Source organism: Bacteroides sp. CACC 737, from assembly GCF_013874375.1.
Classification (GTDB): Bacteria; Bacteroidota; Bacteroidia; order Bacteroidales; family Bacteroidaceae; genus Bacteroides; species Bacteroides uniformis.
Genome location: NZ_CP059408.1, coordinates 3,226,990 through 3,284,660 on the forward strand (window position 1 = coordinate 3,226,990; position 57,671 = coordinate 3,284,660).

The window sequence follows — 57,671 nt, forward strand, 5'->3', positions numbered from 1 at the left end:
CGGCCAGAACCAGCAAAGTGAGTGTATCCGTAACCGCCGTCCCCCCCACTGCAATACTCACACTGCGATGCCGCGACACACCGTAACGAATCACGATGGGATAGGCCACCAGCGTATGCGACGCATACATACTTGCCAGTAGGACAGAGGTCAGTACCCCATACTTCAACAAAGCTATATTCGTTACCAAGCCTATGCCTATGGGCACAATAAAAGCCAAGAGTCCCAGTACAAGCGCTTTGCCCCGGTTCTGTTTGAAGTCCCCCATATTCATTTCCAGACCGGCAAGGAACATGATGTAATACAAGCCTACTTTGCCGAAAAGCTCAAAACTACTGTCACGCACCAAGATATTGAAACCATGCTCCCCAATGACAAGCCCCGCCAGTATCATTCCGATAATGTGCGGAATACGAAGCTTATTCAACAATATGGGAGCAAACAATATAATGAGGAGTACAAGGAGGAATATCCATGTAGGGTCGGTGATGGGAAGTTTCAAGCTGAAGTCAAACCAATCCATAGGCTATAAGTTTTAGGTTTTGAATGCAAAATAACGAAAAACTTTTCACTTTATGCAGTGCTATACAGCATTTTGTTATAAATTTGCGACCGATTCTATCTTTTTAGAGATAGTATTTCACTTTTTTATAAACTTAATTTAAAACAAAAGAAAAATGAAAGTAGCTATTGTTGGAGCAAGCGGAGCCGTGGGACAAGAGTTCCTGCGAGTGCTCGATGAAAGAAATTTCCCGTTGGACGAGTTAGTATTGTTCGGTTCTAAACGCAGTGCCGGAACCAAATATACCTTCCGCGGTAAACAGATCGAGGTGAAACTCTTGCAACACAATGATGACTTTAAAGGGGTTGATATCGCTTTCACTTCCGCAGGCGCAGGCACCTCCAAAGAATTTGCCGAAACCATTACCAAGTACGGAGCAGTGATGATTGACAATTCCAGCGCTTACCGTATGGACGACAATGTACCTTTGGTAGTGCCCGAAGTGAATGCCGCCGACGCCAAAGAACGTCCTCTCGGCATCATCGCCAACCCCAACTGTACTACTATCCAAATGGTAGTGGCACTGAAAGCCATCGAACAGCTTTCCCATATAAAGACCGTACACGTTTCTACCTATCAGGCTGCTAGTGGTGCCGGCGCTGCTGCCATGGACGAGTTGTACGAGCAATACCGCCAGGTATTGGCAGGCGAACCCGTAACCGTTGAGAAATTCGCTTACCAACTGGCATTCAACCTCATTCCGCAAATCGACGTATTCACCGAAAACGGCTATACCAAAGAGGAAATGAAGATGTACAACGAGACACGCAAGATTATGCACTCTGACGTAAAAGTCAGTGCTACTTGTGTACGTGTTCCTGCCCTCCGTTCCCACTCCGAAAGCATCTGGGTAGAGACAGAGCGTCCCATCTCCACTGAAGAAGCTCGCGAAGCATTTGCCAAAGGCGACGGCTTGGTTCTGATGGACAACCCGGCAGAAAAAGAATATCCCATGCCGTTGTTCCTCGCCGGCAAAGACCCGGTTTACGTTGGTCGTATCCGTAAGGACCTCAGCAATGAGAACGGATTGACATTCTGGATTGTAGGTGACCAAATCAAAAAAGGGGCTGCACTGAATGCGGTGCAGATTGCAGAATACCTGATTAAGGAAAAGGCACTGTAAGAGAACAATGAATAAAAAATAAGGGATGTCCTCGTTTTGTGAGGACATCCCTTATTTTTATAATCTACTTTATAATATTACCAACCTGGGTTCTGAGTCAACGCCTGACCTTTATTCTCATAAATAGTCAACTGTGCAGCCGGTATGGCACGCAAATAGTAGCGTTCCGAATTCAATTCACCAGCCTTGAATATGCGAAGTTCCTTTTCACGAAGATAATAAATATACCCTTTTTCAGTATCCTCATTACCCGGATTCTCTGGGTCGAACAGATAGAGCACTCTCTTGCCGGAATCATCTTTTGAAGATATTTCCGGATAATCGGCCATATTGACATAAGCACCCAGGAAAGACATGGTAGGATAACCATTTGCATCTTCTGAGTTTAAGTATTCAAACTTGGCCCAACGACGGAGGTCTTCACCACGACGGCCTTCCATAATCAACTCAATACGACGCTCACGACGGATTTCCCACAAAACCGGATTGACATCAGGGTCACGGGCAGGGTCATTGATAACAACCCCATTCACACTCAAGTTGCCGCCATTCAGTTGAACTTTCGGCATTGTCTTGGCTTCAGTATCTCCCCACTTCGTCAACTGACGGTCACGGAGTTCATTGATAGACTTGTCAAGGTCACTCTGCGAGAAAATGTTACCCCCCACTTGAGCAATCTCATAACGTGCTTCTACATAGTTCAGCAACACTTCCGCATAGCGGATACACGGCGCATCAGCCGGACTTAATCTACCGGTACAATAATCCAGACCAGCCACCCACCACTCGTCGTTCAAGAACTTTTTGGTAGGATATCCCGTTGGTGATGTACCTTCGGTATAATTTGTACCCATGGCGCTCATGATACGGAGGCTATCGGCAATAGTTTGATACAAACGCGGGTCACGGTCTTGAAATGACTTCTGAATACTCGGATCTTCCTTACCTTGATACAGCGGAGACTGACCTATCGGCAAACCGTCACTGCAAAGATAAGTGTTGATTACATCTTGCGTAACACCACCTTGAGTCTGATCTTCCGGGCCATTGTAGGACATCAAAGCATTACACTGCAAACCGCTTGTATATTCACGATACCAGATGACTTCCGGATTGTTAGCCAAATCGTCCGTAGTAAACAAAGCATTATAGGTATTGCCTATTGAATAGATACCAGAGTTCATCACGACCTCTGCACCATTAATGGCTCCTTGCAGCAAGTTCTTAATATCACCATCCGCCACCTTCTCTGAAGTAGGACCTACAGTAGTACCGTGATACTTCAGCCATGTGGCATGATACAGCATTTCGCGTGACATATACGCACCAACCACATATTTGTTGACTTGGCGCTTCGTATCATCCGTACGTACATTATCCAATGCATATTGAAAATCCTCTTGTATCTTCTGCGCTACATACAAATAAGAATCACGGTCTTTATAAAGAGTCGGGTCTGCCGGGTCTGTCACCTTATCGTAGTAAGGAACACCGCCATAATACTTTGCCAGCGTACTATAGGCCATTGCACGGAAATAGCGTGCAATACCTTCCCAGTGTCTCTTGGCTTCGTCCGAAATATTCATTCCGGGAATCTTCTCAAGCATGACATTGGCTTTATAAATAACACTATAATTATCCGACCAAGTTCCGGTCCGGCTATTCCAGTCCGTAGTGGCAGAAGTGGAGAAATAAATATATCCTGAACCGTTTGTATTTGCATTATTCAGATTGATAAAATCATCCGTATAATCATCTCCAGAGAAATAACCGGCAAAAACTGTATAGTCGGTACCATATCCTGTAAAGTAGGAAGAATAGAAGTCTTGCGCATAAGTACGCAAAGAAGTTTCAGTCTGCCAATAAGTGTCATTGGTCTGCTTGTCCTGCGGGTCTTTATCCAAAAAATCGTCGCAACCGCAGAGCGAGCTCATTGCCAACGCACAAACGATGTATAATAAATTTTTCTTTTTCATAACTGCAATTACTATTAGATTATAAACTAAGCTGAATACCGAACGACACTGTCTTCTGATATGGATAGCTACGACCAAAGTTACGCTGGTCACTCTTACCATTGGCCGTACGTATTCCTATTTCAGGATCGATAGCAGGTTTCACACCATCAATGGTGAAAAGGTTTTCACCTGTAAAATAAACACGCAAACCTTGCACCTTGAATTTACTCAACCAAACCTTAGGAAGAGAATATCCCACAGTAAATGTCTTCAGACGCAGATAAGCCATATTCAGCAAATAGCGATCATTCACGCTATAGTTACCCGAAGCAGACTGCTGGTAATCCATCGGACGGGGATAGAAAGCATCTGTGTTTTCGGGAGTCCAATAATCCTCAGCACCTTTGTAGAAGGGTTCACCGGTAGTAAAGCCTGGCAATACCTGGTTACCTGCCGCCCAAAGTTTTCTCTTGGCTACCCCCTGGAAGAACATGCTTATATCAAAGCCTTTCCAAGCAGCATCCAAATTCAAACCAAACTGTAAACGCGGCAGGGCGTTACCTATAACACTAAGGTCACCCTTGTCATTTGTATTGGTCTGTTTTACGATTTCACCGTTGTTGTCGAGGTCTTTATAAAGCACATCACCGGGAGCAAATTGATAACCGGCAGGGAATACTTTAGTCTGGTCGGGCAAACCGGCTTTCAAAGAACCGTCAGCATTAAAGTCATCTTCCGTCAAGAAACGGTCGAACTGCAAGCCCCAGATATCTCCCAAAACCATACCTTCTTTATAAGCACTCTTATCCCACCATCCGGTAGCTCCATAAGAAGGAATCTTTGTATTATACGTCCACTTGGTTACTTCAGTCTTGTCATCGGCAACAGAAGCCGTCACGCCAAAGTGCAGACCATTCTTGAAGGTATGGCGATAGTCAATGGCAAGCTCCCATCCTTTGGTCTGGATAGTACCCATATTTTCATATGGAGCGGCAGCACCCAATGTGGCAGGCAGGTTAGCAGTAGTCAAAATATCACTGGTAGTACGGTTATACCAATCAAACGTTACTCCCAAAGCATCATTGAAGAAACGGGCATCCAAGCCAAGGTCAAGTGTAGTAACTTTCTCCCAAGTAAGGGTTGAAGACACAATAGTCGGTTTTTGCGTTGACTGTACTTTCTTTCCATCGATAATCCAACTGTCAACAGAAGTGGACAGAGTGGAGATATAACGGTCGGTACCTACATCCTGATTACCAATCATACCCCAAGAACCACGAACCTTCAAAGTACTCAAATAAGGTTTCAACGACTGCATGAACGGTTCTTCAGAAATACGGTAACCGGCAGACATAGAGGGGAAGAAACCGAAGCGGTTGCCCGAAGGGAAACGGGAGGAACCATCATAACGGCCGTTCAACTCCAACATATATCGGTCTTTGTAAGAGTAATTAAGACGTCCGAAGAAGCCTGCTACAGACCACCATGTATGCGAGGAGCTTGTAGTCTGGTCACCTGTAGCCAGATTCAATTCCGGTTTTGCAGGGTCGAGCAGACCTTTGCGTTGTGCCCAGTAATATTCATATTCGCTCTTTTCAAGGCTGGAACCTGCCATCGCCTTAAAATCATGATCTCCCCAGCGTTTGGCATAAGTTGCCACGAAGTTAGCTGTCAGATTCTCCGTGCGTCCGGTTTCCTGATATACATAATCATAAGTAGCAGCAGATAGATAACTGCCATAAGAATCACGTAATGCCTCAACAGACGGACGGGCAGTGAAGATTTCATAACCACTGGTCAAGCTCGGCGTACCATACTCCTTATAGCGATTTTCCACTGTACTGTAAGCAACATCAATATCAATTGTCAAATCTTTAATAGGTTTGATTGTTGCACCACCCGCCAAACGGAGATATTCACGTTCTTTGGTTGTAGTAGGAGCACTCTTCAACTCTGTCAAAGCATTGCGGAATTCCTTACCCTCAAAAGTACCGTAAGGCATCATCGGCTGCCAACGATATAGATAGTACATTGGATCATACAAATCACTCCCATAATTAAACGGCTTGTCATAATCAGAACGGGTAAACATGACACCTGTACGGACAGATACATATTTGTTCAATTCAGAGTTCAAAGAGATATTAGCATTATAACGTGTATAATCATCCGAATTGATTTTCATCATACCATCCTGGCTCAGATAACCCAAAGCGATATTGTAATTAGTCTTTCCGTTGCCACCGTTGATAGAAAGGCTATGGTTCTGCTGCGGAGCCCAGTCCTTGATGTATTCATCATACCAGTCCCAAGTGCGGATAAAGAACATACCGCCATCGCGGAACTCAAAGTCACGACCCAATTCCATCTCACGGCCAAACTGGTCACCATAACCATATTTATCCCAGTAATCCTTCATTTTCTGCACATGTGTAGCATCCACACGCATATTACCCACTACGTTATAAAATGCGGCAGATCCCTTAGTCTGATTGATTACACCCTGCAAGTTTATATCAGCCTGCTGCCATCCCGGAAGTTGTTCGGGTGTCTTGGTCGGCGTACGCCATGCGAAGTTATTGGTATATTTTACAGAAAGACGTTCATGTTTACTTCTTGATTTTGTGGTAATCAGCAATACGCCAAATGCACCACGAGCACCGTAAATAGAAGCAGAAGCGGCGTCTTTCAATACAGAAATACTTTCAATATCGTCCGGATTCACCATAGAAATATCCGTTACTTCCACATTATCTACAAGAATCAAAGGTTTGGAATCACCGTTTGGAGAACCGATACTACCACGAATCTTGATAGTAGGCGCACCACCTATCTCACCGGAGTTGGTAGTGATGGTCAATCCCGGCACAGCCCCCTGCAAGGCACGACCTATATCCGTGATAGGACGGCTATCGATTGTTTTGTTCACGTCCACGGAAGCCACCGCACCAGTCAGGTTCACTTTTTTCTGTGCACCATAACCTACTACGACAACTTCATCCAACAATTCCGTATCATCTTTCAAAACAACCTTCATTACCGAAGTTGCCTTAACTTCTTGAGTAGTATATCCCACAAATGATACTTGCAGAATAGCACCGGGCTTTACATTTAATTTGGAAACTCCATCCAAATCCGTAATGCCACCATTGGTCGTACCTTTCTCAATGACATTGGCACCAATAATAGGTTCACCTTTTGTATCTACAACTGTGACAGTTACAGAGATAGATTGCATCTGTTCTTGTACTCCTTGTGAGTCGTTGGATGCTGTTTGGGCAGCCATCACGTTGCCACTGCCTAAAAACAGAGCACAGATTGCCACCGCCGTAAAGAACTTACCATTGGCAAGTCCTCGTTTTTTGCGATCTTCATTCATAAGTGATTGATGATTTTGTTAATTAAACCAGTTTTTCAAAATTAGGGTAAGGGAATCATATAGTTCGGATTAGTCAGACTATTTCCGAAGGCTTCTTTAATTTCTCATAGGCGTTTTCTTTATTTAAAGGTTCACATTTTTATATTATCTCTCTTTTTTCTATTTATTTACCAAGTCCAGACGGAACTTAGTTATATATTATACAAGGTTAAAATCTTGTTAATTACTTAACTCTATTGGTTGTTTTAAGAGATAAAAAACTCGTTATTAACAAAGGTGAGAAATGATTCATTCATTTCGTCCTAACAAAGATACATTATTATTTAATATCAAGAACATTCCTTTGCATTTATTTAACTTTATATTTATACATTTGCAAAAAGGAGGTTATACACCTTATTATATAAAGAATTTAAGGTTCTTCTATATTTAAAGAATGGAATTCAATCAGGCCATTCATTGGTGTTTCTTCAATGATTTCCAGTTCGATGCCAAATTCACGGGCAACTTCCCGCAAAATGGTCGCGTAGCTGTAAGCCAATGAACCCACAAAACGAATAGGATAATTTTTGTAGTCATATTGGCAGACATTACGAGTAAAGAAATTTCTCAGATTACCGGTAATCAGCTCAAATACATAGTCATCATTGGTATAATCAGCCAAAAAATAAGATATAGTAGACAAAAAGCGATTGGGGAACGGGCGGTTATACACAGATTCCATAACCTCATTCGGACTTATACGGAACTTCTCAAAGAAATCCGCCGTTACATCTTTAGGAGCCAAACCTTTCAGTACATCAGACAAGAACATTTTGCCCAATACAGCACCACTACCCTCATCCCCCAGGATGTAACCTCCTGCCCGGACATTCTTTACAACGATTTTCCCATCATAAAAACATGAGTTTGAGCCGGTTCCCAAAATACAAGCAATGCCGGCCTCGCATTTGAACAAGCCACGTGCAGCTGCCAGCAAATCACTCTCTACCTGAATTGGAGTTTTGAATTGTGCTACCAATGAAGCTCCCAATACATTTTTCTTTTCATAAGAAGTACATCCGGCACCATAATAATAGACTTGTTCCAATTTCCTTTTGAAAAAATGCTCGGGTAATCCTAACCGCACACTTCGGCTAATCTCTCTTCTCGTTTGAAAGAAAGGATTTAAGCCCTCTGTGAAGGCTCGCTGTATCAGACGATTATCTTCAACCAGCGCCCATTCTGTTCTCGTAGAACCACTTTCTGCAATTAGTTTCATAGGTAGTTAGTTTTAGAATTGAATACAAATATATAGCTTTTTTTAATCTTTCCAAGGCTATTTCAAGAAAAAATCATTTTACTGGCCATACATCTCCCTTTTGCTCATATCCTCAATCATCCAACAAAGTATTCCCACTTTTCCAACGCAACCGCGTTTTAGTCAAAACAAGACGATAACAGACTAACAATAAGATACTATCTGACTGAATTCCAAGTTCCGTCTGAACTTAGCAAACAAATAGGAAAACAAGAGATAATATAAAGTTATGAACCTTTAAAAAGAGAAAATGCCTATGGAAGAAGAAACAATCCTGCAAGTTGAATAGTCTCACTATTCGGCCCTTATTACCCTTACCCTAAATTTAAGAAGTATTTAATTAACAACAAATCATCAATCATTTATGAATGAAGATCACAAAAAACGAGGACTAACACATAGCAAACTCCTCACAGCAGTGGCAATCAGCTCACTGTTATTAAGTAGCGGCAACGTGATGGCTGCACAAGCCAATCCTGATAAATCGCTTGGTGTAACAGAACAATTACAAGCTATCACCATCAGCGGTTTAGTTGTCGATGCAGCCGGCGAACCGATTATCGGTGCCAGCGTAGTAGAAAAAGGGACTACCAACGGCGGAATTACCGACTTAGACGGTAAGTTTACATTGACCATAACACCGGGAGCAACACTAAAAATATCATTTGTGGGCTATCAGACACAAGAAGTGAAGGCAGCCAAAACGATGAGAATAACTCTGAAAGAAGATACCGAGATGCTGGATGAAGTAGTAGTAGTAGGCTACGGTGTACAAAAGAAGGCTAACTTGACAGGAGCAGTTTCTACAGTGGACTTAAACAAGACAATGGCAGGTCGTCCACAACAAGATGTAGCCAAAGCATTGCAAGGGGCTGTTCCGGGACTAAGCATTCTCACCACAAGTGGTGCCATCGACGAGACAGCCTCCATGCGTATACGTGGTTTGGGGACATTGAGTAATGGAGAAGTCAGCAATCCACTCATTGTAGTGGACGGCGTTCCGATGGATGACATTTCTTTCCTCGATACGCAAGACATCGAAAATATTTCCGTACTGAAGGACGCTTCCGCTTCCTCCATTTATGGAACGCGCGCCGCTTTCGGTGTGATTCTAATCAATACCAAGAGCGCAAAGCCTAGCGAAAAGGTTACCATCAATTACAGCAACAATTTTGCATGGGATCAAGCTACTTACCTGCCGGACTATCCCGATGTACCCACACAATTAAAGATGGGTATCGAAGCCAGTATGAACGGTGGTGCCGGTATGCCTGAATTGTTCGGTATGTATTTCGACAAATTGTTACCTTACGCCGAAAAGTGGCAGCAACAGAACGGCGGCAAGACCGGCTACCGTCCTATGAACCTCTACCAAAGCGATAGTAACGTGGGTGACTATATCGTATTGGACGGCACTCCTTTTTATTATGCTGACTGGGATGTACAGGACATCTACTTCAACAAAGCTGCTCCTTCCATGAGCCACAATGTTTCTATACAAGGAACATCTGGTAAGACCAATTACTACCTATCTTTCGGCTACAACGAAAAGCAAGGACAGATGAAGATTCACCCGGACGAACTAAAAAAGTACAATGCCTCAGTCAATGTCACCACTAATGTTTACGACTGGCTACAGGTGGGTGCACGCATCAACTATAGTCGTAAGAACTATAAACGCCCGGACACATGGGCCAACACCTACCAATATTTGTGGCGTTGGGGTTCTTATTTCATTCCTTCGGGCACAATCGACGGCTATGACACACGCGTCATGGCCATGCAGAAGCAAGCTGCCGATCGTGAAGTGACAACAGACCTGACCCGTATGAACACCTTCTTGAAAGCTGAAATCGTTAAAGGACTGACCCTTAATGCAGACTTTACATATGCCATTCAGAATATGAACAGCGGTTCGCAGGACAACTCCGTTTACGGCATCAATTGGAGCGGGAAACCGGTACCCTCTTACATCGTCACTAAAGGCAATAGCGGTATCTGGAGAGACTTTTCCAAACAGAACACATGGACGGCCAACGCATACGTAAACTATACCAAAACATTTGCCAAAAAACACAACCTGAATGTAATGGCAGGTGTCAACGCAGAAGAAGAGGAATACAAATATCTGTATGGTACCCGCAATGTGATGTACGATCAAGAGGGATACCCCGAACTGAATATGGCTGGCAAGGATGGACAAGATTTGAGTTGGAATCATACATCCCGCGCTTCTGCCGGTTATTTCGGCCGTATCAATTATGACTACAAAGGCATTTATTTATTGGAACTGAACGGACGTTACGACGGTTCTTCCCGTTTCCCCCATACCGACCAGTGGGCCTTCTTCCCTTCTGCATCCATCGGCTACCGCTTCTCCGAAGAAGCCTACTTCGCCCCACTGAAACATATTGTCAGCAATGGTAAGTTGCGTGCTTCTTTTGGCGAAATCGGCAACGAGGCTGTGGGCGACTACATGTTCGAACAATTAATAAGCCAACGGTTGAACAATAAAAGTACCGGCTATATCTATTGGATTGAAAACAATAATGCCAACGCTAATCTCCTGACCATGTATAACATGCCGGATTTGGTATCAAGTACTTTGACCTGGGAGCGTATCCGCACCCTCAATATAGGTCTTGACCTGGGTCTCTTGAATGACGAACTGACTATAGGTTTCGACTGGTTCCAACGTGAGAATCGTGACATGCTGGCACCGGCACAAGTATTGCCGAACACTCTGGGTGCTTCTGCTCCTTATGAAAATGCCGGTACCTTACGTACACGTGGATGGGAGTTGAACTTGAACTGGCGCCATACCTTCGGCGACTTCGACGTATATGCCAACTTCAACATCGGTGACTCCAAGACTAAAGTAACAAAGTGGGACAATGATTCCAAACTGCTCAGCACCTATTACACCGGTAAAACCTACGGTGACATTTTCGGTTTTGAAACCGACCGTTACTTCGAGGAAAAAGACTTCACCAGCCAAAATGCAGACGGCTCATGGAATTATGCAAACGGCATTGCAAGCCAGGCAGGACTGGAATCCGGTAATTTCCATTACGGCCCGGGAGACGTCAAGTTCAAGGATTTGGACGGCAATGGCAAGATTGACGGTGGAAAAGGCACAGCAGACGACCACGGCGATTTGAAAGTCATCGGAAACTCTATGCCACGCTACGAATACAGCTTCCATTTAGGCGGAGCGTGGAAAGGTATCGACCTTGACCTCTACTTCCAAGGTGTAGGCAAACGTGAGGACTGGACGACTTCTTCCCTAAACCTTCCCGCCATGGTACATGCCGACGTAGCCATCTATTCCCACCAAACAAGCTATAACAAAGTGCTTTGGAATTCAGACTATACCGCCATTACCGGTTATGAGGTAAATCAAGGCAACCGTTATCCACGTCTTTATCGTGGTACAAATAATAGTGGAGGTACCGTATCCGGTATAGCTAACGGCTGCAACAACTACTATCCCCAATCCCGCTATTTGACAGACATGTCCTATCTTCGTCTGAAGAACGTAACTGTGGGATATACCCTTCCGAAAGAGTGGACACGCAAAGCCTACATTGAGAAAGCACGTATCTACTTCAGTGGCAGCAACCTCTTTCTGCTCCACAAAGGGAATGACCTTCCAGTCGACCCCGAAATCAGTACAGGCAATGGACTTACAGCCGGTGGATGGGGACGTATAGCTCCTATTACACGCACATTCTCATTTGGAGTCCAGGTAACATTATAACAACCTCAAAAACTTAAGAACAATGAAGAAATTATTTATATATGGGGTCACAGCGCTGGCGATGTTAACCGGTTGCAACGATTTGCTGGACAAATCCCCCTTGGATACCTTCACGAATACTCCGGCATACTGGAGCAACACCGATAATTTGGATAATCAGTGCAATACTTTTTATAACAACTTTACCGGCTTTGGCAACGGAGCCAGTGGAGGATGGTTCTACTTCAAAACAATAAGCGATGACCAGGTAGATGCAGAAAGCCATAACTGGACTTACACTAACGTGGTCGCATCTTCCACAAACTGGTCAGCCCCTTTCACAGAAATCCGACGCGCCAACTATATCATTGCCGGTGTACAGTCTTCCTCTCTTGATGAAGCAACAAAGGCCCACTATGAAGGTCTTGCACGCATGAACCGTGCGTGGGAATACTATCAGTTGGTCCGTATGTACGGCGATGTGCAATGGATAGACAAAGTTATCGACCCAGCCGACAGCGAAGCCCTCTACGGACCACGCACCGACCGGGATGAAGTGATGGACCATGTGCTGGCAGACATCAATTATGCGTGCGAACACATTACCGCAAACAGCAATCGGCAACGTTTCAGCACCGACATGGCATATGCCATGAAAGCAGACATCACCTTATATGAAGGTACATACTGCAAATATCGCACTCAAGCCGAGAATGGCAAAGCCGCTGATGAGAGCCGCGCCAACAAATACTTGCAAGAATGTGTATCAGCCTGCGAATATCTTATGGCCAAAAACTACTCTCTAAGTAACAGTTACAAAGCCAACTATAATTCTGTCAGCCTGGCAAGCAATCCGGAAATGATTTTCTACAAGCCTTATGCACAAAGTTCGCTAAGGCACTCCACCATTGACTACACAATCAACACAAGTGGTACGCACGGCATTTCAAAGGACGCATTCGACAGTTTCCTTTTCCTTGATGGAAAACCGTTGGCAACAACCTCGAAAAACAAGGACGATGCAGCCGTATTGGATGCAGACAAAAATTACTCTATAAGAGAGGTTTTGGCCGTACGCGACAAGCGCCTGTCCGAAATTCTTGACCCGGTACTTTCTTTCAGAGGCCACGCCTACAGCCGTGCCGGTGTAGCAGCCTTCACCACATCGACCGGTTATGGCATCGCCAAGTATGATAACCCCGAAGAATTGAGTGTAAGCGACCGAAACAACATCGGCTACCAATACACCGACTGCCCGCTCTATTGGATTTCAGTTATTTATCTGAACTTTGCAGAAGCCAAAGCCGAAATGGGTTCTCTCACACAAGACGATCTCAACAACTCCATAAACAAGCTTCAAGCTCGTGCCGGCCTGCCGGCTATGACAACTACTCCAGATGCCGATCCTGCCAATAATATGGGAGTAAGCAATCTGATTTGGGAGATACGCCGCTGTCGCCGTTGCGAACTGATTATGGATAACTGGTACCGATATTGGGATTTAATCCGTTGGCACCAGCTCGACAAATTGGATTCAACCAAGTACCCGAACACCATGTTGGGCGCCAACGTAAGCAATGTGCCTGACTGTGAAGAAGCGACCAAGAACGGATATATAGATGCCTCCGATGCACAAATCCGTACTTATGAAGCCAAACATTATTTCTACCCGATTCCAACTACACAGTTGACCCTAAATAAAAACATGAAGCAGAATCCGGGTTGGTAATCAACTAAAAACAGCATATCGCGCTGTACCTCGTTTGGATTTAATTAAAGCGTTCATACATTCCATGTATCTAAATACAAATGTATGGACGCTTTTGTTATTCCCTTTAAAAGGTGTATAGAAACACGAATAGCACCTTCTAAAAGGAACCATAAATCAATATCATATACTTTCCCTTCGTTCATAACATACTAACAAGAAACATATCATGAAAAAGAAGAACATATTTTTCGTACTACTAATCTGCTTCATCAATAGTAGTTGCAACAAAGAAGAACAAACAGACGAGTTACAAGATAAGGATTTCTATTCTGATGTCACAACACGTGCTTCCTACATAAGCGGTACTATTACGGGCGAAATGAACCCCTATGTTAGTGATGGTTACTACACTTATGATTTAAGTATTCCTATACAAAAACAATCTGTAGGTATAAGAATTTCAGCAGTCGGTGGAGAAGCACGATTCAAAACAAACTACCAAGAACGATTCGAGAGTACATGGGTAACCCAAATTCCAGCAGGAAAAAACCATTTTCCAATAAATGTATTATGGACTAAAGCAGGTAGTAATTCTACCCTGATGGTACGTCCTGAAAAAAGTACAATCGAACTTACCGCAGATCTAAGAAACATCAATGTCAAAATGAAACCTATGCCAATCAATGCCCCTTCAACATTTGAATTGGGAGATACGATAACACTTTGGTGCAATTATTCCATAAACAAAGATACGGGCATAAAGTGGACTTACGATAAAAATCTATTCGCTGAAGTCTCTCAAAGTGCATCTGTCACACAAAGTAGATTCCAAATAAATTTGAAATCAAAGCAAGCCTTCAAGAACAGCGATGTCGGAGTAGAAGTCCATGATTTCTACATAAATTCTATCGGAGCAAAAGAGTATTTCATGGCTCGGAAAAGCAATATCAGTTTTCCCAATATGGGTCCTCAAATAGATGGCTACAGAAATATTGAACAATATAAAGAATACATATATTCCATCAATGACAGCAAGGCACATACATTTTATTGGACCGGGAAGAATATTAAGATAGTAAGTGGTCAGAACAGCTCTACGGTAACAATCGTACCGACACAACCCGGTAACGCAAGTGTCAAAGTGAGCTACAAATATAAAAATCAAACCGATAATTTTACCAATGAGCTACCTTTGAGTGTATCTAAGACATCAATGCAACTGATTGGCCCTGACGTAATCTGTGACAACGGGACATTCAGTATCAAGAATTTTCCCACAAAAGCAACAGTGGATTGGATTGTTGGCAACGATTTATATTCGCAATTAAATCAGGCATCACCTGCTATCACCCTGAATAATTTAGGGACACCCGGAGGCAGTTCCATTTATACGACCTTAACCGCAATAGTACACACAAAGGAATACACTGTTCAGTTTTCCAAACCAATTACTTTCAATGTATCAGGAATACAAGAAAATGACCATGACATTATATATGGCTATCTGTCACAAAGCGGAGGTGAATGCGGATTGAATCCTATTCCTGAAGGTGCGCATGATTTTCATTGGAGTGTTGACTGCGATTGGGAGGTAGACATGCAAGGATATTATTTCACTACTTTCAGCAGTCGGAACAGTCATGAAATTGAACGAGTTTGCGTAACGGTTGATTTCATAAATGCATGTGGAACCAGAACATACATATATAACTATTTCGACATCGGCTCAACAAATTCAGGAACTTATTCCACACCTAAAAACAGCCTTTCTCCAAAATAGCCCCAGACAGCTTTCACGAAAAAGCCCCCATCCATTTGCTCGTTACACAAAAGAAGCTTATATTTGCTTACTTAAAAACAGACAGCTATCATGGTACAGCAAGACATACGATGGATACAGCGTTTTGAATATACCCACGAACTGGCCTGGAAAGTGATGAAGGACTATGCAGAATATCAGGGGTATACCGACATCCGCAGCTCCCGTGATGCCATACGCAAAGCCCTTGAAATGGGATTGATTGATGACAAGCAATGGACGGAGACTATAGAAGCCCGAAATCTGACATCGCACAATCATGACAACGATGTAGTCTCTGAAGAGAAAATGCAATCCTTGAATACACCATCCTTATTCGATTGAGCTATGTACGGATTGACCGACAATGAACTGGAAAAGCTATGCAATCTCTTCCGGAAACATGAAGAAATAGAGCAGGCTGTTTTGTACGGCTCACGAGCCAAAGGAAATTTCAAGCCTTTTTCCGACATAGACATCACGCTGATGGGAGACAGACTTACGTATAATACTTTAAGCAGCCTTTCCGATGAAATAGACGACCTGCTTTTGCCTTACAGCGTAGACCTTTCCATCTATGGCAAATTAAAGAATGCCGACCTTTTGGAACATATACACCGTATGGGAATACCCATATTCAGCCGCCCATCAAACTAAACTAAATTTCACACATCCACCCTCACCACCCTCACCTTTCGCACGCATCGCCCTATTCATCGGCATTCAAGAGGTGGGTGAGAGCAAATTTAAAAAGTGAGGGCAAAATTTGCCCTCACCACAAGATTTCTTCGTTCAAAGTTATAAGTCACTCATTCTTACCGTAATATCCTGAAACGGGTACATAAATCGGTTGCAGCATTGTTCCCTCATTCTTCAACTTTCCTTCGGTGCGCAGCCGACGGATATGCCGCATGGCAGTAGTACGCATCATGCCGCAAACGCTTTGAAAGTCATTCCGTGTCATAAAAGGGCGAGTGGCGAAATAGTTGGTCAGCCGACGGTCTATCTCTTTATCCGTCAGTTTAGCCGAATGCTCGTTTGCCTTCAAAGCCTTTGCCTTGATGATACCAATTTCATTTTTCAGTTTCTGGTCGGCACGAAATTTCACACCCGCCATCTTCACCTTCGTCAACTTACGCTTGGTAGCAGCCACTACCGGTTCGATCGTGGTGAGCGACACGCGAAAGTAGCCGATGCCGTCGAGATGCACCTGCCTTCCTTCGGCAAGTTCCCTGCCCATGACGTGCGACACAGCATCAAGCACAGCCGTCACATCGGTTTCTGTCAATGAGCAACGTGCCTGGATGTCCCGCCGCAATTCATCGGTAGACCTGCTCCCATTTAGGCGGAGACGGGGATGAAGGATTTTATCTTCCGGAGATTTGTCGTACGAGTCCGGATTCTCGTACCAATCAAACAAAATAGCCATAGTTCAAACTGCGTTAAAGGGTTACATTATACGATAAAGCACTGCACGGAACACGTGCGAAGTACGTACGCAGTCTGTTGAAGTACAAAGGTTATATCACAGCCCAGCCCGTGAGCAGAACCGTTCACTGTAGTGAGCTGCTCCGTTCACTAATATGAACAAGAAAGACCACTTTAGTGGACTGTTCATAAACTCTGGTGTAAAAATAGACAAAACTATGGGGATAAGCAAAGAAACAAACACCTTTTATAAAAGAAACATATAGACATTCCACCCCAAAAAAGAAGCCAATCGGAAAATAATCCTTGAAAAGCTTGTATCCCCCCCTTTCCCGGCGTATCTTTACAAGAATATTACATACACGATAAAGAATGAAAATCACACTGATCAGAGAGGAACGCGAAAGCGGAAAAGAGGCCGTCAGCACACAAGAAACGGACATGTTGATGGAAAAGCTGAAAACAGAGAACAAGACCGGATACATTACGGAGCTGCGTAGCATCATCCCGCATTTGAAAGGGACCAACGCCCGATATGAGCATATCGACAGACTGCCGCGTCTCTATCCCGCCGTAGAAATGACCCGCACCAAAGCAGGAGAACACCGGATAAAGACCTACAACGGGCTGGTACTACTGGAAGTAAACAATCTGGCCGGGGTGGCCGAAGCCGAACTGGTGAAACAACAAGCCGCCCTGCTGCCGCAAACCTTTGCCGCCTTCTGTGGCTCCAGCGGACGAAGCGCCAAAATATGGGTACGCTTCACCCTGCCCGACGGAGGGCTTCCAAAGAATGAAGACGATATCGCCTTATTCCACGCCCACGCCTACCGCCTGGCAGTGAAGTGCTACCAACCCCTTCTCCCTTTCCCCATCACCCTCCAGGCTCCTTCACTCCTACAAAGCTGCCGGATGACCGTGGACGAACAGCCCTATTATAGCCCCACCGCCGTGGCCTTCTGCCTGGAACAGCCCTGCGCCCTGCCCTCGGAAGACAACTACCGCCAACGGAAACAGCAGGAAAGCAATCCGTTGCTGAGAATGACTCCCGGCTACGAAGTGGCGGACACATGCAACCTGCTCTTCGAGGCCGCCCTCGACCGCGCCTTCCGCGATTTGGACAACTGGCGACGGGGCGACGACCTGCGCCCGCTGCTGTCCCGCCTTGCCGAACATTGCTTCAAAGCCGGCATTCCTGAAGAAGAAGCGGTGCGCCAGACACTGATGCACTACTACCGGGAGGCAGACGAACCCCTTGTACGCCTGACGCTGCATAACCTTTACGGGGAATTGAAAGGCTTCGGCACCCGCAGCAGCCTGAACAAAGACCAGGAAACTGCTTTCCGGCTGGAGGAGTTCATGAAACGCCGCTACGAATTCCGCTACAACACCGTGCTTGGCGACTTGGAATACCGGCAGCGCGACTCCATCCACTTCTACTTCCAACCTGCCGACCAGCGCGTACGCAGCAGCATCGCCATGAAGGCACTGAAAGAGGGAGTACGTGTGTGGGACCGCGACATCACCCGCTTCCTGTCTTCGGACTACGTGCCGCTATACAACCCCATCGAAGAATATCTCTATAACACCGGACGCTGGGACGGCAAAGACCGCATCCGCGCATTGGCCGACCTCGTGCCCTGCCACAATCCCCACTGGAGGGAACTGTTCTACCGGTGGTTTCTTGGCATGGTGGCACATTGGCGGGGAATCGACAAACAGCACGGCAACAATACCTCGCCCCTGCTCGTAGGTTCGCAAGGTTACCGCAAAAGTACTTTCTGCCGTATCCTATTGCCACCGGAGCTGCGTTTCGGCTACACCGACAGTATCGACTTCAAGAGCAAGCAGGAAGCGGAGCGCAGCCTTGGCCGCTTTTTTCTGATTAACATCGACGAATTCGACCAGATAAACGCCAATCAGCAAGGCTTCTTGAAGCACCTCCTGCAAAAACCGGTTGCCAACCTGCGAAAGCCCTACGGTAGCACTATTCAGGAAATGCGCCGCTATGCCTCCTTCATCGGGACCAGCAATCTGAAAGACCTGCTGACCGACCCGTCGGGAAGTCGCCGTTTCATCTGCATCGAAGTGACCGGTCCTATCCAGACAAACGTCACTATCAATTATCACCAGCTCTATGCCCAAGCCATGCACGACATCATGAAGGGTGAACGCTACTGGCTGGACGACACTGACGAAGCAATCGTAAAGGAGTACAACCGGGAATTCGAGCGGGTAGACCCATTGGAAGAACTTTTCCTTTGCCATTTCCGTGGCGCGGAGGAGAGCGAAGAAGGCGAATGGCTCACAGCCATGCAGATTTTCAACGACCTGCAACAGAAAACGAGGGATAAGTTGGCCATCAACCGGATAGCAGCTTTCGGGCGCACGCTCCGCAAGCTGGACATCCTCAACAAGAAATCGAACCGGGGAACACTTTATCATCTGGTAAGAATAGAAGAATGAACCGGCACTCCCACCGATTGTACCAAAGTGAGGGCAAACTTGGCCCTCACTCTTTTTATAAAAAGTATTTCCGTACGCAGTTGATGCAGTTCAACCATTATTAATAAGGTGAACAGTTGACTATTTGCAAATTATGATTGATAATACTAAAAATACCCAAATAAGTGTTTTTGATATTAAAATAAAACGTATCTTTGTTGCAAACAACGTCCTCCTTAATAATACTATTATGAAGAAACTGCTGCTTTTAGCCTTTGTGCTATGTAGTTCTTTACTGTGCCGGGCACAAGAAGAACGAGTTATTTTAGGTGATGAACAGACTTCCGAGTATTTTCCAATCCTAAAAGATAAACGAATTGCCATATTCTCCAATCATACAGGAATGATAGGAGACAAGCATCTGCTGGACATTCTGCTGGAAAACAAGTTCAATGTAGTAGCCATTTTCTCCCCTGAACACGGTTTCAGAGGAGATGCCGACGCAGGCGAACACGTGTCCAGCTCGGTAGACAAGAAGACCGGAGTACCTATCCTCTCGCTGTACGACGGGAAATCCGGAAAACCAAGCGAAGCATCCATGCGCAAGTTTGATATCCTTGTGGTAGACATCCAGGATGTAGGCCTAAGATTCTATACTTATTATGCCTCTATGTGCCGGCTGATGGACGCTTGTGCAGAATACAACCGCAAGGTGCTGATACTGGACCGCCCCAATCCGAACGGACACTACGTGGACGGCCCGATACTGGACATGAAATATAAATCCGGTGTAGGTTGGCTGCCGATTCCCGTGGTGCACGGCATGACGCTGGGCGAACTGGGCCTGATGGTAAACGGCGAACGCTGGTTGCCGGCGTCACGCACTTGCGACCTGACCGTCATTCCCTGCAAGAACTATACGCACCAGACCCTATACAAGCTGCCGATTCCCCCGTCCCCCAATCTGCCGAACATGAAGTCCATCTATCTGTACCCCTCGACCTGCTATTTCGAGGCCACTCCGGTCAGTCTGGGAAGAGGAACCGACCTCCCCTTCCAGGTCTACGGGCATCCCAACATGACGGGCTACAGCTACAGCTTCACCCCGCGCAGTGTTCCCGGAGCCAAGAATCCGCCCCAGCTGGGCAAGCTTTGCCACGGCGTGAACCTGAGCAACATGAGCGACGAGGAAATCTGGAAACGCGGTATTGACTTGAGTTACGTGATAGACGCTTACCGGAATCTGAACATGGACGACCACTTCTTCCGTTCCTTCTTCGAACTGTTGATAGGCACCGACTACGTGCGCAAAATGATAAAGGAAGGGAAGAGCGCCGAAGAAATCAAGGCAAGATGGAAAGACGACGTAGAGAAATTCAAGGTACAGCGCAAGCCCTACCTGCTCTACGAAGAATAAAGGGATGTACGATTTGACGATTTACGATTTACGATTAAAAAATGAACGTGAATTGGAAGAGAACGTCAGAGCGTACATAGGATAATCAAAGTCGTACATATCATCAAAAGAAGTAATTTCAATCGTAAATCGTAAATCATAAAATCGTAAATAACCTCATGACTCCACTTTCCGTAATCATTACCATCGCTGCCTACTTCGTGATATTGTTCACGGTATCTTATATTGCAGGAAGAAAGGCTGACAACGCAGGATTCTTTGTCGGTAACCGTAAGTCATCCTGGTATGTCGTGGCCTTCGCGATGGTTGGTTCCGCCATTTCGGGTGTGACCTATGTATCCGTACCCGGCATGGTTGCCGCCAGTAACTTCGGCTATCTGCAAATGGTGTTGGGCTTCATTGCCGGACAGCTCATCATAGCCTATCTACTGGTACCGCTGTTCTACAAAATGAACCTGGTATCCATCTACGAATATCTGGAGAACCGTTTCGGCATGTCTTCCTACCGCACGGGTGCCTGGTTCTTCTTCATCTCCAAAATGCTCGGTGCCGCTGTCCGTCTGTTCCTCGTATGCCTGACGTTGCAACTACTGGTATTCGAACCTTTCGGACTGCCTTTCCTGCTGAACGTGGCCATCACGGTGGCACTGGTCTGGTTGTACACTTTCCAGGGTGGCGTAAAGTCTCTTATCTGGACAGACTCTCTGAAGACATTCTGCTTGGTGGTGTCGGTCGTACTCTGCATCTGGTATATCGCTTCCGACCTCAATCTGTCATTTACCGGTATGGTAAGCACCATTGCCGACAGTGACATGTCCCGCATCTTCTTCTTCGACGATGTGAACAGCAAGCAGTACTTCTTCAAGCAGTTCCTCGCCGGTGCCTTCACCATGATTGCCATGACCGGGCTGGATCAGGACATGATGCAGCGCAACCTGAGCTGCAAGAACTTCAAGGACTCACAGAAGAACATGATTACCAGTGTCATTTCGCAGTTCTTCGTCATCCTGCTTTTCCTGATGCTGGGCGTGCTGCTCTACATCTTTGCCGCCAACCAGCAGATTGCGGTGGAGAAGAGTGACGAACTATTCCCGCTGATTGCCACCGGCAACTACTTCCCTGCCATTGTGGGCATACTGTTCATCATCGGCCTGATTTCTTCTGCCTATTCAGCCGCAGGCTCGGCACTCACCGCGCTGACCACTTCCTTCACCGTAGACATTCTGGGAACGAAAGGCAAGTCGGAAGAGACGGTTGTAAAGATGCGCAAGAAAGTGCACATCGGCATGGCGGTTGTTATGGGAATCACCATTTTCGTATTCAATCTTCTCAACAACACCAGTGTCATCGATGCTGTATATATCCTGGCAAGCTATACCTACGGTCCTATCTTGGGTCTGTTTGCTTTCGGCATCTTCATGAAACAACAAGTGCGTGACAAGTACATCCCGCTGGTTGCCATCGCCTCCCCGGTTCTCTGCTTCATTCTGCAGAAAAATTCCGAAGCCTGGTTCGGAGGTTATCAATTCAGCTACGAGTTGCTGATTTTCAATGCACTGTTCACTTTCATCGGTCTCTGTCTATTGATTAAGAAAGATAAAAAGAACAATTAACTTAATACATCATCTATGAATGTAAGACGTCAGTTTTTACTTAGTCTGCTTGCCGCCTCCCTCTTCCCCCACGCGGGAGGCGCGCAAGGACTTCCGACGGATGTCCGTCAGGCAATCGGGAAATTCCTGGATACCACCGCACGAAAAGAAGTTTCCGTAGGACGTATCAGCATCGACTCAGTGGCTGTGGAAGGAAATACACTGCAACTGTTTGCCAACATGAACTGTGCCTATATTCCTTTCCGTGAGGACAATGTGGCCGAAATCTACCAAGGGGTAAGCGCCCTGCTGCCGGCGGAGTTTGCCAAATACAAGCTGCAAATCCGTACCAACAAGCGCAGTATCGAAGAACTGGTTCCCCAAGCCCTGCGCAGTAAAAAAGACAAAAAGACGAAGACATTCAGCCCCGTCGCTTCCAAGCCTCTGGTTACCGAAGTTTCCTCCCCCTACACCCCCACCAACGGCTTGCATAACCGGCATATCGCCCTATGGCAAAGCCACGGCTGGTACTACGAATCAAAACTCGACCGCTGGGAATGGCAGCGTGCGCGTATCTTCCAGACCGTGGAAGACCTCTACACCCAGAGCTACGTATTGCCCTTCCTCGTACCGATGTTGGAAAATGCCGGTGCCAATGTGCTGCTTCCCCGCGAACGCGATTGCCAGACGGCAGAAGTCATCGTAGACAATGACGGTTGCCTGACCGGCCGTTCCGTCTATACAGAAAATTCCGGTGACAAGCTCTGGAGCCAGGGAGCAGGACAAGGCTTCGCCCACCTGCGCCCCCAATACATAGACTTTGAGAATCCTTTCAAGGAAGGCACCTACCGCGCCATAGAAACCATCAAGAAAGGAAACGCAAGCACCGCCGAATGGATTCCCGAAATCCCTTCGACCGGACAATACGCCGTATACGTCTCTTACCAAACCTTGCCAAACAGCGCGGACGATGCCCTTTACACCGTCTATCACAAAGGCGGCACCACGCAGTTCAAGGTAAACCAGCAAATGGGAGGCGGCACCTGGATTTACCTCGGCACCTTCGGCTTCAATGCCGGTCGGAACAATGAATGCAAAGTCGTTCTGAGCAACCTTTCCTCCAAAGTAGGAAGAATCATCACCGCCGACGCCGTGAAGATAGGCGGCGGCATGGGAAACATAGCCCGGGGAGAAGTCAGCGGTTATCCCCGTTTCTGCGAAGCCGCCCGCTACTGGCTGCAATGGGCAGGCATACCGGACAGCGTATATTCAGAAAGCAACGGCAAGAATGACTATACCGACGACTATAAATGCCGTGGTATCTGGGTGAACTACCTTTCCGGAGGCTCTGCCGTGAACCCGACGGAAAAAGGGCTGAACATCCCTGTCAACATGGCCTTTGCCTTCCACTCCGATGCAGGAACTACACTGAACGATTCCATCATCGGGACACTCGGCATCTACTATACCAACGCCTACAATGAGAAATTCGCCAACGGAGCATCCCGCTACTTGAGCCACGACCTGACAGACTTGATTCAGTCCAACATCGTGCGTGACGTGCGTACCCTCTACGAACCCCAATGGACACGCCGGGGCAAATGGAACCAATCCTACTATGAGGCCCGTGTACCCCGCGTACCTACCATGCTACTCGAACTACTTTCCCATCAAAACTTTGCAGACATGCGCTACGGACTGGACCCGCGTTTCCGTTTCACCGTAAGCCGCGCCATCTACAAAGGTATGCTTCAGTTCCTCTGCTCACAATACAACATGGATTATGTAGTGCAACCGTTACCGGTAGACCACATGGCCTTGCGCATGACCAGCGAGAACGAAGTGGAACTGACCTGGCAACCCGTAGCGGATGCGTTGGAACCAACTGCCGTAGCAGAGAAATACATTGTTTATACCCGTATCGGCGACGGGGATTTCGACAACGGAGTATTGGTGGACGGCAACAGTTACCGAACCACGCTCCCCGCCGGCATGGTATGCAGCTACAAGGTTACCGCTGTCAACAAGGGCGGCGAGAGTTTCCCTTCCGAAATTCTTTCCGCCGGACGGGCGTTCAATTCCAAAGGTACCGTATTGGTGATAAACGGATTCGACCGCATCAGTGCCCCTGCCGACTTTACGGCCCCCGCCCCCGCCGACACCCTCCTTGCCGGATTTCTGGATGAGCAGGACCACGGGGTCCCCTATATCCATGACATCAGCTACATTGGCAAGATGAAGGAATACCGCCGTTCCATTCCCTGGATGGACGACGACGCCTCCGGTTTCGGCGACAGTTATGGAAATTACGAGACCCAAGTCATCGCAGGAAATACGTTCGATTATCCTGCCATACATGGTGCCGCTATCCTGAAAGCGGGATATTCGTTTGTATCGGTTAGTAATGAAAGTCTCTCCCCCGTAGGAAAGGGAGAGAAGAATATTCCGGTGGATATGAGGGAGTATAGGTATGTGGACTTGATACTTGGGAAGCAATGCCAGACCAAGATGGGACGGGGAGGCGTAAAACCGTTGGAGTTCAAGACTTTCAGCAAACCGATGCAGGAGGCTATTGCGGCTTATTGTAAGCAAGGTGGAAATATCTTTGTTTCGGGCGCTTTTGTAGGAACGGATTTATGGGACAACCGCCTTGCAACCGCCGACGAAGCCGACAAGAAATTTGCGATGGAAGTACTGAAATATAAGTGGCGTGTGGGACAAGCGGCTACAATGGGTAAGGTGAAAAGCGTAGCTTCTCCGTTCCCCGCCCTTTCAGGAAACTATACCTATCACAATGAGCTGAATGCCGATTCGTATGTGGTGGAATCACCGGACGCCATTGAACCGGCAACCAAAGATGCGCACACTGTGATGCGGTATTCTGAAAACAACCTGAGTGCCGGTGTGGCCTACCAAGGCGACTACAAGACTGTTGTATTGGGATTCCCTTTTGAATCCATACGTACTGATTCTGAAAGAGAGGCATTCATGAATGCTGTACTGACATTCTTCAACGACAACAAGTAATATCAACCAATCATCATCTATGAACAGAAGACTGTTAATAATCGTCCTGATGGCTTGCCTGCTCCCCCTGGGGATGCAGGCACAGCAAGGGACATTCCGTTTTGCCCAACTGACGGACATTCATCTGACCCCGAACAATCCGAATCCCACAGAGGACCTGCTGCGTTCCGTGGCACAGATTAATGCCACCGACAGTATCGACTTTGTCCTGGTGACGGGCGACCTGACCGAAGAAGGCGACCGTACTACCATGGAAAAAGTGAAATCGTGCCTTGACTTGCTGAAGGTCCCCTACCACGTAGTCCTAGGCAACCATGAAACGAAATGGAGCGACTCCGGCTGTACCGCTTTCGGAGAAATCTTTGGCGGCGAACGCTTCGAGTTCGAGCATAAGGGATTCCTTTTCCTCGGCTTCAACTCCGGTCCGCTGATGCGTATGGCCTACGGGCATGTAGTGCCGCAAGATATCCGTTGGATGACGGAAGAAATGGATAAAAACGGCAAAGACAAACCGGTGATACTTGTCACCCACTACCCGCTAATGGAAGGTGATGTGGACAATTGGTATGAGGTGACGGATGCCGTCCGCCCCTACAACGTGCGCTTGTTTATCGGCGGACACTACCACAGCAACCGGGATTTACGTTACGACGGCATTCCGGGCGTACTGATGCGCAGCAACCTGTGCGACAAAGAAGGGAAACCGGGTTACGGCATCTATGAAGTAACCGGGGATTCCATCCGGGTATACACGCAACGTATCGGCGAGCCCAAGAAGCAGTGGACAGCATTCTCGCTGACCGGACAGTATTACGACCGCAACGGAAAGGCAGAGAAATATCCTGACTTCTCGGTCAACAAGGAGTATCCGCAAGTAAAGGAGCAATGGATGGTGCAGACGGGCGCAGGCATTTACTGCTCTCCCGCCGTAGAAAAAGATAAAGTGTTCGTAGGAGACGATATGGGACAGCTGACAGCCTACGCCCTGAAAAACGGTAAAAAGCTATGGAGCTTTGAATCCGGCAAGCGCATTGTCGGTACTCCGGCCGTAAGCGAGGGTATCGTTGTATTCGGGTCTGCTGACCGTCGCATCTACGGATTGAACGCCAAAGACGGCAGCCTGCTCTGGACGGTAGAAGCCGCCGAACCGGTGCTCGGAGCCGTGACCATCGCAGACGGCAGAGCATACATCGGTGCCAGTGACGCCACTTTCCGTGCCATAGACATCCATACGGGAAAAGTAATCTGGGCCTACACCAGCGTGAAGGGCTACATCGAGACCAAGCCGTTGGTGACGGAAGACAAAGTTATCTTCGGCGCATGGGACAATACACTGTATGCCCTGAGCAAGGCAAACGGGCATGAACTATGGAAATGGACGGGCGGACTGACCCGTATGCACTTCTCTCCAGCCGCCGTATGGCCGGTAGCCACCGACGGCAAAGTATTCATTACCGACCCGCAACGCGCCATGACCGCCATAGACATCCATACGGGCAATACCGTGTGGCGCACCTTCCAGTCCATGGTGCGCGAGACCATCGGACTTTCCGAAGACGGTGAACGTATCTATAGCAAAACGATGAACGACAGCATTGTTTGCTATGCAGCTCAAGGAGATACTCCGCGGGAGTTGTGGGCAACCAATGTAGGTTTCGGTTATGAGCATGCCCCCTCCATGCAAGTGGAAAAAGAGGGGGTAATGTTTGGCAGTACCAAAGAAGGACTTATCTTCGCACTGGAAGGAAAAACAGGCAAAGTACTGTGGAAACATAAAATAGGAAATTCACTCATCAGTACCGTAGTTCCGTTGAACGGCCACGAAGTTCTATTCACGGCAACCAGCGGGGAAGTGGGACTTCTGAGAATTAAAAATTGAGAATTAAAAATTAAAAGATATATCATGAATAAAATCAGTTGCTTTCTTCCCTACGCAGGAAAAGAACAAGTAGAAAAAACAGTGAATAGCCTACAGGCGACAGGACTTATAGAAGAAATCCGGTTAATCACGACCGATGCCACTCTGGAATCGCTCCCGGACTGCGAAATATTGTTTGTTGACATGCCCTACAGCAGTGCAACCCTCAAAGCTATTGCTAATGCAGCCAAAGGAGAATACACATTGCTTTATACCAAAGAGACTACGCTCGAAATGGGTATGTTTGCACTGGAACGTATGATACACATCCTTGAAGATTCAAGCGCCGGTATGGTATATGCCGACCACTACCAAATAGCAGACGGCAAGCAGAGCAACGCTCCGGTAATCGACTACCAATTCGGTTCCTTGAGGGATGACTTCAACTTTGGCTCCCTGCTCCTTTTCAACACCGAAAAACTAAAGGAAGCCGCCGGACACATGAAGTCTGACTACAACTTCGCCGGACTTTACGACCTGCGCTTGAAATTGAGCCAACATTCAGACTTGGTACATATCAACGAATACTTATACAGCGAGGTGGAAAACGATACCCGCAAGAGCGGCGAAAAGATTTTCGACTATGTAGACCCCAAAAACCGTGACCGCCAGATTGAGATGGAGCAGGCATGTACCGAACATCTGAAAGAAATCGGGGGATATCTGGCACCGGAGTTCAAGAAGATTGAGTTCTCTGCCGGTAACTTCGAATATGAGGCCTCCGTCATCATTCCGGTACGCAACCGTATCCGTACCATCCGTGACGCCATCAAATCTGTATTGATGCAGAAGACAGACTTTAAATATAATCTTATCATCATCGACAACCATTCCACAGACGGCACTACGGAGGCCATCGATGAATTCAAGGATGACGAACGCGTCATCCATATCATCCCCGAACGTACCGACCTCGGCATCGGCGGTTGCTGGAATATGGGGGTACACCACCCCAAGTGCGGCAAGTTTGCCGTGCAGCTGGACAGCGATGACGTATACAAAGACGAAAATACACTCGCCATCATGGTCCGCGCCTTCTACGAGCAGAACTGCGCCATGGTAGTAGGCACCTATATGATGACGGACTTCAACATGAACATGATTGCTCCGGGCATCATCGACCACAAGGAATGGACTCCGGCAAACGGACGCAACAACGCCCTCCGCATCAACGGTCTGGGTGCCCCGCGCGCCTTCTATACCCCGGTGCTGCGCGAAGTGAAAGTACCCAATACCAGCTATGGCGAAGACTATGCACTGGGACTGAACTTCTCCCGCCAATACCAGATAGGACGTGTGTACGACGTGGTCTACCTCTGCCGCCGTTGGGACGACAACTCCGATGCCTCACTGGACATCGTGAAAATGAACGGACACAACCTCTACAAAGACCGCATCCGTACCTGGGAACTTCAGGCACGCATAGCGATGAACAAAAACAAGTGATATGAATCAAACGATACACCATCTTCTGACTGGACAATTGGCATCCTGGGAGACGGCACGCAACAACTATGCCGCCCTCTCCGGTGTGCGGGTGAAAGAGCTGAATGTAAACGGGATACCTTATAAGGTACAGTTCAACCCGGCACGCATCGTTTCCTCCGGTGCCAAAGTGGATGCCAAGTCCATCCTGGAACGGAAATGCTTTCTGTGCCCGGCCAATTTGCCGCCGGTACAGAAAGGTATCCCGTTCGGAGGACACTACAATATTCTGGTGAATCCGTTCCCCATCTTCCCCCGCCACCTGACAGTACCGGAACTGGCACATACCCCTCAACGCATAGCCACCCGCTTCACCGACATGCTGGAGCTGGCCGAGGCGCTGACGGATTACACCATCTTCTACAACGGTCCCAAATGTGGTGCTTCCGCCCCCGACCATGCTCATTTCCAGGCAGGAAACAAAGGGTTCATGCCTATTGAAAAGGACTGGCGCGGACAGACTGCCGGGAAAATAGCCGATTATAGGAAAGCAGCACTGTGGTATCTTGACGACGCTCCCCGTGCCACACTTGTGATTGAATCCACCTCCAAAGAGGACGCGGCAGACTTGTTCGACATCATTTACCGTTCTCTGGACGTGAAACCCGAAGAAGACGAGCCGATGATGAACGTACTGGTCCTATACGAGGCCGACCGTTGGGTGGTCTTTGTCTTCCCGCGCGAGAAACACCGCCCCGCCTGCTATACTGCCGAAGGAGAAGCCAATCTGTTGAGCAGCCCGGCATCCGTCGACTTGGGAGGTGTCTTTATCACCCCCGTAGAAAAGGATTTCTTGAAAATCACTGCGGAAGACGTGGCGCAGATATTAAGTGAAGTATGCCTCTCTGCCACAGATTTCCACAAGGTACGGCAGCGTATCAGGGAAAAAATATGACTTCTGAAATCCAAGAACTCTAATTTTAAAGAAATACCATTATGAAAGAGCCCAAAGTACAAGTAGGCATTCTGTTTGAACCGCAGATAGAATTCGTTTTGCTGAATCCGTATCGCATGGACGGAACGGAAGTCAGCGGCAAGCAGGTAGTGACCTACGACGAAGGCAAGATTCTCTGGAATGGACGCCGGTATGACGAACTGCTGTTTGAACCGCAACACGAGCAGACCGATGCCTTCGAACTATTGGACGTTACCATCGGCATCAATTTCCATTGGGAGCGCAAGGAAGACCAGCGTTTTCTGGGTGCTCTCAAAATCATCGTTGAGAATGGAAAGCTCACCGGCATCAACGTCATCCATGTAGAAGATTATCTGACCAGCGTCATCTCCTCCGAGATGAGTGCCACCGCTTCTCCGGAGCTGCTCAAGGCACACGCTGTCATCTCCCGAAGCTGGCTACTGGCACAAATACAAAAGAATAAGGAAATCACCGAAGCCCAAGCTAACTACTCGGCCTTTACGCAGACCGACGAAGAGCTGATTCGCTGGTACGACCGAGAGGACCACACCCACTTCGATGTATGCGCCGACGACCATTGTCAGCGCTACCAGGGTATTACACGTGCCTCTACCGATATTGTGAAACAAGCCATCTCCGCTACCCGCGGCCAGGTACTGACATCTGATGGTAAGATTTGCGACGCCCGTTTCTCCAAATGCTGCGGCGGTGCTTTCGAGGAGTTCCAATACTGCTGGGAAGACATCAAATACCCCTATCTTGCCCAACAACGAGACAGCAAAACGCACGCCACACTGCCCGATTTGACGCAGGAAGTCGAAGCGGACCGCTGGATTCGTACCTCCCCCGAAGCATTCTGCAACACCACCGACAAGAAAATCCTCTCGCAGGTACTCAATAACTATGACCAGGAGACTACGGACTTCTATCGCTGGAAAGTGGAATATACCCAGGAAGAGCTTTCAGCCCTCATTCTGAAACGTTCAGGCATTGACTACGGACAAATCATCGACCTTATCCCCATAGCCCGCGGAACCAGCGGACGCCTCTGGAAACTGAAGATTGTGGGAACCAAACGCACACTCACCATCGGCAAGGAACTGGAAATCCGCCGCACGCTCTCCACTTCACACCTCTACAGCTCTGCCTTCGTGGTAGACAAAGAGGAGTTGTCCGCCGAAGGCATTCCCGGACGCTTCATCCTCACCGGTGCCGGTTGGGGGCATGGTGTGGGACTTTGCCAAATAGGTGCAGCCGTGATGGGCGAGCAAGGGTATAAGTATGATGCAATACTGTTGCACTACTATATAGGTGCCAGCATTGACAAGCTGTATGAATAATCGAATAGAACACAATAAATCAATATCATGAACCATACAAAAAACATATCGCCATGGGCATGGGTACCCACCTTGTACTTTGCACAAGGCATTCCATATTTTATCGTAAACAACATCTCCGTGATGATGTTTACCAAAATGGGCGTACCGAACGGAGAAATGGCCTTGTTCACAAGCCTGCTCTATCTGCCATGGACTATCAAACCCTTCTGGAGCCCGTTTGTCGACATCATCAAGACCAAAAGATGGTGGACCCTTTCCATGCAGATTCTGATGTCTGTGGCATTCATCCTGCTGACGCTGTCCATTCCACGGCCGGACGAGGCGACTATGGCGGCCGGAACAACCCCCATCAGCATGTTCAGCATCACGCTGATGCTGTTCATCATCACGGCTTTTGCCTCTGCCACACACGACATTGCCGCCGACGGCTTCTACATGCTGGCACTGAAACAGAGTGACCAGGCAGCCTTCGTTGGCATCCGAAGCACGTTTTACCGGCTCGCCTCTATCTTCGGACAAGGCGTGCTCGTAGCCATTGCCGGCGCCATCGAACTGAGAACCGAAAACATTCCGCTGTCATGGACCATCACGATGCTGGTTACAGCCGTTCTGTTCAGCCTGGTGACGTTCTATCACCTCTTTGCAGTCCCCAAACCCACCTCAGATAAGTCAACACTGGCTGCCGATGCCGCCACTGCAGGAGCTATATTCAGAGAATTCGGACGAACATTCGCCACCTATTTTACCAAACCGGGCGCATTGCTGGCCATCGTGTTCATGTTGCTGTACCGCCTGCCTGAAGCATTCCTCATCAAAATGTGTATGCCTTTCCTGGTTGCCTCCAAAGAATCGGGAGGTCTGGAACTATCGACAGCAGAAGTAGGTATCGTATACGGCACCATCGGAGTCATATTCCTCACCCTGGGCGGTATCCTCGGAGGATTGTTCGCATCACGCATTGGCTTGAAAAAATCCATCTGGTGGATGGCAGGATGCATGACTCTGCCATGCCTGACGTTTGTCTATCTTGCCATTGCCCAGCCCGACAATCTGTTTGCTATCTCAACCGCCATCGCCATCGAGCAATTTGGCTACGGCTTCGGTTTCACGGCCTACATGCTCTACATGATGTACTTCTCCGAAGGTGAATTCAAAACATCCCACTATGCCATCTGTACCGCATTCATGGCACTAAGCATGATGATACCAGGTATGTTTGCGGGATATATCCAGGAGGCTATCGGATATACGGACTTCTTCTGGTTGGTAATGATATGCTGTTTCGCCACGGTTGTTGTCACCATTTTTGCAGACAGAAGGATAGACCCGGAATATGGAAAAAAATGATTAATGGTTAATGATTAATGTTTTGTGAGTAATATTTAGTGATTGGTTATGAAGAGGACTATTATTATATCCTTGCTCTGCCTCCTTTGCGGAGGTGCGATGCAAGCACAGAAGATCAGAATAAAGACCGGTATCGAGGTACTGAAAGAACAGAATTTCCGATGCCTGGAAGGTAAGCGTGTAGGATTGATTACCAACCCGACGGGGGTGGACAACCGGATGAGGTCCACCATTGACATCCTGCACGAGGCGCCCAACGTGAACCTTGTGGCACTCTACGGCCCCGAACACGGCGTGCGCGGCGATGTGCACGCAGGCGACCATGTGACGGACATCAAAGACGCGACTACCGGACTGCCCGTCTATTCGCTTTACGGAAAGACCCGCAAGGCCACGCCGGACATGCTGAAAGATGTGGATGTATTAGTGTATGATATCCAAGACATCGGTTGCCGTTCCTTTACCTACATCAGCACCATGGGACTGGCCATGGAAGCCGCTGCCGAAAACGGCAAGGAATTCATTGTGCTGGACCGGCCCAATCCCGTAGGCGGATTGAAGATTGAAGGCAACTTGGTTGAAGATGATTGCATTTCTTTTGTAAGCCAGTTTAAAATTCCGTACCTTTACGCCCTCACTTGCGGTGAGCTGGCACTGATGCTCAATGGCGAGAAGATGTTGAAGGATGGGGAACAATGTAATCTCCACATAGTGAAGATGAAAGGCTGGAAACGCAAGATGGATTATACCCAAACCGGACTGCAATGGGTTCCCTCCTCTCCACACATTCCACATCCTCATTCTGCATTCTTCTACCCCGTCAGCGGCATTCTGGGCGAACTAGGATATATGTCTATCGGCGTGGGGTATACCATTCCGTTCCAGATGTTTGCCGCACCATGGATGGAAGCGGAAAAGCTGGCCGGAAACCTGAACCGTCTGAACGTACCGGGGGTCATCTTCAGACCGATGTACCTAAAGCCGTTCTATAGTGTAGGCAAAGGCGAGTTGCTGCAAGGTGTGCAAGTGCACATCATGGATTTCGGCAAAGCACCGTTGAGCGACCTGCAATTCCTGGTCATGCAGGAAGTCGCCGCCCTCTATCCTGACCGTGCCGTGTTTGACCATGCCGACAAGGGACGTTTCAACATGTTCGACAAAGTAAGCGGTTCGCGGCAGATACGCGAGCGCTTCTCGAAACGGAACCGTTGGGAGGACATACGCGACTACTGGTATAAAGATGCCGAAGACTTCCGTAAGTTGTCGAAAAAGTATTATTTATATAAATAAATTTACAGATAAATAAGGAAGGGAAAAGAGCCTGATACGGAGACTATTTCAGTCGTATACAGAACCACATTCAGTCGTATACTTAAATATATTCAGTATACGACTGAATGTACCCCCTCGTAAGACACGTTTACAGAGCACTTTGAAGCGAAGTGATGCAATAAAAAAAAGTGAACATGAAAGAGCATAGTTACATGGCTTTCCTGCAGGAAGCAAAACAATTCATTCCGCAGGAAAGGATTTACACCGACGAACTTCGCCGGCTGGCTTGGGGTACGGATGCCGGTTTTTACCGACTGGTTCCCCAGATTGTAATCCGTTCGAAAGACGAAGATGAAGTTTCACAACTGTTGAAACTGGCGAGCCGCCACGGGCTGCCCGTCACCTTCCGAGCGGCAGGGACCAGTTTGTCGGGCCAAGCCATTAGTGACTCCATCCTCATCGTAGCCGGTAAGAATTGGGAAAAATACAGCATATCCGCCGACTACGAACAGATAACCCTCCAACCGGGCATCATCGGACAACGTGTGAACGAACTGTTGGCTCCCTACGGCCGTAAGTTTGCACCGGACCCCGCCTCGGTGAAAAGCGCCATGGTAGGCGGTATTGTCATGAACAATGCTTCCGGCATGAACTGCGGTACGCACGCCAATAGCGACAAGGTGCTTGTTTCCGCCCGTATCATCCTAATGGACGGTACCCTGCTGGATACCGGAAATCCCGTCAGCCGCGCCTCCTTCGAAGTGAGTCACCGTGACTTCATTCGCCGCATCTGCGAACTGCGCGATGAAATACGTACCAACGAAAAACTGGCCGAACGCATCCGTTACAAATATTCCATCAAAAATGTAACCGGGCTCAATCTGTTGCCCTTCGTCCGTTTCGACGACCCATTCGAAATCATTGCCCACCTCATGGTAGGTTCCGAAGGTACACTGGCGTTCCTTTCGGAAGTGACGATGAAGACTGAATATGATTATCCCTACAAGGCCAGCGCTATGCTCTACTTCAAGACCATCAAAGAAGCGAGCCGCGCTGTGGTAGCCATGAAGAAGCTGGTCGACGAAACCGGCGAATGGACAGTAAAAGGGGCTGAAATGCTAGACTATAAAAGCCTTTCTTCCGTCAACGACCCCGTATTCCTAAAATACAAAGGCGAAGTTGCCTCCTCTGCCCTCCCCGGCGTGGAGCCCGGCGACGAAACCGGGTTGACAGCAGTGCTGACCGAAACCAAAGCCCGTACCCCGGAAGAACTGCAACAGAACATATCTGCCATTGAAGCTTGCCTGCAAGCCTTCACCACCTATATTCCGGTACGCTTCACCGACCGTCCGGAGGAATATTCCAAATACTGGGCCATCCGTTCCGGCATCTTCCCCTCTGTGGGAGGTACGCGCCAGCCGGGAACCACTTGCCTCATCGAAGACATCGCCTTCCACATTGAAGACCTTCCGGAGGCAACGGCAGAACTGCAACAGCTCATAGCCCGCCACGGATATAATGACGCCTGCATCTACGGCCATGCTCTCGAAGGCAACTACCACTTCATCATCAACCAGTCCTTCAGTACCCAAGCGGAAGTGAAACGCTACGAAGACTTGATGAATGACATCAAGACCTTGGTAGTAGATAAATATGACGGTTCCCTAAAAGCCGAGCATGGCACGGGCCGGAATATGGCTCCCTTTGTCCGCCATGAATGGGGAGATGACGCCTACAAAGCCATGAAAGCCGTCAAAGAGCTGTTTGACCCACAAGGATTGCTAAACCCCGGTGTCATTTTCAATGATGACCCGCAATGCCATATCAAGAACTTCAAGCCGCTGCCTTTATTAGTGATGAGTGACAAGAGACAAGCTACGTCACTCGTAGCTGACAAATGCATCGAGTGCGGTTTCTGCGAAGTCAACTGTCTCTCCTGCGGCTTTACCCTTTCCTCGCGCCAGCGTATCGTGTTGCAGCGCGAAATATCCCGGCTGAAACAAAGCGGCGAGGACCCGACACGCCTTGCACTGCTCGAAAAACAATACCGCTATCCCGGCAACCAGACTTGTGCCGGAGACGGCCTCTGCTCCATGTCGTGCCCGATGGGTATCAATACGGGCGACCTTACCCATATAATCCGCCAGGAAGCATTACCCAAAGGCAGTCTGGGATACAAAGCCGGAGACTTTGTCGCCAATCATTTCGCTGGTGTCAAGAGTGCACTGCGTCCCGTATTGTCCTTAGCCAACTTCGGACATTCACTATTAGGGACAAAGGCGATGAGCGGCATTACCAAGGGGCTGCACAATGCATTAGGCATACCTCTATGGACGCCGGCTATGCCGAAAAGTTATCAGTTACAAGCTACGGAGTTACAAGCTACAAGCACTATGCAGCATAATAGCGCAGCACTTGTAGCTCGTAGCTCTGTAACTCGTAACTACAAAGTCGTCTACTTCCCCAGCTGCATCAACCAGACTATGGGTCTGGCAAAGAAGTCTCCCGTAGAGCAGCCATTGGTAAATAAAATGGTGTCCTTGTTGCAAAAAGCCGGTTACGAAATCATCTTCCCGAAAGATATGGACAAGCTTTGCTGTGGCACCATTTGGGAAAGTAAAGGGATGCTGGACATTGCCGATCGCAAGACAGCCGAACTGGAGGCCGCACTTTGGGAAGCCAGCGAACAAGGCAAATACCCCGTCCTCTGTGACCAAAGCCCTTGTCTGCACCGCATGCGCGAATGTATCAAGAAGATGAAACTGTATGAACCTGCAGAATTCATCTATACATTCTTACGTGAGAAGCTGATTTTCACACCTATTAACCGCCCCGTAGCAATCCACATCACCTGCTCCATGCGGAAAATGGGACTGGCAGATACCATTATAGCCCTTGCACGCCTTTGCTCCAGTAAAGTCATCGTGCCGGAAGAAGTAGGTTGCTGCGGTTTTGCCGGAGACCGGGGATTCACCTATCCTGAGCTGAACTCGTACGCCCTACGCAAACTCCGCCCGCAAATAGAAGCGTCCGGAGTGAATATAGGCTACTCTAACAGCCGTACTTGTGAAATCGGATTGACAACAAACTCAGGTATCCCCTATGTATCCATTGCCTATCTGGTAGACGAATGTACAAAGGCAACTGATAATTAGGATTGATAATTAACTTAACACACAAATATTACAATGAACAGTACAAAAGTAAGTAAACGCATCCTTGCACTCGACATTCTCCGTGGTGTCACCATCGCAGGTATGATTATGGTAAACAACCCCGGTTCGTGGGGACATATCTATGCCCCCTTGCGGCATGCAGAGTGGAATGGTCTGACCCCCACCGACCTCGTCTTTCCCTTCTTCATGTTTATCATGGGAATTTCCACATACATTTCCCTGAAGAAATACAACTTCGAGTTCAGCCACGCCGCCGGCATGAAGATACTGAAACGCACCATCGTCATTTTCCTTATAGGCATGGCTATCGGCTGGTTCTCGCGTTTCTGCTATTACTGGGCCTCCGCTCCGGACGACCTCAGTTTCGGAGAGAAGCTATGGGCTTCCGTCTGGACATTCGACCGTATCCGTATTCTGGGTGTCATGCAACGGCTGGCCCTTTGCTACGGAGCAGCCTCCATCATTGCACTAACCATGAAGCATAAACATATACCTTATCTGATAGCCGGCCTATTGACAGGCTACTTCATACTGTTGATGTGCGGCAACGGTTTCGCCTATAATGAAACAAACATTCTTTCCGTGGTAGACCGTGCCATCCTGACCCCTGCACACATGTACAAGGATAACGGCATAGATCCCGAAGGTTTGTTAAGCACCATTCCTGCCATTGCACATGTGTTGCTGGGCTTCTGTGTAGGGCGGCTGATGCTGGATGGCAACAAGTCGGAAGACCGTGCCTCATTTCTCAATTCGCAGCTTATCACACTGTTGCTGGTAGGTGTTATCCTTACTTTCTCCGGTTTCCTGCTAAGCTACGGCTGCCCCATCAACAAGAAAATATGGTCTCCTACCTACGTACTCGTCACTTGCGGACTGGCATCCAGTTTTCTGGCATTGCTTATCTGGATTATTGATGTGAAAGGCTATAAGAAGTGGAGCATGTTTTTCGAGGCATTCGGTGTGAATCCGCTGTTCATGTATGTATTGGGCGGCGTACTTAGCATACTTTTCGGTAGTATCAGTTTCCCGTGGGGAAACAGCAGCATCAGCATACACGGATTCTTATACAATATAGTCCTCATGCCCGTTTTCGGTGAAACCGCCGGTTCCCTTGCCTTTGCCCTGCTGTTTATCGCCATTAACTGGTGTATCGGCTACCAGTTGTACAAACGAAAAATATATATCAAAATATAAGGATTAGGGGTTAGTGATTAAGGATTAGTGATTAATACGTTGCCTATAATTAAGAAACAGTATCACCTACCATTAATCACTAATCCTTAATCACTAACCCCTAATCCCTAATCATTAAACATTATTTATATGATTCTAATAGCAGACAGTGGCTCTACAAAGACCGATTGGTGTGTTGTAGAGAATGGAGTACTTCTCCAACAGATATTCACGAAAGGGACGAACCCTTTCTTTCAGTCGGAAGAGGAAATCAGTAATGAAATAGCAACAGCGCTATTACCTCAGCTGAAGACAAGTGAGCTGGATGCCGTATACTTTTATGGTGCAGGATGCGGATTTCCCGACAAGATAAGTATGGTGCACCGTGCCATAACCAAACACCTCAGTGTGAAAAATGAAGTGGAAGTCAATACCGATATGCTGGCTGCCGCACGTGGCCTCTGCGGACATGACTCAGGCATTGCCTGCATCATGGGGACCGGCTCCAACTCATGTTATTATGACGGAAAAAGCATTGTCACCAATGTATCTCCTCTGGGATTCATCTTGGGAGACGAAGGCAGCGGAGCCTGCTTGGGCAAACTGTTGGTAGGCGATATCTTGAAAAATCAGATGACACCCGAGCTGAAAGAGAAATTCCTCAAACAGTTCGACCTGACACCTGCTGATATCATCGACCGTGTCTACCGTAAACCTTTCCCCAACCGTTTCCTGGCAAGCTTGTCACCATTTCTTGCACAGAATCTGGGTGAACCTTGTGTACGCGCTCTGGTACTGAACAGCTTTAAGGCATTCCTTAAACGCAATGTCATGCAATATGAAGACTATCAGCATCAAAAAGTACATTTCATCGGTTCCGTAGCCTTCTATTACAAGGAAGTTCTGGCAGAAGCTGCCAAAGAAATGGGTATCCAACTGGGTGCAATCATCAAGAGCCCCATGGAAGGACTCATCAAATATCACAACTGAAAGTGACAAATCGTAAATAGTAAATCGTCAAATAGTAAATAGCCTTATGTTCGTAAAAATCTCAGAGCAACCATCGCTCTACAATGACTTGGAAAAGAAATCAGTCCGTGAAATTCTGGAAGACATCAATACCGAAGACCAGAAAGTGGCGCTTGCCGTACAGAGGGCAATCCCTCAAATAGAAAAGTTGGTAACCCAGATTGTGCCCCGCATGAAACAAGGCGGACGCATCTTCTACATGGGTGCGGGTACCAGTGGACGTCTGGGCGTACTCGACGCTTCGGAAATTCCACCGACTTTCGGTATGCCCCCCACGCTGGTTATCGGCTTGATTGCCGGTGGTGACACTGCATTGAGAAATCCGGTAGAGAATGCCGAAGATGACATTCACCGCGGTTGGGAAGAGTTGACGGAACGCAATATTACAGATAAGGATACGGTCATCGGTATTGCTGCATCCGGTACCACCCCCTACGTGATTGGTGCCATGCACGAGGCACGCGAACACGGCATACTGACCGGCTGTATCACCAGCAACCCGGACTCTCCAATGGCAGCAGAGGCAGATGTAGCCATCGAAATGATTGTAGGGCCTGAATATGTGACGGGAAGCTCACGCATGAAATCGGGAACAGGACAGAAAATGATACTGAATATGATTACTACTTCCGTCATGATACAGTTGGGACGCGTGAAAGGCAACAAAATGGTGAATATGCAGCTCAGTAACAAAAAGCTTGTGGACCGTGGTACCCGTATGATTGTAGAGGAACTCGGACTGGACTATGGCAAAGCCAAGGCGCTGCTGTTGATGCACGGTTCGGTGAAAAAGGCAGTGGATGCGTACCGGATTTAGCTATTACTCACTCTTAAATTCCTTTATTATGAAAGCAATATATTTTTTTCTCTTTTCTCTTTGTCTGCAAGCTGCCACCGCGCAACCCTTGCAACGCGTAGCCCCTGAACAAGTGGGAATGGACTCACGCAAGTTGATGTATGCTGACGAAGCGATTGAAACAGCCATCTCCAACAAGGATATTCCCGGTGCCGTACTTGCTGTAGTACGTAACGGCAAGATGGCCTATCTGAAAGCTTACGGCAACAAGCGTATTTATCCCAATGTGGAGCCTATGACTGCCAATACTATCTTTGATATGGCATCTTGCAGCAAATCCATGTCGACCGCCGTATGTACGATGATACTGGCAGAACGCGGCAAGCTCCGTATGCTGGACCCCGTCAGCCTCTACATACCCCATTTCAAGAATTGGGAAAGCGAAGACGGCAAAGAGAAAAAGGTAATCCGCATTGCCGATTTGATGACACACACTTCCGGTCTTCCTCCCTATGCACCGGTAGCCGAGCTAGAAAAGCAGTACGGTTCTCCCAATCCTGATGGGCTTATGGAATATATTGCTACTTGTAAACGCGACTTCAAGCCGCAGACTGATTTTCAATACAGTTGCCTCAACTTCATCACTTTGCAGCACATTATCGAGACTATAAGCGGACAGAGCCTGCGTGACTTTGCACGTGAAAACCTATTTGATGTACTCGGCATGGAGCATACCGACTATCTGCCTTGCCAACGTGATAAGGATGGTAACTGGATTACGATAGTTGACAAAGGAACGAGAAAACAAGGACACAAGGAAAACAACGTAGCCAATTCTCAATTTTCAATTCGCAATTCTCAATTGAATAACATTGCCCCCACTGAAAAGCAACCTAATGGACAAGTTCTCTGCGGACAAGTTCATGACCCGCTGGCACGTGTCATGAACGGAGGTATCAGCGGTAATGCAGGAGTATTCTCTTGTGCTGATGATATTGCCATACTCTGCGCAGCCCTGCAAAACGGAGGTGAATGGAACGGACGCCGCATCCTGAGTCCGCTGGGTGTAAAAGCCATGCGTACTGTGCCACGCACTACCGCCAGTCTGGGACGCACTCTCGGTTGGGATAATTTTACAGCCTATGCCTCCAACAATGGAGATTTGTTTGGTCCTAATACCTATGGGCATACCGGCTACACGGGTACCTCCATCATTATCGATCCGGACAATGACACTTCCGTCATACTCCTTATCAACGCCGTACATCCGGAAGACGGACACAGCGTAGTTCGCCTGCGTTCATTGGTTGCCAACGCTGTGGCGGCTTCCATCTACCCCATTCCGCGTATTTATACAGACCATTACTACAAACGTTTCCTACAGTTTATGGATGAGCCTGCCATTACAAGCAAGGACATCGTCATGCTTGGCAATAGCCTGACTGAAGGTGGCGGTGACTGGTCTGCCCGTCTTGGTAAGAAGAATGTACGTAATCGCGGCATCATCGGTGATGAAGTGATGGGTATCTATGACCGCCTGCATCAGATACTTCCCGGACATCCCGCCAAGCTGTTCCTGCTTATCGGAGTCAATGACATTTCCCATGACTTGGCACCAGACAGTATTGTAGACATGATTCGCATGACGGTGGAACGCATCCGGAAAGAATCTCCCGACACAAAACTCTACCTACAAAGCCTACTCCCTTTCAATGAAAGTTTCGGCCGATACAAAAAACTGACTGGAAAGACAGATATGGTTCCTGAAATCAACTCCCGTCTGGAGGCGTTTGCCAAAGAGGAAGGCATTGCCTATATCAATCTTTTTCCACTATTTACAGAGAAGGGAACAAATGTACTACGCAGTGAGTTGACCGGCGACGGACTGCATTTGAATGAGGATGGATACAAAATCTGGGTAAAGGCCATTAAGAAGAAAATATAAAACGAACCAGTCTCCGAACGTCTGCCACACTACCAACAGGCTAAAGAAGACATCTCTCCATTAACTAGATTCCCCCTGCCATAGACATCTATAGCAGGGGGAATTCTTATATTCGGGGCGTTTCGGCACACACCCTCTTTTATCTCATTCGGCAAAGCTAACCAGTTGCAAGTCAAACGTCAACAGAGAGCCTCCGGGGATTGTATTTGTAGAATAAGGAGCAGTATAATCATTTATACCATATCCGCTTTGATAAGGGATATACAACATCCACCGCTCACCCATCCGCATAAGCTGCAAGGCAGCTGCCCAACCGGCAACGACACCCGAAACTTCAAAATCCACGAATGAATCAAAAACCGTAGGTTCTTTTACCGGAGGAATAGGTATATCGCGGTCAATAGCACTATAACCGTCAAAGCAACCGTCGAATTCTTCGCCATTCACATAAGTCCCATAATAATAAGCATTCACCTTTGAATGATAACCCGTATACAACGGGCGTTCACCCGTCTCATTCTTCACAAGCTTCTTGCAATAGACATACTGAGCACCTTCAGAAGTGCTTGCAGTCGTCTGTATGGCATACAGTTTCCCGAGTTCCATAGCATCGGCCTGCTCTGCTGTGGCGACATAATTCTCGCCAGTCAGCCTTTTTATCGAGTCAACAAAAGCCTCGCCGCGTTCTCTCCAATTATCATACTTTCCAGCCTCTTCCACTTCTTCACAAGAGATAAAAGCACCCACCAGCAACAGCAAGAAAGGCAAAAACAAAAGGGACTTTTTCATTTACTATTTTACTATTTTACTATTTACTATTTCAGTTTGTTCACGCACCGGTCTATTCCATAACCGCTTTATTGCAAGGTTTTCAGCAACGATGTGATGCTTACACGGTCTGCAATAATATTATTCAGTTCAGAGATAGCCACGCGCTCTTGCTGCATGGTGTCACGATTACGCAGTGTCACACAGTTATCTTCCAAAGTCTGATGATCCACGGTGACACAGTACGGAGTACCAATGGCATCCTGGCGGCGGTAACGCTTACCAATAGAATCTTTCTCATCATACTGACAATGGAAGTGGAACTTCAGATTGTCAATGATTTCGCGCGCTTTTTCGGGCAGACCATCTTTCTTTACCAACGGCATTACGGCCAGTTTCACCGGTGCCAGTGCAGCAGGCAACTTCAAGACAACACGGGATTCACCGCTATCCAACGTCTCTTCACAGTAGGAAGCCGACATGATGCTAAGGAACATGCGGTCTACACCGATACTAGTCTCGATGACATACGGGGTATAGCTTTCGTTGGTTTCCGGATCGAAATACTTGATGTTCTTGCCGGAGAACTTCTCATGCTGGGACAAGTCGAAATTTGTACGGCTGTGAATACCCTCTACTTCCTTGAAACCGAAAGGCATCAAGAACTCAATGTCTGTAGCAGCATTAGCGTAGTGGGCCAGTTTGTCGTGGTCGTGATAACGGTAATGGTCATCACCGAAGCCCAGCGCCTTGTGCCATTTCAGGCGAGTAGCCTTCCAACTCTTGAACCAGTCAAGCTCTGTACCCGGCTTCACAAAGAACTGCATTTCCATCTGCTCGAACTCGCGCATACGGAAGATGAACTGGCGGGCTACAATTTCGTTACGGAAAGCCTTACCAATCTGGGCGATACCGAAAGGAATCTTCATGCGACCGGTTTTCTGTACATTAAGGTAATTTACGAAGATACCTTGTGCCGTTTCCGGGCGAAGGTATATCTTCATGGCACCATCGGCGGTAGAGCCCATTTCAGTTGAGAACATCAGATTGAACTGGCGTACCTCTGTCCAGTTCTTTGTGCCACTGATAGGGCAAACGATTTCTTCGTCAAGGATAATCTGACGGAGTTCGTCCAGATTATTATCGTTCAAAGCCTTGGAAAAACGTTCATGCAAGGCATCACGTTTGGCCTGGTGTTCCAGCACACGACCGTTGGTACTGCGGAACTGAGCCTCATCGAAAGCCTCACCAAAACGCTTGGCAGCTTTGGCCACTTCTTTGTTTATCTTGTCATCGTACTTAGCAAGCTGGTCCTCTATCAACACATCGGCACGATAACGTTTCTTGGAATCGCGGTTGTCAATCAAAGGGTCATTGAAAGCATCTACGTGTCCGCTGGCTTTCCAGATGGTGGGGTGCATAAAGATTGCTGAGTCGATACCGACAATATTTTCGTGCAGCAGCACCATACTCTGCCACCAGTATTGCTTGATGTTATTTTTCAGTTCCACACCCATCTGACCATAGTCATACACAGCTCCCAGTCCATCATAAATCTCGCTGGAAGGGAACACAAAACCATATTCCTTACAGTGTGATACGAGTTTCTTAAAAACGTCTTCTTGTGCCATTTTCTGTTGTATCTAAATTAATTTGAATCTTATTTTCAGCTAAAAAGCGCCACAAAGATAGGGATTTATATCGTAAGTAGGACACGGAGGGTATTAATTTATCTTATTACCAAATAAAAGAAGAAGCTACCTCATAACTCCGAGGCAGCTTCTTTCCCAATTTTACCCAATTACAATTAATTTACCTAAGCACTACAAATCAACCTAATCACAACCAAGAATAATATTATACTCACCTTCAGCGTTTTATCGTATTAACAGTCTCTTGTGGTTTCAATATGTCATTTGTTTTTTCCACAACTGATACCACATCAACATCAAGTACAGCCTTAATATCCTTGGAAGAGGTTCCAATCAAAAACTTATAATTTCCAGCATCCACTACCCATGAAGAAGAAGCTTCATCATAAGAAGCCAAATCCGTAGTGTTCAGTTTCAAAGTGGCAGTAACAGTCTCACCTGGCCTCAATTCCTTAGTTTTGGTAAAAGCTTTAAGTTCTTTTTCCGGTTTGTTCATCTGAAACCTATTGGGAGCGGAGACATAAAGCTGAACAACCTCTTTCCCTGCAAACTTACCAACATTCTTCACATCAATAGAAACAGAATATATACCATTATCAACTTTGACAGACGGATTGACATACTCGAATGTTGTATACGAAAGACCATAGCCGAAAGGATAAGACACTTGCTTTCCGAAACTATCGAAATAGCGATAACCGACAAAAATATCTTCTTCATAATCCGTATAGTCTACATTCTTCACTGAAGAGCTTTTGTCCTCCTTATTCCTCACATCTGTATTAGCCCTAGCATCCATAGGAAAATTGGTCGAAGAAGCAACGTCCATCAACTTGTTCGGGAAAGTCATTGTCAACTTACCCGATGGAGATACCTTACCGCTCAACACATCCGTCACACTATTTCCACCCTCCTGTCCTGCCTGCCAAGCCAGCAAAATAGCATCCGGTAGTTTTTTCCAAGAAGCTGTTTCAATTACACCTCCGATATTCAATACCACCACCACTTTCTTCCCAGCAGCATGGAAAGCTTGGCTGACGGACTTCAGCAGTTGCAATTCTTCCTCACTCAGTTCAAAATCACTGACATTACGGTCTACAAATTCACCGGAAGTACGTCCCAGCGTAACCAATGCAACATCCGCTTTAGCAACTTGTTCTGACAACACCTTTGTAGTAGGGATAAGTTCTGTCGGGCGAGGTACCGGCATAAATCTGGAGAAAGGCTGAGACGAGTCAGGAGTATTTTTCTTATTCTCGGCCTCAATATACTGTTCATAATCGGCCTTCAATGCTTCATCTATCTGGTATCCAGCATTCTTCAAACCATCCAATAATGAGACTGTATAGGCACGATTCACATTACCTGAGCCGGTACCTCCTGCTATGAAATCATAGGAAGTACACCCGAAAAGAGCTATATTTCTGACCTTCCTTTCAAATGGCAAGGTTTCGTTATTATTCTTCAACAAAACCATTCCTTCAGTCGCTGACTGGCGGGTAACTGCTGCGTGCGCCTTCAAATCAGGTTTATTGGAATATTTGTATTCTTTAAAATGAGGAGTTTGGAGAATAAGTTCAAGAACACGCTTCACATTACGATTCAGTATGGATTCATCCAATTTTCCGGATTTCACCCCTTCGATAATCATATCATACTGGTTAGCCCTTCCCGGTTGGAGCATATCATTACCTGCTATCATCTGAGCCACGGCATCCTTCCCTCCAAACCAGTCAGTTACCACCATACCCTCGAAATTCCACTCATCACGCAATAAAGTGGACAGCAAGTCTGTATTCTCAGAAGCATAGGTGCCATTAATATGATTGTAAGAGGACATTACTGTCCATGGTGCCGATTCCTTCACTGCAATTTCGAACCCCTTCAAATAGATTTCCCGTAAGGCACGAGGAGTGATACGAGCATCATTAGCATTCCGATTGGTTTCCTGGTTGTTAACAGCAAAATGTTTGATGGAAGTTCCCACTCCGTTGCTCTGTATCCCTCTAACATATGCAGCAGCTATCTTGCCAGACACCAACGGGTCTTCGGAATAATATTCAAAATTACGCCCGCACAAAGGATTCCGATGGATATTCAAAGCAGGAGCCAGTAAAACATCCGCACCATATTCCAACACTTCATTACCAATTGATTTTCCAACTTCCTCTACCAAATCCTGATTCCAAGTAGAAGCAAGTAACGTACCGATAGGAAAATGTGTACAATAATAAGTAGCAGAATCCCCTTCGCGGATAGGATCTATACGTAAACCTGCAGGTCCATCAGCCAACACAATGGCAGGAATTCCCAAACGGGGTATCGGATAAGTAGTACCTGCTGCACCGGGAACCAACTTCTTTGTAGTGCCAATCACCGTACTGTCACCCGAAGTACCCACCATTCCGGTACCGATAACCAAATGTGCCTTTTCTTCCAAAGTCATGGCACCAATAACATCCTCAACAGAATCTTTACCCAATTGAGGAGCCGCAGGGCCACAAGCGCTCAACACGCCTGCAGCCAACAGCAAATAAAACAGTTGTTTTTTCATAGCCTAGTCAGATTTATTTAAACAACTTGGGAGCAAATACAGAGAGATAAATACGCCAGCAGGTCCATACATGTCCACCAGGAGTTTCCATAAACTCATATTTATATCCTTTTTTATCCAAATCAGCGCGATAAGCTGCATTGTTTCTATAAAGAAAATCGTCTTTACCGATACCCAACCAGTAAAGTTTGGGAGCCTTATCAAACTGAACAGCTAACTTTTTATCCATATCCTGATAAACCGGACTATTTTTCTGACCTGCACTCTGGACATTAAGGGCCGCAGAGAATAAACCTACATAGTCGAACATATCAGGATAGTTCAAAGAAATATTGGCAGAATGAAAACCACCCATTGAAAGCCCCGCAATAGCACGATGAGCTTTGTCCGCTTGTACACGATAATTACTTTCTACAAACGTGATAATCTCAGGGAAATAGGCTTCAAAAGCACCGTCCATGGTTCCATTCTTCATATGGTAAGGTTTATAGTATCCCAGACTACTCTCACCAGGTGCAGCCTCCATGGCAGCATGCCCATTGGGCATCACAACAATCATCGGTTCAGCCTTGCCTTGTGCAATCAAATTATCGAGAATCTGTGCAGCACGTCCAAAAGTTGTCCACTCATCTTCATCCCCTCCCATACCATGCAATAAATAGAGTACCGGATACTTCCTATCACCGGATTGTTCATAACCTGCCGGCGTGTAGATATTGATACGGCGATCCATTTTCATACCATCAGAGTGATACCAACGATGGGCCAATGTTCCATGAGGAACTTTATTTACCTTATATAAATCTGCCTTACCATTCCCTACAATAAACACATTGCTTGTGGTAGCAAAGTCACGATAGACATAAACATTGTTAGGGTCTATAGTCGGCACACCATCTACCATGAATTCATAGCTATAAAGTTCTGAATCCAACGGCTTGGTAGTATAGGTCCAAATTCCTTCTGAATTCTTTGTCATGTCTATCAAACCTGCTCCCACCATACCTCCAATGTGTTGTCCCTCCGCCTTTTCGGCAAAGTCACCGGCAATCTGCACCTTTTGGGCATCAGGAGCCTTAAAGTTAAAAGTCACTGTGTTATCTTTGTTCACAATTGCAGACTCGAGGTCTTGCGCTACAAACAAATTCTGCTGGGCAGACATTTGCAGTCCACAGGCTGCCATAAATGCGGCCAATATAATCTTTTTCATTTCAGTTCTTCAAATTAAAGTTCATTGATTCAAGTTCATTCTGCCACTGTAATAATCAGACGATGATAGCGGTTCATCTGTGGCGTACCGTTATCCGTAGCTTCCAAAATCAAGTGGATGGTATCACCGGGGTTGGCATCAGCCGGAACAGTAAAAGTTGTATTTGCAGAAGCAGGGTCATCTACCGCTACTTTGCCCCGATATGTACCGGCTGACACATATTGCCACCATTTAATGGTAAGGGCATCCTTATCCGGATCGGTTACAGTGTATTTAAGTTTCAGCTTCTCACCCGGCTTGGCACTCATGGCAAGCGCCCCTTTTATCACCGGTTCATGATTTGCGTCGGCATAGTTTGGAGTGACCGACCATTTAAAACGGGCAGCCAATCCATTCATTACCGGAGCAGTGAAGTCGGGCAAAGGATAGTGCTCGGCTCTATACTTTATCTGTTCCATGCGCGGAAGATTCTTCACCGAATCGGGAAGGACGGTTCTTCCACCGCACCATCCTCCATAAGTGGGGTCTTCGTGACCACGCAGGCCGTTACCTATCAAATTCAGGAAACAGTAAGTGTCGCCTTCAGCCAGATAGGACCCTTTCGGCTGGATTCCGGTCCAAACCACATAGCCTTGCTTTTTCAATTCATCAACCGTATAACCCGACAAACCGAAGAAATCGAACTTATCACCTTTCACCATCTGCTTACCGTCTCCCCAGACCCGATACATCTCGCCGAAAGGACCTTTACTGCGGATGTTCTCCTGCATCCATTCCGGAGAGTAGAAAATCTGATTTTCCTTGGAGGCTCTTAACTGTGCATTATAAGCCAGGCCGACTGTCATGCCCCCCATCTCCATTTGTCTGAGTTCCGGCCAGAAAGGTCGGATATACCGTGCATACGTATCATCCTGATCACCCGAAAGGGAAAGGACCACTTTTCCTATTATCTTCTCACGGATGCCTTTCCAGGCATCGGTATGCTCATAAATATCCTGAATGGACTTCAAGGCACGGGCGATGGTGCTGCCACCTCCCCAAGCATTGATGAATACCGGATCCGTACAATCATCGAGCAATACAGCTTTAATCAGCTCCGACCCCGGAGTGTCCTTGGAAATATCACCGTCGAACTCGATATTACCGATACGCACTTTAGACTTCAGGTATTCGGGAGTCGGATAAGACGAGTCGTGCACTTTCAGATTGGGATATACTTTCTCATAAGCTTCCACAGCATCGTCAATGAAACGTTCATCCGGATCCCAACGCCAACTTTCCATCGGTCCGTAGTCTATGCCATTACGGGAATATTCACGTCCCGGCACATACCACTTCGTGCCGTGCCCGTCACCTTTCCAATGGAACTGGCTGCTGGCATAAATCAAGCCTTCCACACGGAAATCCGTACTGAAAAGCAGGAAACGTATCAAAGAGTTCAGGTCATCAAGTTCCGGGTCACAAGTAATGATGACACGCGGTTTTGACGATTTTTCACCGGGCGTCTGCTGTCCGCTCATGCAAACCGGCATCACAGCCATAAGGCCTGATAGGAATAAGCATTTTAATTTATTCATAAACTAAGTTTTATTGATTAATTACCAACCCGGGTTCTGGGTCATATTCTTATTGACATTCATTTCAGTGGCAGGGAACGGAAGCAGTTCATGCTTACCACTCTTGAAGCCGGCAGAAGCATTTTTCTGCTCATCCCAGCTTACACGGCCGTCTTTGTAAAGAGCCGGTCTTTCCTGCCCTCTCTTGGCAAGTACCGTAGCAGCATCACCCCACCGAATCAAATCCTGGTAACGGCAGCCTTCCATCCAAAGCTCCAGACGCTTCTCCTTCTTGATATCATCCATAGAAACGTTGCCCAATGCAGGCAACTGGGCACGGTCACGCACTTTATTCACATATCCGGCAGCCTTACTTGCATTTCCGGACTGAAGACTCGCTTCAGCAGCAAGCAGCAGAACCTCGGCATAACGCATGGCACGGGTATTGTTAGGACAACGCAACCACCAATAGTTGATGACATCTGCTTCATAAACACGGTATTTCCAGCTGAAGTAACCGGCATTGTCCGGCATATAAGCTATGGCATTGCTCAATGAGATACCCATATCCTCCATTTGCCGGTATGTCTTGATAGAGGCATTCAACCGATAAGTATCTCCCATTTCGACAAACGCATCGTAGCTTTCCTTCGTCGGATTAAAAAATCCCCAGCCTCCATGAGAATAGATTTGAGTAGGCTCATTGAATGCAAGCATGTCTCCACGCCAATGCACATATACCCAAATCATGTTACTCATAATGCCGGTAACATTGTTGGCGTCGTAAACATAATTACTTTCAAACAGACTTTCACAATTCGCCTCGCCTTTGGTAGTCTGGATATTCTCATAATCACTGTAAAGGTCGTACTTCCCGCTATTGATTACCTCATCCAAAACTGTAACAGCAGCACCATAATTCTTCTGGAATACGTATGCCTTGCCCAACAAGGCTTGTGCAAATTGTTTGGTGATACGATAGGTAAAGTTGTCCAAGCTTGTCTTTTCCTCCAAATTGCCACTGTTGACAGCTTCGGTCAAATCTTGGTTCACCAATGCCCAAAGCGCCTCTGTATTACCATTTGCCTGGGAATATTCGTTTGCTTTCAACGGATGGTCCACCAACGGCGGAGTTCCCCAAAGACTGATCAATTCGATGTAGGACATCGCACGGAAAACCTTTGCCTCTGCACGTGCACGAAGCTTAACCTCAGAATCATCGCCTACATACTGCAAAACAATGTTGGCGGCATAAATCACTTTATAAAGATTCGTATACAACGTTTTAATATGGGAAAAATCAGAGTCGAACGTATAGGTCGACAGCAACTGCGCACTGGCAGCCGTCCAGCTTTCCCCTGCCGAATAGCAATCGTCAGAAAGAAGATTCTTCAGCCAGAACGCAGGCTCATAGGTGTCCTTCCAATTGCTATAGCAGGCTATAATGGCTTCTTCCGCATCGGCATCCGTTTTATAGAAATTTTCGAAAGTGCTTACCCCATGCTGCGAAATATCCAGATTGTCCTCACAAGAGGAAAAGAAAGTGCAGCCGGCAAGTAACAGACTTGATAAAATATATTTTGCTTTCATATTTCGTATTGAATTAAAGATTAAAATACTACGTTAAGACCGAGCACGACTTTCTTGCTGGACGGATAAGAGCCCATATCCAAACCCATCGCATTGCCTGTACTCGTAAATTCAGGATCAAATCCGGGATATTTGGTAAATGTGAAGAAGTCGTCTAAAGAACAATACAAACGAAGGTTACTCAAACCCACCTGCTTCAACAAATTCTTAGGCAGGTTATAGCCCAACTGTATCTGCTTGATTTTAAAATATGAGCCGTCGAATACAAATTTGGAGCTCTTTAAATACTTATCATAATTGCTGGGATTGGAACGGGCATATTTTGCATTGTCTCCCACAGCAATCCACCGTCCGTCATAGAATTCCTTCAAGGTATTCGCTTTCATACGGGAAGTACGGTTATAGCCGGCAAACACATCATTGCCATGAGAACCGGAACCAAAGATTGTCAGGTCAAGGCCTTTCCAGGCAGCTGTCAAAGTAATACCATAAGTAAAGTCGGGAATGGCAGAACCGATCTCTGTCTGGTCGGCATCTCCAATAATGTCATCATCATTCTTGTCTTTGAACATTGGGTCACCCGTTTGCGGATCAATACCCGTGCACTCATAACCGCGCATGTACCAAATGGGATGTCCTTCTTCAAAATAATTCATAGTGCCGATACCTGCACTTGTTGTACTGGCAATACGCTCCAATGTTTCATGAAGATAAGTTACTTTATTCTTCAAAGTAGCGATGTTAGCTTTTACACTATAACTGAAATCTTTGATATGATCACGCCATGAGAGTTCAAACTCAAATCCGCTGTTCTTGACATTTCCCGCATTCATAGGTGAAGTAGTGTTACCCACAATCAAAGAAGGAGTAATACCGGTTACAATCAAGTCTTTGGTTTTCTTCTCATAATAGTCAAATCCGAAGCTCAAACGGTCATTCAGCATCCGGAGGTCGATACCCAAGTCTATCTGTTCGGAAGTTTCCCACTTCAAATCATAGTTACCGGTTGCAGATGGCAACGAACCTGTTTCATAAGACACATCACCTGACATCGGATAATTGATTCCAGACAAAATCGTAGCATCATACATATAGTCTGCCAAACCGGCGATACTACCATTCTGTCCCCAGCTTGCACGCAACTTCAAATGAGAGATTGACTTGAGGTTTTCCATAAATTTCTCGTTGGAAAGTACCCAGCCGACAGACACAGCCGGGAAATAGCCCCAACGTTTCTGCAAAGGAAGGATAGACAAGTCGGCTGCATCCGCACGAAGGGTGAATTGGGCAAAATACTTGCCTGCATAGTCATAAGATGCCCGGCCAAAGTAAGAAAGATTGGCATACCTCCGCTTCTCTCCACCACTTACCGTACGAGTGGCAGTACCGGTCCGAAAAGCAAAATAGGCATAATTGGGATCCAACTTGGTAATACCCAAATCAACCTTGTCGCCGGAACGGCTACCATTGATTCCTCCCGTCACTCCAAAGGAAGTATTGGAAGAATAGGACATACCAAGCATCACGTTTACATTGTGCTTATCTGCAAATGTCTTGGTATAGTTGGCAAAGTTTTCCCATTGCCAGTACGTGGTGTTGGAGCTTGTCGCACTTACCGATACATAGTCCTGATAAAGGTCAGAGCAAGTAATGTTAGGCATAACATAGCCGTAGGAATTGCTGTAAGTATAACGGTATCCCAAACGTGAAGTGATGACCAACTCTTTGATCGGAGTAAAATCCAGATAAGTGGAACCGCTGAATACAAAACCATCCCTTTTCGTTGTGCCACGGTCACGCATGATATACGGATTGATATTATTGGAGTCGCCATAAGGGGAAATGGAATAATAATCACCATTGGCATTCTGAAGCAGAGTATGTCCCTGATTCATATAGTTAATCATAGTGTCGGGCAGTTTGTCCGGTGCATAGGTGACCGGCGTCAGAGGGTCAAGCTGAATGGCAGACAGCATCAGAGAACCGGTTGCCGAACCTTCGCTTACAGACTGTACATGATAACGGGAAAATGAATTGTTTGTCGTGAACTTCAACCAATCCTTTATTTTATAATCTGCATTGACAGTGCCGGTAATGCGGTCAAAAACATCCTTATTGCCAACAATGGGACCATTATTACTTAAATAAGAGAGTGAGGCGAATAATGAGCCATTATCATTGGCACCTTGGAAATTGACATTGTGACGCTGCATCATGGATGATTCAAATGTCTCTTCTATCCAATCGGTATTTGTCTTTCCATCCCAATACCTATCTATTGTTTCTCTGGGAATAAGATTACCTTCAGTCATATAATTGACATATTCCTGAGCATTCAGAATATCAGGAGTACGACCTAAAGACTGGGAGGACAACTGGAAATCATAAGAAATACGACGAACTCCTTTTTTTGCCTTCCGGGTGGTAATCAAGACAACACCATTACCGGCCTGGGCACCATAGATAGCAGCAGAAGCAGCATCCTTCAACACCTCCATACTCTCAATATCATTCGGATCGAGGTTACTGATGTCTTTCGTACGCAAACCATCGACCACATACAAAGGATCTGAACTGGCATTACTGCTATATCCACGGATACGAATGGCGGGATTCGAACCAGGAGCCGCAGATGCAGAAATAATTTGCACACCGGCTGTTTTACCCTGCAGGGCCTGCTCAGCATTGGTTATGGTACGATTTTCAAAATCTTCTGCTTTTACGGAAGAAATCGCCCCTGTTACGGAACTTTTCTTCTGTACACCATATCCTACAACAACCACTTCATCCAAAGTCTTGCTATCTTCCTTCAGTATAATATTCATAGTACCTGCAACGGCTTTCTTTTCCTGGGTCACATACCCGATATACGAAAAGACAATAGTGGAACCCTCGCTCGCTGATAAGGTATAATTGCCATCCAAATCAGTTATAACACCATTTGTCGTTCCTTTTTCCAATACACTTACACCAATCATCGGTTCATTAAGTTCATCGGTGATTCTGCCAGATACACTTACATGTTTCTGTGCAAAAACAGATGTCATACCTACCAAAAGGAACAGCACCAAGACCATTAACCTTTTCTGTTTAATTTGTCTTACAATCGTTTTCATTTATTATTATTTTGGGTTAACAATGAATTAAAATATCAGTTTGAAAGCGTAATCAGTACCAGCCCCACAACAAAGAGTACAAACATAGTCGCAATCATAGGTACAGTTCCTTTGGGAGCTCCTTTGAACTCTTTCCATACAAAGAATCCCCAAATCATGGCTACCACCGGTGCGGCATTGCTCAGCGCATAGGCTATGGCCGGATTGGCTGATCCGGCTCCCATAAAGCTGACCACCATACCGCTCATCCAGATAAAGCCGCCCAACATACCGATCAGGTGTGTACGGGTATCACCTTTCAGATAGTCCTTCATTGTGACCTTGTTTCCTTGAGCCGGATGACTCATGGCAAACGTATTGAAAATGGGAGTAGTGATAAGGACACCGGCGGCAAAGCAAAATACGCCGGTATAGGGAGTCAGTGTTCCCGTACCACCCGCAACATACTGGGGATCGAGTGATTTTACAACCAATCCATAGAAAAACATGATGGCCAATCCTGCCACAATAGCCAATAAGATACCTTTTTTAGGGGTGGATGCCTGACTCGCCGACATCTTTCCATAAGCCTTCCCGCAAATGCAGATGGCTACAATGATAACAACTACCCCTATCCAAAGCAATGCCTGGTTTCCGGGGTATACTTCACCGGCCAAAGTTATCAGCAGATAATTAAAAATTATACCGCCTATCCAGGCTAAGCCTCCGCCAATGGGAAACCCTATCGACATACCGGCCACAGCGATGGCTGCCGTCAGAAAGATATTACCGAAATTCCAGACAATACCACCCAACAGTGCATACTTCATACTGTTCCAGTCCATTGCCGCCAAGTCCTCAAAGAAAGTACGGCCTTCACTTCCCAAGCTTCCCAATGTCAGAGCCCCCAACAGAGCCGTGAAAAACAAACCGAAAGCCAAGTCCCAATAGAAAAGCTCGAAACTCCAGCTTTTCGAGGTCACCATCTTCTGCGTATTCGCCCAAGAGCCCCAACAGAGGCAGCAATAGACACAACACAGAATGGCCAAAATATAGTTGTCAACAAGTATCATAATTTATCTTCTGTTGTTTACCGTGTGTTTACTTTTCATTCATGCACATATAGATTCCAGCCCAAATAGTCCTCGATGGCTTCGTTCAGAATTTCCTTCACATCATTGCGAACCATAGCCACATGATGTTCAAAACCATTTTTACAAATATACTTCATCAGAGTCTGCAAGTTATTCACCTTGGTGACAGCTATGCATCCATCCATTCCATACGGGTCATCCGTGATTTCACCAGTACCCAAATAAGCCTTGATAGCGCCTTTTGTATCATCTGTGGAAATACGGAAGAATGTGAAATCACCTTTGGTCACTTTACCATATACGGCACCGAATGTATTGACCTTGCCCAGCGTACGTCCCAAAACGCCCAGTGTACCAAGCTTCAAGTCATTTCTGACAAACGATTTCGGGAAGTTACCGCAATGGGTACATACACATTTGTTCCGGTCTTCTGCAAAATTGTTATTCCAGTCAAGCAATGCCGATTGACCTTGCGCTGCCAATGTCAAAGCATACATGGACACAGCGCCGGCAATATCTACCTCACAAGCGGCAGGAAGTAATTTTTCACCCAGCATACTCATTGTCACACATGCTGCACAACCATAATTTTGTTCCAAAGAGTCCCAACACTGAACAGCAACAGCATCAATCTGATTGGCTTCGATCCAACGTTCTACAGCCACACCGAATTTTGCCTGAAGCACCAGCTTGTCACTATATTCCTTGGGAACTGCCGCATAGCACTTAATTTCTTCAAGCTTCTTCAGCAACTCCGCATCCGTATCCTCAATCTTACGGGCAGCACCGAGTATTTCAGAAAGGTCGACCGGAACGACTGTAATGCCACTCTTCTGTAACAGTTTCTCACTTGCACGTACAGTCTGGAAACCAGCCGGACGAGCACCGATAGCACCGATACGTGCATGGCGCAAGCCATTGACTACACGACAGATACCAGCAAACTTATTGATATCCTTGGCCAGTAATTCGGAGTATATAGAATAGGTGTGTAGCGTGGTATCTGTAAAAGGTATGCCATATTGATACAGATTGTTACAAACAGAAATCTTACCGCAAAAAGCATCACGGCGGCTGTCCAGATCCACCTTGTCGTTCTCGTCGTCACAAGCCTGTACCAAAACGGGGACATTCAAATCGGCCACGCTGATAGCATTGATGATTCCAATCTCAAAGCCAAAGTTGGGCAGGGAAACTATGATACCGTCAATGCGGTCACGATTCTGTCGGAACAGTTCCGCACACTTCAATCCGTCTTCGCGGGTTTCAATACTGCTACTGCCGGTAGGAGTAGCGTCTTCAGGTAAGATCACATAATCATAGCCTTCGTCGGCAAGTGTTTTCAACAATTGTTTGCGAACATCTTTAGCCAATTCTGAATTAAAATAAGCACGAGTGCCGATAATTATACCGAAACACATTCTTTCCTTGTTTTTCATTGTAGATAGTGGGTATTTAAATTATACTTTGAAAATATTTATCTGATTAATTGGTTTACCGCTTTCAACCAGCCTTCACACCATTTTTCTACCTGTGATAGGTTACTTTGCGGCTCTATGCGGTAGCGGCTCCGGCGTAATACGGACACCTGCTCAAAGCTCGTCCATATCTTGCGAGCCATTCCGTTCATTACAACGGCTCCCAAGGCCGAAGCTTCTTCAACATCCGAACAATTGATCGGTACACGTAAGCAGTCGGCCTGGAACTGCATCAGGAATTTATTTTTTGTAGGTCCTCCATCGGCTCTGACTTCTTTCAGCTTTATACCTGCCTGACTGGTCATCGCTCTGACCAAATCATTCACTTGATAGGCTATGGATTCAAGTGCTGCCCTGAGAACATGCGGTTTCCCGGTACCTAAGGTCATCCCTAAAATGGCAGCCTTTACATCCCCTTGCCACCAAGGAGCTCCCAACCCGGCAAAAGCCGGTACGACATACACACCTCCATTGTCTTTTACTGTAGCCGCCAACTCTTCCGCTTCGTCTGGCGAACTAATCATCTGCAATCTCTGTTCTAGCCACTTGATGGTAGCACCAGTACAATGGATATTGCCTTCAAAAGCATAGAATATTTTTCCAAGTGCGGCAAAACCGATGGAAGTGACCAATCCACGGGGAGCAACGGCAGCTTTTTCACCAATATTCACCATCACTGATGAGCCGGTTCCATAAGTGACCTTGCCCAGCCCTTCTTCAAAGCACATCTGACCGGCCAGTGCACCGTGTGAATCCCCCAATACACCGGCTATGACAATAGGATTCTTAAAT

Annotated in this window: 36 protein-coding genes (2 of these 36 only partly in view); 21 read left to right on the forward strand and 15 right to left on the reverse strand. The window is 46.9% G+C overall.

Annotation, left to right across the window (positions count from 1 at the left end):
• Positions 1–523, reverse strand: partial view of a cation:proton antiporter gene (locus H1A11_RS13785; RefSeq protein ID WP_117965605.1) — the 5' portion only. The gene continues 1,607 nt to the left of window position 1, outside the view; 523 of the gene's 2,130 nt are visible here — the first part of the coding sequence; the start codon lies at positions 521–523; its stop codon lies beyond the left edge, outside the window.
• Positions 524–677: 154 nt separating this feature from the next.
• Between H1A11_RS13785 and H1A11_RS13790 the strand changes: the two genes are divergently transcribed.
• Positions 678–1,685, forward strand: coding sequence for an aspartate-semialdehyde dehydrogenase (locus tag H1A11_RS13790; RefSeq protein ID WP_117965608.1), 1,008 nt, complete (start codon positions 678–680; stop codon positions 1,683–1,685).
• 77 nt (positions 1,686–1,762) lie between these two features.
• Here the strand turns inward: H1A11_RS13790 and H1A11_RS13795 are convergent, their stop codons facing one another.
• The 3 genes from H1A11_RS13795 to H1A11_RS13805 form a co-directional block, all read right to left on the reverse strand.
• Entirely contained in the window at positions 1,763–3,661 is a 1,899-nt protein-coding gene (locus H1A11_RS13795) for a RagB/SusD family nutrient uptake outer membrane protein (RefSeq protein ID WP_117965611.1), read from the reverse strand.
• 19 nt (positions 3,662–3,680) lie between these two features.
• Positions 3,681–7,022, reverse strand: a complete 3,342-nt coding sequence (locus H1A11_RS13800) for a TonB-dependent receptor (protein ID WP_117965614.1) — start codon at positions 7,020–7,022, stop codon at positions 3,681–3,683.
• A gap of 412 nt (positions 7,023–7,434) precedes the next feature.
• Positions 7,435–8,283 (reverse strand): hypothetical protein, encoded by an 849-nt coding sequence (locus H1A11_RS13805; RefSeq protein WP_005824933.1) that lies wholly within the window; start codon positions 8,281–8,283, stop codon positions 7,435–7,437.
• A gap of 403 nt (positions 8,284–8,686) precedes the next feature.
• On the opposite strand from H1A11_RS13805, the gene H1A11_RS13810 reads away from it, so the two are divergent.
• The 5 genes from H1A11_RS13810 (at position 8,687) to H1A11_RS13830 (ending at position 16,227) form a co-directional block, all read left to right on the forward strand.
• On the forward strand, positions 8,687–12,082 hold the full coding sequence (locus H1A11_RS13810; RefSeq protein ID WP_044468867.1) for a TonB-dependent receptor: 3,396 nt from the start codon (positions 8,687–8,689) through the stop codon (positions 12,080–12,082).
• 22 nt (positions 12,083–12,104) lie between these two features.
• The gene (locus H1A11_RS13815) at positions 12,105–13,790 is read left to right on the forward strand and encodes a RagB/SusD family nutrient uptake outer membrane protein (RefSeq protein WP_008662805.1); all 1,686 of its coding nucleotides are present in this window, start codon (positions 12,105–12,107) and stop codon (positions 13,788–13,790) included.
• Positions 13,791–13,998: 208 nt separating this feature from the next.
• Complete coding sequence (locus H1A11_RS13820; protein WP_005824945.1) at positions 13,999–15,552, forward strand: hypothetical protein; 1,554 nt, start codon at positions 13,999–14,001, stop codon at positions 15,550–15,552.
• A gap of 90 nt (positions 15,553–15,642) precedes the next feature.
• On the forward strand, positions 15,643–15,915 hold the full coding sequence (locus tag H1A11_RS13825; protein WP_005824947.1) for an HI0074 family nucleotidyltransferase substrate-binding subunit: 273 nt from the start codon (positions 15,643–15,645) through the stop codon (positions 15,913–15,915).
• A gap of 3 nt (positions 15,916–15,918) precedes the next feature.
• The gene (locus H1A11_RS13830) at positions 15,919–16,227 is read left to right on the forward strand and encodes a nucleotidyltransferase domain-containing protein (RefSeq protein WP_005824948.1); all 309 of its coding nucleotides are present in this window, start codon (positions 15,919–15,921) and stop codon (positions 16,225–16,227) included.
• A 148-nt stretch (positions 16,228–16,375) separates the two neighbouring features.
• Here H1A11_RS13830 and H1A11_RS13835 read toward each other — a convergent pair whose 3' ends face one another.
• Positions 16,376–16,999 (reverse strand): HU family DNA-binding protein, encoded by a 624-nt coding sequence (locus H1A11_RS13835; RefSeq protein WP_181757343.1) that lies wholly within the window; start codon positions 16,997–16,999, stop codon positions 16,376–16,378.
• 371 nt (positions 17,000–17,370) lie between these two features.
• On the opposite strand from H1A11_RS13835, the gene H1A11_RS13840 reads away from it, so the two are divergent.
• The 15 genes from H1A11_RS13840 (at position 17,371) to H1A11_RS13910 (ending at position 41,882) form a co-directional block, all read left to right on the forward strand.
• On the forward strand, positions 17,371–19,464 hold the full coding sequence (locus H1A11_RS13840; RefSeq protein WP_057097743.1) for a BT4734/BF3469 family protein: 2,094 nt from the start codon (positions 17,371–17,373) through the stop codon (positions 19,462–19,464).
• Positions 19,465–19,693: 229 nt separating this feature from the next.
• Complete coding sequence (locus H1A11_RS13845; RefSeq protein WP_034532683.1) at positions 19,694–20,860, forward strand: exo-beta-N-acetylmuramidase NamZ domain-containing protein; 1,167 nt, start codon at positions 19,694–19,696, stop codon at positions 20,858–20,860.
• A 158-nt stretch (positions 20,861–21,018) separates the two neighbouring features.
• Positions 21,019–22,473 carry a sodium:solute symporter gene (locus H1A11_RS13850; RefSeq protein ID WP_117688958.1) on the forward strand — a complete coding sequence of 485 codons (1,455 nt, stop codon included), beginning with the start codon at positions 21,019–21,021 and terminating at the stop codon, positions 22,471–22,473.
• A 15-nt stretch (positions 22,474–22,488) separates the two neighbouring features.
• Positions 22,489–25,479 carry a xanthan lyase gene (locus tag H1A11_RS13855; protein ID WP_181757344.1) on the forward strand — a complete coding sequence of 997 codons (2,991 nt, stop codon included), beginning with the start codon at positions 22,489–22,491 and terminating at the stop codon, positions 25,477–25,479.
• A 19-nt stretch (positions 25,480–25,498) separates the two neighbouring features.
• Positions 25,499–27,358, forward strand: coding sequence for a PQQ-binding-like beta-propeller repeat protein (locus H1A11_RS13860; protein ID WP_034523321.1), 1,860 nt, complete (start codon positions 25,499–25,501; stop codon positions 27,356–27,358).
• Positions 27,359–27,382: 24 nt separating this feature from the next.
• Positions 27,383–28,843, forward strand: a complete 1,461-nt coding sequence (locus tag H1A11_RS13865; protein WP_005834677.1) for a glycosyltransferase family 2 protein — start codon at positions 27,383–27,385, stop codon at positions 28,841–28,843.
• A 1-nt stretch (position 28,844) separates the two neighbouring features.
• A complete protein-coding gene (locus H1A11_RS13870; RefSeq protein WP_009037754.1) occupies positions 28,845–29,777 on the forward strand; it encodes a DUF4922 domain-containing protein in 933 nt (310 codons plus the stop codon).
• A 41-nt stretch (positions 29,778–29,818) separates the two neighbouring features.
• Entirely contained in the window at positions 29,819–31,138 is a 1,320-nt protein-coding gene (locus H1A11_RS13875; RefSeq protein WP_098031834.1) for a SpoIID/LytB domain-containing protein, read from the forward strand.
• A 27-nt stretch (positions 31,139–31,165) separates the two neighbouring features.
• Complete coding sequence (locus tag H1A11_RS13880) at positions 31,166–32,488, forward strand: MFS transporter (protein ID WP_005824972.1); 1,323 nt, start codon at positions 31,166–31,168, stop codon at positions 32,486–32,488.
• 48 nt (positions 32,489–32,536) lie between these two features.
• Positions 32,537–33,778, forward strand: coding sequence for an exo-beta-N-acetylmuramidase NamZ domain-containing protein (locus H1A11_RS13885; RefSeq protein WP_005834674.1), 1,242 nt, complete (start codon positions 32,537–32,539; stop codon positions 33,776–33,778).
• 176 nt (positions 33,779–33,954) lie between these two features.
• Entirely contained in the window at positions 33,955–36,915 is a 2,961-nt protein-coding gene (locus H1A11_RS13890; protein WP_181757345.1) for an FAD-binding and (Fe-S)-binding domain-containing protein, read from the forward strand.
• A gap of 33 nt (positions 36,916–36,948) precedes the next feature.
• Entirely contained in the window at positions 36,949–38,133 is a 1,185-nt protein-coding gene (locus H1A11_RS13895) for an acyltransferase family protein (protein WP_008662773.1), read from the forward strand.
• Positions 38,134–38,262: 129 nt separating this feature from the next.
• On the forward strand, positions 38,263–39,102 hold the full coding sequence (locus H1A11_RS13900) for a BadF/BadG/BcrA/BcrD ATPase family protein (protein WP_005824980.1): 840 nt from the start codon (positions 38,263–38,265) through the stop codon (positions 39,100–39,102).
• 46 nt (positions 39,103–39,148) lie between these two features.
• Positions 39,149–39,958, forward strand: a complete 810-nt coding sequence (murQ, locus tag H1A11_RS13905; protein WP_005824981.1) for an N-acetylmuramic acid 6-phosphate etherase — start codon at positions 39,149–39,151, stop codon at positions 39,956–39,958.
• 28 nt (positions 39,959–39,986) lie between these two features.
• The gene (locus H1A11_RS13910; protein ID WP_005824982.1) at positions 39,987–41,882 is read left to right on the forward strand and encodes a serine hydrolase; all 1,896 of its coding nucleotides are present in this window, start codon (positions 39,987–39,989) and stop codon (positions 41,880–41,882) included.
• A gap of 144 nt (positions 41,883–42,026) precedes the next feature.
• Here H1A11_RS13910 and H1A11_RS13915 read toward each other — a convergent pair whose 3' ends face one another.
• The 10 genes from H1A11_RS13915 to H1A11_RS13960 form a co-directional block, all read right to left on the reverse strand.
• Entirely contained in the window at positions 42,027–42,671 is a 645-nt protein-coding gene (locus tag H1A11_RS13915; RefSeq protein WP_005824983.1) for an FKBP-type peptidyl-prolyl cis-trans isomerase, read from the reverse strand.
• A 68-nt stretch (positions 42,672–42,739) separates the two neighbouring features.
• A complete protein-coding gene (locus H1A11_RS13920; protein ID WP_005824984.1) occupies positions 42,740–44,281 on the reverse strand; it encodes a glycine--tRNA ligase in 1,542 nt (513 codons plus the stop codon).
• 238 nt (positions 44,282–44,519) lie between these two features.
• Entirely contained in the window at positions 44,520–46,856 is a 2,337-nt protein-coding gene (locus H1A11_RS13925) for a glycoside hydrolase family 3 protein (RefSeq protein WP_005824986.1), read from the reverse strand.
• Positions 46,857–46,869: 13 nt separating this feature from the next.
• Entirely contained in the window at positions 46,870–48,066 is a 1,197-nt protein-coding gene (locus H1A11_RS13930; RefSeq protein ID WP_005824987.1) for an esterase, read from the reverse strand.
• Between the two features lie 35 nt (positions 48,067–48,101).
• Positions 48,102–49,643, reverse strand: a complete 1,542-nt coding sequence (locus H1A11_RS13935) for a DUF1593 domain-containing protein (protein WP_005824988.1) — start codon at positions 49,641–49,643, stop codon at positions 48,102–48,104.
• A gap of 21 nt (positions 49,644–49,664) precedes the next feature.
• Positions 49,665–51,212 carry a RagB/SusD family nutrient uptake outer membrane protein gene (locus tag H1A11_RS13940; RefSeq protein ID WP_009037748.1) on the reverse strand — a complete coding sequence of 516 codons (1,548 nt, stop codon included), beginning with the start codon at positions 51,210–51,212 and terminating at the stop codon, positions 49,665–49,667.
• Positions 51,213–51,232: 20 nt separating this feature from the next.
• Complete coding sequence (locus tag H1A11_RS13945) at positions 51,233–54,289, reverse strand: TonB-dependent receptor (protein ID WP_016272477.1); 3,057 nt, start codon at positions 54,287–54,289, stop codon at positions 51,233–51,235.
• A gap of 74 nt (positions 54,290–54,363) precedes the next feature.
• Positions 54,364–55,380 (reverse strand): GRP family sugar transporter, encoded by a 1,017-nt coding sequence (locus H1A11_RS13950; protein ID WP_005834661.1) that lies wholly within the window; start codon positions 55,378–55,380, stop codon positions 54,364–54,366.
• 35 nt (positions 55,381–55,415) lie between these two features.
• Positions 55,416–56,840 (reverse strand): L-fucose/L-arabinose isomerase family protein, encoded by a 1,425-nt coding sequence (locus H1A11_RS13955; RefSeq protein WP_005830248.1) that lies wholly within the window; start codon positions 56,838–56,840, stop codon positions 55,416–55,418.
• Positions 56,841–56,878: 38 nt separating this feature from the next.
• On the reverse strand, positions 56,879–57,671 hold the 3' portion of the coding sequence (locus H1A11_RS13960; protein ID WP_005830250.1) for a glycerol kinase. 686 nt of this gene lie beyond the right edge of the window; the window shows 793 of its 1,479 coding nt (coding positions 687–1,479); the start codon falls outside the window, past its right edge; the stop codon is at positions 56,879–56,881.

Coding starts and splice junctions, on each gene's coding strand:
- H1A11_RS13885 (WP_005834674.1), top strand. CDS start 32,537: ATGAAGAGGACTATTATTATATCCTTGCTCTGCCTCCTTTGCGGAGGT.
- H1A11_RS13915 (WP_005824983.1), bottom strand. CDS start 42,671: ATGAAAAAGTCCCTTTTGTTTTTGCCTTTCTTGCTGTTGCTGGTGGGT.
- H1A11_RS13840 (WP_057097743.1), top strand. CDS start 17,371: ATGAAAATCACACTGATCAGAGAGGAACGCGAAAGCGGAAAAGAGGCC.
- H1A11_RS13880 (WP_005824972.1), top strand. CDS start 31,166: ATGAACCATACAAAAAACATATCGCCATGGGCATGGGTACCCACCTTG.
- H1A11_RS13790 (WP_117965608.1), top strand. CDS start 678: ATGAAAGTAGCTATTGTTGGAGCAAGCGGAGCCGTGGGACAAGAGTTC.
- H1A11_RS13845 (WP_034532683.1), top strand. CDS start 19,694: ATGAAGAAACTGCTGCTTTTAGCCTTTGTGCTATGTAGTTCTTTACTG.
- H1A11_RS13900 (WP_005824980.1), top strand. CDS start 38,263: ATGATTCTAATAGCAGACAGTGGCTCTACAAAGACCGATTGGTGTGTT.
- H1A11_RS13850 (WP_117688958.1), top strand. CDS start 21,019: ATGACTCCACTTTCCGTAATCATTACCATCGCTGCCTACTTCGTGATA.
- H1A11_RS13945 (WP_016272477.1), bottom strand. CDS start 54,289: ATGGTCTTGGTGCTGTTCCTTTTGGTAGGTATGACATCTGTTTTTGCA.
- H1A11_RS13830 (WP_005824948.1), top strand. CDS start 15,919: ATGTACGGATTGACCGACAATGAACTGGAAAAGCTATGCAATCTCTTC.
- H1A11_RS13895 (WP_008662773.1), top strand. CDS start 36,949: ATGAACAGTACAAAAGTAAGTAAACGCATCCTTGCACTCGACATTCTC.
- H1A11_RS13870 (WP_009037754.1), top strand. CDS start 28,845: ATGAATCAAACGATACACCATCTTCTGACTGGACAATTGGCATCCTGG.
- H1A11_RS13800 (WP_117965614.1), bottom strand. CDS start 7,022: ATGAATGAAGATCGCAAAAAACGAGGACTTGCCAATGGTAAGTTCTTT.
- H1A11_RS13935 (WP_005824988.1), bottom strand. CDS start 49,643: ATGAATAAATTAAAATGCTTATTCCTATCAGGCCTTATGGCTGTGATG.
- H1A11_RS13875 (WP_098031834.1), top strand. CDS start 29,819: ATGAAAGAGCCCAAAGTACAAGTAGGCATTCTGTTTGAACCGCAGATA.
- H1A11_RS13820 (WP_005824945.1), top strand. CDS start 13,999: ATGAAAAAGAAGAACATATTTTTCGTACTACTAATCTGCTTCATCAAT.
- H1A11_RS13835 (WP_181757343.1), bottom strand. CDS start 16,999: ATGGCTATTTTGTTTGATTGGTACGAGAATCCGGACTCGTACGACAAA.
- H1A11_RS13795 (WP_117965611.1), bottom strand. CDS start 3,661: ATGAAAAAGAAAAATTTATTATACATCGTTTGTGCGTTGGCAATGAGC.
- H1A11_RS13865 (WP_005834677.1), top strand. CDS start 27,383: ATGAATAAAATCAGTTGCTTTCTTCCCTACGCAGGAAAAGAACAAGTA.
- H1A11_RS13910 (WP_005824982.1), top strand. CDS start 39,987: ATGAAAGCAATATATTTTTTTCTCTTTTCTCTTTGTCTGCAAGCTGCC.
- H1A11_RS13810 (WP_044468867.1), top strand. CDS start 8,687: ATGAATGAAGATCACAAAAAACGAGGACTAACACATAGCAAACTCCTC.
- H1A11_RS13925 (WP_005824986.1), bottom strand. CDS start 46,856: ATGAAAAAACAACTGTTTTATTTGCTGTTGGCTGCAGGCGTGTTGAGC.
- H1A11_RS13950 (WP_005834661.1), bottom strand. CDS start 55,380: ATGATACTTGTTGACAACTATATTTTGGCCATTCTGTGTTGTGTCTAT.
- H1A11_RS13860 (WP_034523321.1), top strand. CDS start 25,499: ATGAACAGAAGACTGTTAATAATCGTCCTGATGGCTTGCCTGCTCCCC.
- H1A11_RS13805 (WP_005824933.1), bottom strand. CDS start 8,283: ATGAAACTAATTGCAGAAAGTGGTTCTACGAGAACAGAATGGGCGCTG.
- H1A11_RS13930 (WP_005824987.1), bottom strand. CDS start 48,066: ATGAAAAAGATTATATTGGCCGCATTTATGGCAGCCTGTGGACTGCAA.
- H1A11_RS13890 (WP_181757345.1), top strand. CDS start 33,955: ATGAAAGAGCATAGTTACATGGCTTTCCTGCAGGAAGCAAAACAATTC.
- murQ (WP_005824981.1), top strand. CDS start 39,149: ATGTTCGTAAAAATCTCAGAGCAACCATCGCTCTACAATGACTTGGAA.
- H1A11_RS13940 (WP_009037748.1), bottom strand. CDS start 51,212: ATGAAAGCAAAATATATTTTATCAAGTCTGTTACTTGCCGGCTGCACT.
- H1A11_RS13815 (WP_008662805.1), top strand. CDS start 12,105: ATGAAGAAATTATTTATATATGGGGTCACAGCGCTGGCGATGTTAACC.
- H1A11_RS13920 (WP_005824984.1), bottom strand. CDS start 44,281: ATGGCACAAGAAGACGTTTTTAAGAAACTCGTATCACACTGTAAGGAA.
- H1A11_RS13955 (WP_005830248.1), bottom strand. CDS start 56,840: ATGAAAAACAAGGAAAGAATGTGTTTCGGTATAATTATCGGCACTCGT.
- H1A11_RS13825 (WP_005824947.1), top strand. CDS start 15,643: ATGGTACAGCAAGACATACGATGGATACAGCGTTTTGAATATACCCAC.
- H1A11_RS13855 (WP_181757344.1), top strand. CDS start 22,489: ATGAATGTAAGACGTCAGTTTTTACTTAGTCTGCTTGCCGCCTCCCTC.